Raw genomic sequence first — 57671 nt, 5'->3', positions numbered from 1 at the left:
AGTTTGGTTAAATATACAGGGTTTGATTACATTCCTTTTAAGAATTAGAATTTAGTATGTTTTCTGGCAATGTTTCTATAGCTTTTAGCAATATTTCATGTTTTTTTAGGTTTTTTGGAAATGGTGCTGTTAAATTTTGTCTAAATTTTTTAGCTCCTTCTTTGGAAAATGTTATTCCCATAAGATGTTTGAATAATATATTTATTGACAAATAATTTTCGTATTCTTTAATATATTCTACCATTTGCATCAATATGTCTTTTCTTGTGGGAATTTCATCAGTTTCGTTTAGAAATTCTCTTGAGGCCTTTGCAATAAAGTATGGATTTTCAAAAGCACTTCTTCCAATCATAACAGAATCAACAGCAGACAAATGTTTTTTAATTTGCTCTGAGTTGTTGATTCCTCCATTTGTTTCAATAAATAAATTTTTGTTCTCTTTTTTGAGATTATATACAAATTCATGTCTTAATTTTGGGATATTTCTATTATTTTTAGGAGAAAATCCTTTTAATATTGCAACTCTTGCATGTACAATAAAATTTTTGATGCCGAAATCTGAGATTATTCTTACAAAATTTTTTACCTCAGAGTAACTTTCATTTTTGTAATCACTAGTTAAAAGCCTTATGCCCAATCTATGTTTAATTGAAACAGGCTTATTTGTGCTTTCTTTCATTGTTTTTAAAATTTCACCTACTTGATTAGCGTTGTTCATTAGACAAGCTCCATAATTTGCATTTTGGATTTTTAGAGATGGGCATCCAACATTAAGGTTATATTCATCAAAATTGAAGTATTTTTCAAGAATTTGAATGGCTTTAAGAGCATCATTTTTAGAATTTGTTGCTATTTGAATTGCAATTGGTGATTCTAGGGGTGTTTGTTTTACAATTTTTTTTACATCACCCATAATTATTGACTTTGCAGAAATCATTGGGGTATATAATGTAACTTTTTTTGATAAAAGTCTTATTAAATATCTGAAATGTTCATCTGTAATGTTTACCATTGGAGCTATTGATATTTTGCGATTTATTAACATTACATAATATGTTAGAATAAACGAGCTAATTTAACAATTATTTGTTCTTATTTTTAGGAGGAATTGTCTTTGTTTGGAAGAAAAGATTTATTTTTTTTACTACTTTTCTTGGCATTGTCAATTATAATTTCTTATATAATAAAAAACGTTAGCACCAAGAATGGTAATTATATTACAGTTAAAGGGATAAGTGGAAAAGAAATCTTTTTAACATCTTTAAGTTGGAATTTACAATATGATTTGGATTTTGATACGGTTGGTGGCAGTATTAAAGTAAATAATTTAAATTTATCTAATAAGATTAAAAACTTTTTTATTAAATGGGGATTTAATGAAGACCATATAATAAATAGGATTTATGTTTAATGAGTAAAGTTATAAAAACTTTTATTATAGATACAGCATGTATGTTTCTTTAATTGCCAATACAATTGGTGTTGAGAAAATGAAAATAGTAGAAAAAAATATTGTTAAGCTTCATGATCAAGGTCTATTGGTTAGTAACAATGGAGGTTTAAAATATTATTTTAATAAAATCAATGATGTAAGGTCCGAAATGTTTACAAATTCAATAATAAATGCAAAATTGGCAGCTTTGGAATTTGTAAAACATTTTGTTTCCAAATTAAGTAAAATTAAAAATGCAAATCAAAAGTACTTTGAATTTTTTTCATTTGATAGAAGCTTTGGTAACCAAAAACTTTATCCTCAAAGAATATTAAGAATGGTTGCAACCATTTCTTATTATTTACCGTTTTTTATTATTTAGATTAATATGTATTAAAGGAAATTAAATGGAATTTTTATATTCTGATGAAGAAAATTATTTAAAAAATAGATTTTTTGATTTTTTTAATATGAATATAGATAAAGATAAATATACGAGTATTGGAATTTGTGGTGGTCGAAGCATAGTTACTTTTTTAAGTGTTTTTCTTAAACAAAATTTTTCTTTTAAAAGATCACATTTTTTTTTAGTTGATGAACGGTGTGTTCCATTGAATAACAAAAATAGCAATTATAGTCTTTTAAATAAAAATTTTTTTTCCAAAATGGTTGATAAAAATTTAATAAGTATTTCCAAATTTCATGCTTTTACTTATAACGAAATAGACGAAACCACAGCTATTTATGACTATAATATTGAATTTAATTCTAGGTTTAATATTTTTGATTTTATTTTGGTTTCTGCCGGTGAGGATGGTCACATTGCATCTCTTTTCCCTTCAAGCAAACTGTTGTTTTCAGACGTAGAAGGTTATCAATATGAATACAATTCTCCTAAATTTCCTAGTAAAAGAATAAGTTTGACGCCAAAATCTTTGTTTAATTCAAAAGCCGTTGTTTTGTTATTTATGGGAGTTGAAAAAAAGCGTGCTTTAGAAAATTTTTTAGGTTTTAATAGTTCTATTAATGAATGTCCAGCCAGACTTCTTAAAGAGCATCCCAATTTATTAGTTCTTACAAACATTAAAAGAGACGAAGGTTATGCAGGATCCTAGGCTTTCTAAATATAAAAAAACTAAAAATTTAAGCAAAAAAACTGTTGAGGAAGTTGATACTTTAAGTTTAAATAAAAACTTTTCCGATTCAGAGATTCAAGGTTCTATGCTTAAATCTTGGATAAATCTAGTTAGGGGCAATAAAAATAAAGCACCTGTTGAGTCTAAATCTAACAATATCAATGATTTAAAGCCAGGATTTATTCGCAAAGAGAGTAAGGTTACAAAGATTGCAAAATATTTTTTGGCTATTGGACTTGAAAAATCTGCAAAGATTATGTCTGAGCTTGATGATTCGGATATAATATTGATCACCAGAGAAATTTCAAAGATTAGTTATATTGCCCCAGAAGAAAAAGATCATATTATTAAAGAATTTGAAGAGTTGTTAAGAAATGAAAAAAGGTATGTTAAGGTTGATGATAACTTTGCTTATGAATTATTGAATAAAACTTTAGGAAAATCTAAAGCAAAATCAATTTATAAAAAAGTTACTGGCAATGATATTTTTATTCCTTTTGATTATTTATCTCAAATTGAGCATGAACAACTTTGGGCATTAATTAAAGATGAGAACATTAAAACGCTTGTTATATTATATAATTATTTAAATAAAGATCAAAAAAAGTATGTTTTTTCGATGCTAGGAGAAAAAGATAGGAGAGAATTTGTAAAAGATCTTGCTAAACCAAGACAATTGAGCATGGAGACAATAGAGGCAATTTCAAATAAGCTTAAAGATAGATTTAAGATACAAGGTAGTCTTAAGACAGACAAGCTTGATGGATCTAAGATACTTGTTGATATTTTAAGCTATATGGATTCTAATGAAGAGAAAAGTCTGCTTAATAAGATTAATATGCGAGATTTAAATCCTGTTGTGGACAGTGAAATTCGAGAAAAAATATTTGATATCAATGTAATATTGAGAATCATGGATAATGATCTGCATAATATTTTAAGAGAGTTTACAGACAAAGAGATTGCAATTATTATTAAAGATAAAACTGATGAGGTTAGAGATAAAATGCTTTCAAATGTTTCAAAAAGGCGTAAAGAAATTATTTTAGATGAAGAAGCTTTTTTAGGAAAAATAAGTAAAAAAGATTTAAAAACTATGACACTATCTTTTATTAATTATATTAAAAATTTAACTTTAAAAGGCGATTTAGTAATATATAGAAAAAATGAGGAATTTATTTAATGACACTTGAAAAGTTACGTAAAAAATATATTGATTTTTTTAAATCAAAAAAACATTTTGAAATAATGGGTAAATCATTGGTTCCTGAAAATGATCCTACAGTTCTTTTCAATACAGCTGGCATGCAGCCCCTTATTCCTTATCTTCTTGGAGAAGTACATCCATCAGGAGATATGCTTGTCAATGTTCAAAAATGCTTGAGAACAGGAGACATTGATGAGGTTGGAGATTTAACCCATTTAACCTTTTTTGAAATGCTTGGAAATTGGTCCCTTGGAGCTTATTTTAAAGAGTATTCTGTAAGGTGTAGTTTTGAATTTTTGACGTCTTCTGATTATTTGAATATTCCAAAAGATAGCCTTTATGTGAGCGTTTTTGAAGGCGATCAAGAGATTCCTCGTGATACAGAAACGGCTAAAGTTTGGGAAAGTTTGGGTATTTCTAAAGATAGAATATATTATCTTTCTAAGGATCATAATTTTTGGGGACCTGTTGGATCTAAAGGTCCTTGTGGGCCAGATACTGAAATATATGTGGATACCGGAAAGATTAAGTGTTCTCTTGATTGCAATATTACGTGTTCTTGTGGCAAATATTTTGAAATCTGGAATAATGTTTTTATGCAATACAATAAAGATGAAAATGGTAATTACATAGAATTGGATCGAAAATGTGTCGATACGGGAATGGGCCTTGAGAGGACAGTTGCTTTCTTGCAGGGCAAATCTTCAGTTTATGATACAGACGCATTTATACCTATAATAAAGAGAATAGAATTTATTTCTGGTAAAATTTATGGACAAAAAGAAGACGATGATAGATGTATCAGAATAATTTCTGATCATGTTAAAGCGGCTTGCTTTATCCTTGCTGACAGTTCTGTTGTTTTTCCCTCTAATTTGGGCCAAGGATATGTTTTAAGAAGATTAATAAGGCGATCGATTAGATATGCAAAGAAGCTTGGAATAAAATCTCATTTTTTAGCTGATCTTGTTGATTCTGTAGAGACTATTTATAGATCTTTTTATGATGAATTAACAGAAAAAAAAGATTTTATCAAAAAAGAGTTGAGCACAGAAGAAGAAAAGTTTTTTAAAACTTTATTTCAAGGTGAGCAAGAATTTATTAAAATAACACGAAATTTACCTTCCAAGACTATTCCTGGTAATATTGTTTTTAAACTTTACGATACTTATGGTTTTCCATACGAAGTAACAGAAGAGCTTGCTTTTGAATATGGCTTTAATATTGATAAGTTAGGTTTTGATGAGTATTTTAAAAATCATCAAAAAATTTCAAAGAAAGGGGGTGACAAAGTCTTTAAAGGAGGGCTTGCTGATTATACTTATGAGACCACTAAGTTGCATACAGCGACGCATTTGCTTCATAAGGCACTTCAATTAGTACTAGGTGATCATGTTAGACAAAAAGGAAGCAATATTACTGCTGAGCGATTAAGGTTTGATTTTGTTCATTCTGAAAAGATGACAGATGATGAGATAAAAAAAGTTGAAGACATTGTTAATTTGCAGATAAAAAATTCTTTATCTGTAAAAAAATCTATAATGGAATTAAGTGAAGCTCGAGAAAGAGGTGCTATAGCTCTTTTTGGAGAAAAATATGATAATTTGGTGAGCGTTTACGAGATAGATGGATTTTCACTTGAAGTTTGCGGAGGCCCTCATGTAGAGAATACCAATGAACTTGGTACTTTTAAAATACAAAAAGAACAATCCTCATCTTCGGGTATAAGAAGAATAAAAGCTATTTTGATTGATAAGTAAAATTGTTTATTATTTGTTGATTTATTGTAATAGGAGGCTTTATGATAAACTCAATTTTGGATTATTTGTTGACTTTGCATCCTGTACTATTAGGACTTTTAGGTTCTATTTTCACTTGGTTTACTACAGCTTTTGGAGCAGGAGCAGTTTTTTTCTTTAGGAAGGTAGATAATAAAATAATGGACGCTATGCTTGGTTTTTCAGCAGGTATTATGATAGCGGCCAGTTTTTTTTCTCTTATTCAGCCGGCTATAGAAAGAGCTGAAGAGCTTGGATACATTACTTGGATTCCAGCTGTTTTTGGATTTCTTGTTGGAGCATTTTTTATATATATTGTAGATGTATTTGTTCCAGATCTTGACAAACTTACTTTTATTGATGAAGATTTGACGAAGCACGGTAAAAAAGATTTTTTACTCTTTACTGCTGTTACTTTGCACAATTTTCCAGAAGGATTGGCTGTTGGAGTTGCTTTTGGAGCCTTGGCTTCTAATCCAGATATTCAAACTTTAGTTGGGGCCATGCTTCTTACGCTTGGCATTGGCATTCAAAATATCCCTGAAGGAGCAGCTATTTCTCTACCTTTAAGAAGAGGTAATGTTTCTTTGATAAAATGTTTTAATTATGGACAAATGTCGGGATTAGTTGAAATTGTAGGAGGCCTTATGGGTGCTTATGCGGTTTATTCTTTTACCCGAATTTTACCTTTTGCTTTAGCTTTCTCAGCAGGAGCTATGATTTATGTGTCAATTGAACAATTAATACCTGAAGCTAAGAGAAAAGACATTGATAATAAAGTTCCAAGTATATTTGGTGTTATTGGTTTTACATTAATGATGTTTCTTGATGTTTCATTAGGTTAAAATTATCCAAATTTTCCACTGATATATTCTTCAGTTTTAGTATTTTTAGGATTGAAGAATAGTTCATCAGTTGGACTTTCTTCTTCAATGCATCCATTAAGGAAAAATGCAGTTCTGTCAGATATTCTACCGGCTTGTTGCATATTGTGAGTTACAATGATTATTGTGTAACTTTCTTTTAAGTTTATTATTAGTTCTTCAATTTTTCCTGTTGATATTGGATCGAGTGCAGAAGTAGGTTCATCCATTAATATTACATTTGGTTCTATTGCAAGAGTTCTTGCAATGCAGAGTCTTTGTTGTTGACCCCCTGAGAGGCTTAAGGCATTTGTATTAAGTTTGTCTTTGACCTCGTTCCAGAGTGCAGATTTTATTAGTGATTGTTCTACTATTTCATCTAATGTTTTTTTATCTTTTGTTCCGTGAATTTTCGGGCCATAGCTTATATTATCGTAGATAGACATTAAAAATGGATTAGGAGTTTGAAATACCATTCCTATTTTTCTTCTAAGCTCTAGGACATCGAAATTATTTGAATAAATGTTTTTCCCCTCATATATTACATTGCCTTCTATTTTAATGCCTTCAACAAGGTCATTCATTCTGTTGAGAGTTCTTAAGAATGTTGATTTACCGCAGCCAGATGGGCCTATTAAAGCGGTAATGCTATTTTTTAGTATTTTGATATTTATTTTATTTAAAGCCTTAAAGTCTGTATAAAATAAATTTAGATTTTTTGTTTCTATTATAATTTCATTTTTTGGTTTATCTTTTTCTTTTACCACTTATTTAATCCTATATAATTTGTTTATTAAAAATTTTGATGTTAAATTTATTATGAGTATCATTATTACAAGTATTGAAGCCGTTCCAAATCCCTTATCCAGGTGTCCTTCTTGAAATAACATTAGTAAGTGTACAGTTAATGTTCTTGATGGTTCATTTAAATTTGTTGCAAGTCCCAAATTTGTTCCCATTGTAAAAAGCAATACAGCCGTTTCTCCCAAAGCTCTTCCTATTGCAAGAACTATTCCTGTTAGTATTCCAGGAATAGCTGCTGGAACCATAATTTTAATTATAGTTTCTGTTTTGTTTGCTCCTAATGCGAATGAAGCATACTTGTATGATTTTGGGATTGTTTTAAATGCTTCTTCGGTTGTTTTAACAATCATTGGTAATATCATTAAAGAGCTTGTTATTGCTCCTGAAAGTATTCCCATTCCAAAAACTGGCACAAAAAATATTAGTCCAAAAAGTCCAAAAATTATTGCAGGAATTGAAGACAGTATGTCAACACTCATAGATAGTATTTTGTAAAATATTTTGTTAGAAGTGTATTCGGCAAGCATTATTCCAGTCCCTATTCCAATGCATATTGAAATAGCAGTTGTTAGTAATATTACATAAAAAGTATTTAAGATTAAGTAAGAAATTCCGCCATATGCACCAGAATCTCTTGGAATAGATAGTATAAAATTTAAATTCAAAGGACTACTTTTATCAAAGTAATGCATTTTAATAAAGGGCGCTTTAATACTTTGAAAATAATGCCAAGGTACGATTGCTAGTGAACCTTCTGTTTTTTCTATAGTTTGTATTATTTTTTCTTTTTGATCAAAATATTTTATTATTTTTAATTCAATATCTTTTGATATTAAATTAACCCATTTTTCTTTACCTTTAATAAGTTTTTCAATTTCATCAACACCTAGTGTATTGATTATTTCATTTTCGTTTTTTGTTAAAGTTTTTTTACTTATTAGTACAGACATAGTTTTTATTTTTAAAGCTTTAATATTAGAATATCGCTTAAAATTTAGGGATTCGAATTCTTCTTTTGTTAAATAACTTATAGAACCTATTGTGCTATTTATGGTCTGAAGTATTTTTTTGGTAGATGGTTCAATTTTTATGTACCTTGTATTAAATTCATTATTTTTGATTATTGTTCTTAGAATAGCTTTGTTAGATATACTATCGAGTGAATTGGCAATAGGTATAATATCTATTCCTTGATCTGAAATGCTTCCCCAGTGTGAAATTTTATTGTTATATATGTTGTAAATGTCTTCTATTGAGATTTTATCTATATTTATATTTTTATTAACAATAAAAGCAATTTGTATTTCTTTGTTGTCTTCTGTTTTAAATGGCACAAAACTTTGAGTTTTGTTTAAAAATAAAGTTTGTTTTTTTTTGAAATAAAATAAAGAGTTGTACAATATATACGCTATTAGAAAAATTAATAGCGCTGTTAAAAAATACGCAATAAAATTGATTATAAAGAAATAGAACCTGTTAATCAGTTTGTTTATTTGAGTTTTTTTGGTCACTTTTGCTTTAACCTTTTATTTGAAGATAGTATAAAATTTTTGAGTAAATTTGTAATTATTGAAAATAACAATAACACTAGAGCTGTAGAGAAAAGAGCTTCTCTGTGTGCTCCTGAGGCGTATCCCATGTCCATAGCAATATTTACAGTTAGCGTTCTAATGGGAGAAAATACATTTTTTATAAAAAGAGGAGAGCCCCCTCCGACCATTAATACCGCTACTGTTTCTCCAATAGCTCTTCCTATTGCTAATATTGTTCCCGCCAAAATGCCTCGACTAGCCGATGGTATTGTTATTTTATATATTGTTTGCCAGTCTGTTGCTGCTAATGCAAGAGATGCAAATTTATATGATTTGGGAACGGCTTTAAGTGATGAATAGCAAACGCTAATTATTGTGGGAACTATCATTATGCTTAATATGAGTGATGAGCTTATTAAATTATATCCCAAATTGTCTTCTCTTTGAAAAATGTTTTTTACTAAAGCGGCAATAAATGTGCTTCCAAAAAATCCATAAACCACACTAGGGATTCCTGCCAAAAGCTCTATTACTGTTTGTAAAAATTTTCGATAAAATCCTTTTGCTTTTTCAAGCAGATATATTGCAAATCCCAATCCAATTGGCAAAGCGATTAAAATAGAAAAAAGTGTAGTTAAAAAGGAATTAATAATGAATGATAAGATGCCGTAAGATTTTTGTAGATTACTAGTAGGATCCCAATTTGTGCTAAATAAAAAGTTGAAAATTTTAATTTTGTTATTAATGAATGGTGTTATTCCAGTTTTTAATATAAACGCACCTAAAAACATTATTGATAGGGAGCTGACTATTGCAGATATAAGAATAAAAGATTTGAAAATAATTCCAATTATCTTTCTTTTTGTCTTTAAGCTTAGATGCATTTTTTAAAAGAATCCCTTAAAGCTCATCTCAGTGTTATATTGTATTACTTGACTTAATAGCAAGTCAAGTATCCTTTTCTTAGATTTAATTATGTTTGTATCCCTAAAAAACCTTGTTCTTCAACGATATCTTGTCCGGTTGAGCTTGTCATAAAATCAATAAATTGAGTTACGCTTTTATCCTCGTATTTATTATTTGTAACTATTATTAAATTTCTTTTAATGGTGTATTTATTGCTATTTATTGTTTCTTTTGTAGGGTATGTGCTGTTTATAGAAAGTATATTTAAACCTTTTTCTATTGAATTTTTTGCGTATCCAAGACCTATATATCCTATTGAGTGTGGAGTAAGGCTTGTTTTTTCAATTACTTCTCCATTAGATTTTACTACTATTCCGTCTTGTCTAAATTGAGATTCTTTGTGAGTTTTAAATATTTTATTAAGAAGTAGGTCTTTTATAGACGAATAAGAACCAGAGGAAGAATCTCGATTAATGAAGTTGATTTTAGCATCAGGACCTCCCACTTGTTTCCAATTTTGAATTTTTCCATTTAATATTTTAGCTAAATTTTCTTCTGTAATATTTGTAATTTTTATTTCAGGACTTGTGATGAAAATCAAAGCATCATAAGCGAATACAGTTTCTTTTGCCCCTTGTTCAATTTCTTCTTGTGTCAAATCTCTTGATGATATTGCTATTTTATATATTTTGTTAAATAGCCCGTTTATGCCAACACTACTTCCTTGTGCATCGTATGTTACTTTAGTATTATTTTTTATTTTATTGTATCTTAAAATCATTTCGTCTAGTATTGGACTTACAGTTGTAGATCCCCCAATTGATACAATTTTTTCATTGTCTTGATTTTTACAGTTGTATAATAAACTTGTTGATAGCATAAAAATTAAGATAACAAATTTTTTCATCAAGTAAACTCCTTTGTTTAAGTATATAATAGCATTAATTAAAAATAAGTCAATTATAAATTAACTTTATTGATTAAGTTGTAATTGGGGAATAATAGCAAATATTTTAATTTTTTGGTATAAATTACTACTAGATTTGTATGTTAAGTTTTGTGAGGTATTTAAATGGCGGTAGTGAAATCTGGTGAGATTGAAAAAGGTTCTTTTTTACTTATCAAGGGGACTCCCCACATTGTTCTTGAAAGAGAATTTTCAAAAACAGGTAGGGGAGGGGCAATAGTAAGGTTAAAGCTTAAGAACTTAAAAAACAAATTTGTCATTAGAGAAACTTTAAAAGGGGCAGATACTGCAGAAGCAATTGAAATTTATGAGGTTAGTGCTCAGTATTTATACAAAGACAAAGACGTTTTGGTTTTCATGGATTTAGAAACTTATGATCAGATTAGTTTAGACTTAAAGGAAAGTGCTAATTTCCAAGATAAGGTGCCTTTTTTGCAGGAGTCGGAAATATATTCTCTTATAATGTTTGACAATGTGGTTATTGATATTAAGTTGGCTCCAAAGATTGCTTTTGAAGTTGTAGAGGTTGAAGCAGCTGTTAAAGGCGATACTGTAACGAACGCAATGAAAAATATTACTCTTAATACAGGGCTTGTAATAAAAGCTCCACTTTTTATTAACGTTGGAGATAAGGTTTTAGTTAATTCTGAAACTAAAGAGTATGCAGAGCGGATTAAAAGTTAAATCAATATTGTTTTTTTGTTGTGTTGTTTGTTCTTGCGAAATAAATTATCCAGAGATAAAAGAACTTGATTATAAGTTAAATTATTATTTTACTGAGAATCGTTTAGATTATTTTATGAGTTTCGATTTTGCAATTAAAGTTCTCAATCCAAAAGATGTTTTTAAATTATCAATAGATAATAAAAACACCAATGAGTTTATTCAAGTGATTAATAATAATTATAGCTCTTTCTTTATTGATTCTAGTCTTGGCAAGGATATTCTATATTGTAGAGATTTGAGGTTTAATTTTTTTGATGAAACTTTTGAAGATTTTACTTCGTGTGTTCGTCTTTTTGATAAGGGCATGAGGGTTTACAGTAGAGAGCTTGTTGTTTCTTTGGGTATGTCAAAATATGATTTAGATGATGTTCACAATTATGTATATAAGTCTAAAGATATGGCAATGTTAAATAAGTTAAGTAATTCTAAAGTATTTTTTATTAAAACTTATAAAGATAAGCTATATCCCGCATCTTCGGTTGCTAAAATTGATTCAATGGATGCCTTAGAGATTGATAAAACATTGGATAATTACATAAGTTTTTATTATGTTGAAAAAAATTCAAATCTTTTTTTTAAGGTCAATTAAAAAGATCAAATTGGGCCCACCAGGACTTGAACCTGGGACCTACCGATTATGAGTCGGGTGCTCTAACCAACTGAGCTATGGGCCCTTAGCTTTAATTTATTATATTTATTTTTTATTCATTGTCAAGTTCATTTTGAATAACTTCTATTTTAGAAGTTAATGCATCTAATTTGTTATTAATTTTATCTTTTTCTTTTGCTAGAACTTGCATTTTTTGTTGAATGTTTTTTATTTCTTCCTGTTTTGTTATTTTTATTAAATCATTACCCAAGTTTAATATTTTTTGGTTTATTTTTTCTATTTTTTGGATTGCCAAGCTGATTGCATTGTTGTTAGCTGTAATTTTATCTTTTTTTGTGGTTTCAATAAATTCTTCAGCAATTTTTTTTAAAATATTTTCTTTATTTTTTATAATAACATTAATTTCATTTTTAATTTGATTTTTTTTGTATGTTTTTTCTTTTTTACTTATATATATTATTTGTTTTATTTCTTCTTTTATGTTTTTTATATTTGTTTTGATTTCATTTATTATTTTAAATTCTTTAATAATTGCATTATTTAATTTTTTATTTAATGAAAATTCATTTATTATGCTTTCCAAGTTTTCAGAAAGGTAATATTTTGTTAATATTTGTTTTTCGAATTCTTTTGATATTTTATATACATTTATCATATTTATAATGTTGTTTATTGTTGAGGTGACTTTAAGTATTACTTTTTGTAAAGAATTTTTTGTTTTAAAATCACTTGCTAATTCTATTTTTTTATATTTTTCAAGTTTCAATTTAGAAAAATTCATATTGTATTTTGATATTAATTCTAAATTTTGAGGATAAATTTTGATTATTGTTTTAGCAATTTCTTTAAGTTTTATTTTATATAATTTGCTGACAGATTTATATTCTGTTTTAAGAATAGAAATTTTTTTGTTTAAATTTTTTAATGTGTTTTCATTTTCTTCTGATTTACTTAAATTGCTTGTCATTTGGTACAATTCTTTTTCTGCTAATTTTAGATTAGGATAGTGATTTAAATTTTTTAATTCTACTATATTATTATTTTTTAATATTTTTCCAAGTTCAATTAAACTTTTTTCTTTTTCTAGTTTTAATGAGCTGATTTCTGATTTGATTTTTTTTATCATGGGAACCCCGCTTTATTTTATGCTCTGTCAACTTTTTTTTCAAGCTCAAATTTAGATATTTTATAATAAATTTTTCGTCCATGAGGACAATGTTTGATTTCTAGTTTAAAAAATTCATTTATTAAGAATTTGCTAAATTCAACACTTAATATGTCATTTGTTTTAACAGCTTTTCTGCAGGCAATAGTTGCATATAAATCAGATTCAAGAGAATTTATTGTTCTACTTCTTCTTGATTGAAAAAAGTGAATAAGAGTATTTTCATATTGATTGCAAATGTTAGGAATAGATTCAAGTTGATATTTTCTAGGGCCTATTTTAGAGATTATAATATCCATTTTTTTGTATTCTTCTATTTCACTATCTACAATTTCTTCTGTGTTTTTATCAGCTATTGTGAATTCAATTGGTATTAAAAGCTTTTGAACAGTTTTTTTTGAATTTCTAAGTTGTTCATATATTATTTTTTCGTGAACTGCATGTTGGTCTATGAAGTAAATTTCATTTACTTTTTCAACAATCAAAAATTCAGATAATACTTGCCCAATGTAGTTGAATTTTATTTCTTCTTTTTCAGGTTTGTTTGTCAGCTCTTCAAATTCTAAAAAGTTGTCAGAGAAAATGTTTGTAATGTTTTCCTTAAGTGATGGTCTGTTTTGTATGATTGAATTATACCTTATAAGGTTAATATCGTTTTGTATTATGTTTTTGTTTGGTTCGTTTATATTATCTTCTGTTTCTAAATTTTTGTTTTGTGGAACGTCATATGTGTCAGTTTTATTAAAGTTTTCTGGTTGACTCATCATTTCTATTAAATTATGATCTTCTGTTAATTGTCTTTTTATTATTATGTCGTTGTAGTTATTTATGTCTTTATTGAAAAAATTATTTATATTGTCAGAGATTAGTTTAAATAAAAAAGGAAGATTGAAAAATCTTACTTCTTTTTTTTGAGGATGGACATTAAAGTCAATATATTCAGGGTTTATTTCTAAAAATAAATAACATATTGGGAAGTTACCTGGGGAAAGTATTCTACTGTGTCCATTAAGTATTGCTTCTAAGAGATCTTTTTGATCAATAGGTCTTCTGTTGACAAATGTTTTAATATGTCTTTTGCTTTTTTTAGAAAAATTAGCTGGTGCTAAAAATATTTCTAATTTTATATTTTCATGTTCTTTTTTTAAGATCCTAAATTTGTTATTGTCTATTACATTTCCATATACATTTTGTACTCTATCAATTAATGATTCTTTAAAGTAAATTTTTCTTAATTTTTGATTTAAATTAATTTCAAAATTGATTTCGGGATGGGTTATTATTTTTTCTTCTAAAACTTTTAAACACATTTTTGTTTCAATGGGTTCTTGTTTTAGAAATCTTTTTCTTGCTGGAAAGTTGTGGAATATTTTTGTAACATCTACTATTGTTCCGTTTATGGCCGGTTGTTTTTTAAAGCATTTTTCAATTCCATTTTCTACCTCTATTTGATAGCTTTCATTGCCAGTTGTTGAGCTTGTTATTGAAATATTGGAGCAAATTGCAATACTAGATAGAGCTTCTCCTCTAAATCCTAGAGTTTCTATTTTTCTTAAATCTTCTTCTGAGGATATTTTTGAAGTAGTGTGTGGTAGATAGCAGATTTTTAGATCTTCTTGACTTATTCCGCTTCCATTATCTATTATTAAAATTTTGTGAATTCCCCCTTCTTCAAGAAAGACCTCAATTTTAGTAGCTCCAGAATCTATTGAATTGTCTAGCAATTCTCTTAATATTGAACATGGCCTGTCTATTGATTCTCCGGCTGCTATTTTTTGAACTAAGTATTTATCTAAGAATCTTATTTTGTTCATTGAAATTTATATTCCTATGATTTTTTTAATATTTTCATTTTTTTTGTAATTTGGAAATTTTTTAACAAGCTCTCTTAATGTTTGATCATTATTATTCTCATTATATTCTATTATTCCGAGCGCATGTAGGGCTTCTGGATTGTTTGGTTTTAATTTTGTATATTCCTTTAGAAGGTCTTTAGCTCTTGCGTTATCATTAATTTCAATTAGAGTTGTTGCAAGATTATATTTTGCTTCAATATCTGAATTGATTATTGCTTTTTCAAAAATTTCAATTGCTTTTTGATATTTTTTTTCTTTTTTGTAAAGTATTCCAAGATTGTTTAAGGCTAATTTATTGTTTTTGTTTATTATCTTTTCAAGAGTTGAAATTGCTTGAGTCTTATTTCCTAATTTTTCGTATGCTTTTGCTAGGTTTATATAGGCTGAAGTATTTTCAGGGTTTTTTGCAATTACTAAGTTGTAAAGTGATATAGCATTTTGGTAATTTTTGTTTTTAAGATTTATAGATGCTTTTAAATATAAATATTCAATTTTTTCTGGATTTAAATTGATAGCCTTATTTATTGTTTCAAGAGATTCTTCAAATTTATTGTTCTCAAATTTTGCTATTGATAGGTTATAAATAGCAATTTCGTTAGGATTTTTTGTATTGTCGTTAAAAAAACCCAAATACTCTTCACTGTTTTTGAAATTGCCTAAATTGTTTGATACTATTCCAGCTTTTAGTGCGTAATTGAGTTTTTTGTTGAGATTGTAGGCATTTTTGAAGCTTTCAAATGCTTGTTGCATATCCCCATTTTTTTCTTCTGCTATTCCTTTTTGGTAGTAGGCAGTGTCATAATTTTTATCAATTTGTATTGCTTTTTCAAAAGATTCTATTGCTTTTTTGTTTTGATTTAGCATCATTAAAGCTATTCCTTTGTTATTATGTGCTTTTTTATGTTTTGGGTCGAGTCTTATTGTTTGATCAAATGATTCTATTGAGTGTTCAAACTTTTTAAGCTTGAATCTAATGATTCCAAGTTTATAGTAATCTTCTTTGGTATTTGCGAGTTTAGTAATTTTTTCATATACATTTTCTGCTTTTAGTAAATCTCCATTATTTTCATAGGCTTGAGCTAAAGTTTTAGAGGCATGTGCGTCATTGGGATTGATTGTCAAGAATTCATTTAGATCTTTAATGGCTTGCTGACGGGTTTTTGGATTTTCAAGATCAATAGGTTTTATTGAATAAACTTTAGATTTAAGGTCTTCTAAGTGCTGTATTTTATTAGCTTGAGCTAAAGTTTTAGAGGCATGTGCGTCATTGGGATTGATTGTCAAGAATTCATTTAGATCTTTAATGACTTGCTGACGGGTTTTTGGATTTTCAAGATCAAAAGGTTTTATTGAATAAACCTTAGATTTAAGGTCTTCTAAGTTCTGTATTTTATTAGCTTGAGCTAAAGTTTTAGAGGCATGGATGTCATTGGGACTGATTGTCAAGAATTCATTTAGATCTTTAATGACTTGCTGACGGGTTTTTGGATTTTCAAGATCAAAAGGTTTTATTGAATAAACCTTAGATTTAAGGTCTTCTAAGTATTGTATTTTATTAGCTTGAGCTAAAGTTTTAGAGGCATGTGTGTCATTGGGACTGATTGTCAAGAATTCATTTAGATCTTTAATGACTTGCTGACGGGTTTTTGGATTTTCAAGATCAAAAGGTTTTATTGAATAAACCTTAGATTTAAGGTCTTCTAAGTATTGTATTTTATTAGCTTGAGCTAAAGTTTTAGAGGCATGTGTGTCATTGGGACTGATTGTCAAGAATTCATTTAGATCTTTAATGACTTGCTGACGGGTTTTTGGATTTTCAAGATCAATAGGTTTTATAGAATAAACCTTAGATTTAAGGTCTTCTAGGTGTTGTATTTTCTTGTCTTCTTTGTTTAATTGAAAAATGTTTTTTTTGTAAGGATCTTTTGGTATATTAATTAAATTTGGTTCAATATCTTTTTTTATCAAGGTTAATAGTAAATTAGAGGCTTCTTTATGTTTTAGACTTTCAATCAACTCATTTACTTTTTGAAATTTGTCACTTAAACCTTTTTTAATTAATTCTTTTAATCTGTTTTTTCCAAGTGTGACTCTACCAGTATTAATATCGTCTAATATTTCATAGAGCTCTTTTTTTATTAAGTAACTATATGGTCTGTGAATTTTCTCTATTATTGTTTTACTGGATAGAGGAATATTACTTTCTTTTTTAGAATTTGAAGAAATTTTTTTTAAAGATGTAGCATTATCGTTGTTTAAATATTTCCTGTTGTCTGGGGTTTTGAAAATACGCTCTAAATTTTCTTCTTTGGAAGAATTTGTGTTTTGTTTATTATTTTCTATTTTTTGAGAATTGTTTAAAATATTTTCGTTATTTAATTTTTCACTTAAATTTTTTTTTAGTTTTTCCAAATTAAAAAAATTTTTTTGATCATTAGCGTTTAATTTGGGATTTGGGGATTGTATTGTTTGATCTTCTTCTTTTGGCTTTGTATTTGAGTTTATTTTTTCTGGGATTTTGCTTTTTTTAAATTCAGATATGTCTTCATCTTCAATGCCAAAATCATCGTTTCTGTCAGAGTAGTTTTCTGTTATTGTACTGTCTTTAATGTATCTATTATTAAATGCTATATCAAAATTTTCGTTTACATTTGTTTTTGCATTGTCTTGACCTTTAATCTTATCTAGTATTTGATTTGCAGAATCTTTTTGTAAATCGTTTGATTCAAAAGGACTACTGTTTGCAATTTCTGCTAGTGTATTTGTAAGCATTTCAATGTCCTCATTTTGCGGGTATTTGTCTTGCAGAAGTTTTGCAACAGAATATGCTTTTTTATAGTTTCGATCTATTACACTATTTTTAACTTCGTTTAGCATTATTTCTCGATTTTTATCATTTAATTTGCTTTGATATATATAGTAACCAAAGCCGCCGAATGATAAAATAAGTAAGAAAATTAAAAGCAATAATACCGAAAAATTTGTATGTTTTTTATTCATCTATGTATAACTCCTCTTGCCAATTAAGTTTTTCTAGTTCAATTAAAGAATTTGTTTCCAGGGTGTCTTTAAAACTATCTTTAAGTATTTGATTTTTATCTTCTTTTGCGTATACAATATGATCGGCTCGTCCCTTTAAACTTTTATCAAGTTTTTCAAGATTAATTTTTTCGTTTCTTAAATAGCTTATTATAAGCAAAATGCTGTCTTTTTTTTCTGTTTTTGATCTAAGGGTAATAAATTGTGAATAGTCGTGGATGGCCATAGTATATGAGTCCCAAGCCTTTTGATATTCTTTTTCTTTAGATGTTATTTTGCCCTGTTGAACATAGGCATTAGCTCTGTTTAGCAGAGCGCTGTCATAATTGGGTTTGCTTTTAATAGAATTAGAATAATATTTTATTGCTAGAGGATAGTAGCCTTCTCCTCTGTTAAACATTATGTTACCTAATTCATAATATAGTATGTAATCGATTTCACCTCCTACTGCAATTCCATCAAGCAAGGCTCCTTCTGCTTCTGTTAGTTGGTTATTTTCTCTGTATGCTATTGATAAAAAGTAATAGCCGAGTTGTACTTTTGGATATTTTTTAATAGCATCGCTTAGTGTTTCGATTGCCTGAATATAATTTTTGTTTTTCATTTCTTCTTTGCCAATTCTGATTAGCCTTTGAGAATATGCCAATTTTGAATTAAATATTAAAAGTAAAAATAAAATAAAAATTTTACAATTTTTATTTAATAATAAATAAATCTTCATTTTTTTCCCATTATACTTAATTTAGATTAAATGCCTTTAGATTTCATAAACTCTTTTTTAAAATTTATTTTTTGCTTCAATTTTGTTTTGAAAAAATAAATAAATTCTAATAAACTATTTTTTTCATTAGATTTTATTTTTCTATTGTTCTTTAATTCTAGCAGATTCTCACAATATATTAAATAGCATATTGCGGGTAATAATTTTTTCTCATTTTCATTTTCCAGTTTTTCAATAAAATTAAATCTTATATTCTTGAGAAGAATTTTTAAAATTCTTGATCTTGTTTTTAGTGATTTTATTAAAAGATATGATCTTTGGTAATCTAGTTGATTGGGATTTATTTTTTGCATTTTTATTATTTTTTTAGGTATTGTAATTTTGTTTTCGTCAAGGTAAAGCAATATATCTGATATAAATTTGAAATGGTTATTTTCAATATTGGGATAAAAAGATAAAAAATATACAAATATTTGATTTTGTATTTCAAAGGTTTTGGTTTTGAAAAATTCTTTTATGTGTTGACAAAAATTTTTTTTATCCTTATTGTCAGCATAAATATAGAATGCAATCCATCCATAAGTTTCTATATTTTGAGAATTTTTTTCAACATGGTTTATAATGCTTTCTAAGAATGCACTTTTAATGTATTTTTCTTTGAATATCATTGAGCTTTCGTAAGGGTTAAAATTTGTTTTATCAAAAGATATAAAAAAATCTTCTGTTTGAAATTTTGCGTTTATAATTTCTTTAATTTTTTCTTTTATGTTGATTAATTTGTGTTTTTCAATGTATTCAAGTGCATCTATGAAAGATTCCCAATTATTCGATATTTTATCCTTGAAAAACCAAGTTAAATATTTTTTTGTTATTGTTTTTTCAACTACATATAAATAGCACTTTAATGTGTCTTGAAAATCCTTTGGAGTGTATTGTGTAAAATCACTAAAAAAATAATTAAAGTTAATATTTTTACTCGAACCTTTATAAAAAATTTCATTAAGACTTAAAGTTTTTATTGCACGTAAGTAGTTTAAAATTTCATTATATTTTAGTGCTAAAATTTCTTCTTCTAAGTATTTATAATGTTTTATTAAAATTTTGATAAAAACGTTTTTGCTCAAACATCCAACCGGCCAATATGTAAGTATTAGTATTCTTGTTAGTTTTATTAGTCTGCTTTCTTTATTAATTAAGCTTGATTTAAAAACTTTTTGATTTTCCGATTGGTTTTTAAATTTTTTGTTTAAAATATTTAATATTTTTAATTTATTTTTGTTTCTTACAGCTACTAGAATGTCTATTGTTTGTTCTAAGTTATCAATGTTAATATTGCTAGAAAAATTTAATATAATTTGTTTGTAAATGTCTTTTTTTTCTTGAGAATAATAAGGGTTATTTTGTATTTCAATTAGTTTTAAAAAGTTGTTAGATTTTAGTTTATATGTTATTCCTAGTTTTTTGGTGTTGAAGTTGTCTTCTTTGCTTATTTGAGTGAGGTTTTTGCTTTTTACTATTTCTAGTATCCATTTTTTAATTATTTCATTTTGAGTTTTTTTGTAGTAGTATTCCTCGAGTGAAGTATTTAATCCATTTTTTTCCTTTTCATAATCACTGCTAATTTTTATAAGCTCAATTATTTCAGGTTTTTCTAATTTGTAAAGTTGGGAAAAAATACTGTATTTTAAAACTTTTTCTTCTATATATTTTATTATGTACTTTTTTAATGTATCAAGGGAATCATAAAATTCTGGATCCTTTTTAAGTGTTTTCATTTATTCCTTTTTTTATAATTTCCATTAAATTTTTATCTTTTTTTGCAAAATTTATTATTGCTTCCAAATAACCTTCAAGAGTTCCTATGTCAAGTCTTTTACCCTTAATGTTTTGATATAATACTTTTTTTTGATCCATCAGCTTTTTTAAAGCATAAATGTGATAGTATTCACCTTTCTTATGTAGCTTAAAGCCTTCTTCTAAATGTTCGAAAAATTCATAGTTGTACAAAAATCTTCCAATAGACGCTTTATTGCTAGGCTCACTTCCAATTTTTGGTTTTTCAACAATGTTTTTTACATGGATTTTGTCCTTGTAGAGATCTATTACCCCATATCTGTTTATATTTTCTGGATTTTCAATGATAGATATTATGTTCTTTCCAGTTTTTTCATAAAGTTCGATTAATTGTAAGCTTAATGGTGGATTTCCAATGTGAAGATCGTCAGGATAAGCCACAATTACAGGTTCTCTGTTTATCCAGGGCTTTGCATAAAGTAGCGCGTTTCCTGTACCCCGCATTTCTTTTTGTCTTATAAAGCTTATATTAATTTTTTTGCTTTTAATTTTTTCTAATTCATTTTTTTTATTTTCTTTTAGAAAAATATTTTCAAGTTCAATTTCTCTGTCGAAATAATCTTCAAGAACTTTTTTTCGCCTTGAACTTATTAATAAAATGTCTTTTATTCCTGAATCGATAAATTCTTGGATAATATAATCTATGGCTGGTTTGTTTAAAATTGGTAACATTTCTTTTGGAATTGTTTTTGTTATTGGTAAAAATCTTGTTCCATACCCAGCTGCCAGAATAATGCCTTTCATACTTTTCTCTCTTGAAATAAGATTATAGCAAAAATTTAATTTTGTATATTCAATGTTTTTTGAAATTGTTTTAAAATCTTTATTTATGTATGTGAGTTCGGGTAAATATAAGGGTAAAAAAATTTTGTTTCCCAAGACTTGTTCTGTTCGTCCTGTGATGTCTCTTGTCAGAGAAGCCTTTTTTTCTATTATTTTCAAAGATATTGTTGACTCAAAATTTTTGGATGTTTTTGCGGGGACTGGCATAATGTCTGTTGAAGCTCTTAGCAGAGGAGCTAGTCTTGCCCATCTTGTTGAATGTAATAGGAAAACTAGAATTACGCTGATGAAAAATTTTAGTTTTGTTGAGGAATTTTATAAATTTTTTTTTCAAAGAGCAGAGGATTTTTTGAGTAAAAAAGATCTTTTTTACGATTTTATTTATCTTGATCCCCCTTTTAATTATAAAAATAAAGTTAATCTACTTGAGATTATTTTAAAAGGTAAAATTTTAAATGATAAAGTTAATATCATTATGCATTGTCCTTTTAGTGAAGATTTAGACATAAATACATCAAAATTTTCAGTTTATAATTTGAAAAGGTATGGGGGATCAAAACTTATTTTTTTGAAAATATTGTAGGATTTGAATTTTTGTCATAGCTAAAAAGAATGAGTTGAATTTCATTTTTATTTAATTCTGGAATGTTGTTTTTTATTACAAAATCATCCACATTTTTCAATGGATTTTTATTGTAATTTCCATTTGCATCTTTTATTAAAATTTCCTTGTTTTCAAGATCCATTATTATTTCTTCTATTTTGTAAATCTGGTTTTTTTTGTTTATTATAGATAAATTTGGAATAATGTTCGTTTTGTATTCAATAACAGCAGCTTGAAAAAGATTTTCATTATTATTTTTTTTGTTTACATTTACTATTTGCCCATAATCAAAAGGTGCAAGTATTGTTAAAAAATTTTCTAGCATTTTAATGTCAAATTTTTTGTTTTTTGTTTGTTCTTTTGGATCTTTTCTGCTCCAATAGTATTTCTCACTATTTTCTATTAGAAATTTAATAGCTTCTAAAGGGTTAGCGCTTTCTTTTATTATTATTGGATTTACCAATTCATCGTAAGTATCTATTATGCAAAAAATTCTAACAAGTTCATGAATAAATTTATTGATTTTTAACTGTGGATATCCACTAGCATCAAGGTATTCTTTTTGTCCATTGATTATCATTTTTGTAATAGCTGAAATATCATCTCTTATTCTAAACAAATTTTTAGCAATGTTAATATTTTTTTCCAAGTGTTCTATTTTTAATTTGTGCTGTTCTTTGAAACTTTTATCTTTAAGGCTTATTTTATTTCCTATATTTTCTAATATTGTTATATGCATCAATCCTATTGAGTGTAGCAATGATCCAAGTGCGGCTTGTAGTATCATATCTTCTGCATAAAAAAATTCTGTAAATTCGGTATATTCAGTTTTATCAAGAAAAAATTTGATAGTTGAACGAGGTGCATTTTTCAAAGATCTTATTTTGTTCAAATTTGCAATTGTAATTAGAAAATAAATTGTTGTGTCGACTGAATGTAGTAGTATTGAATCGCCTTCTGTTTTGACTTTCCCTTTAAAAAACTCATAATCTCTTCTAGCAGAATATAAATATAATTTTTTTAAAGTTTTTTTATCTTTAAGGTTTTCTTTTGTTCTTAGCTTTTGAACATCAAAATAATGGTATATTTCTAACAAAATTTTTTGCAAAGATGTTATTTTATGTCTTGGAAGTATTTTAAAGCTTCCTTCCAATATTTCTTTCCAATAAATGTGACTGGGCTCAGCTTCCATTAATGTATTTATTTTCATGAGTGGTTTTTTCCCTTTGGCAGAAAATATTGGATCATCTTCCTTAAAGGGTTTATATACGTCTTTTAGATTATCTATTAGCTTTTCTCTTAAATAGTTAAGATCATCATTTAAAATTTCTTCATTTATTTTTTTTATTAGGTCCTCATATGACACATTTTCTTCTTTTTTAAGAACAGGAATGTACGGTGTATTGCCTTTAGTAAGTATTTTAATAATTTTTTCATTTACTCTTGTGCCAAGTTTTGACAAATTTCCTATTCTTGCAAAAATTACGTCTTGTTCATTTAGATCTTTTATTTGCTTTATTTCTTTAAGTATCACTTTGAGATCCTTCCAATCTTTAAATAAATGTCGCCGAGGAGAATCGAACTCCTGACACAAGGATTTTCAGTCCTATGCTCTACCAACTGAGCTACAGCGACAATTGTAATTTAATTAATATGCTGCCGAGGAGAATCGAACTCCTGACACAAGGATTTTCAGTCCTATGCTCTACCAACTGAGCTACAGCAGCGTTTTTATTCTAATACCTTAATTTTTTCATAAGTATATATGTTTGTCAACTCTTTATAAAGAGTAGTTTTTAAATGTAGTGCTAAAAAATGGTTTATAGTTAGCTTTGGGCTTTAAAATAAGCAATTATTTTTTCTTGGGGATTTTTTAAATGATTTTATTTGTTTTTTAAACTTAAATAAAGACTTAAATTGTCACTTTATTTATAATAACAGTAATTTAGAATTTTTATTTCACAAGTTTTTAAAGAAAAAATTTATACAAAATAAATTTTCAATTTCTTTTGTGAAGATATTTAAAGAAATCCATATCTGTTGAGAAAATTTTTCTTTTATCTTTTAATACTGCTTTATAGCTTTCTAATGCCTGCCAAAATTTGTAAAATTCAATATTTTTACCATATGTATTTGAATAAATTTTTGCGGCTTCTCGGTCTCCTTCAGCTTTTATTTTTGCAGCAGTGGCTTTTGCCTCACTTAATAGGCTTAGCTTTTCTTTTTCTATGCTTCCAAGAATTTCTGTTTTTTCAGCTAATCCTATGCTTCTTTGTTCTTCTGCTATTTGTTGTCTTTCTGAAATCATTCTGTTGTTTACGGATTCAATAAGGCTTGGATCATAAGTAACTTTTCTTATTAGTACGTCTACAATTTCAATCCCAATATCTTTGGTATTGTTGTTTGCTATATTTATTATTTCTTTTTCGATTATTTTTCGTCCTTTTGTTATTTTGTAAATCCCATTAATTTTTGTTTCTTGTGGAGTAAGTATTCCATTAGACAAACGTTGAATTGGATCGTTTGAACTTCTTATAATTTCAAGTAAAGGATATTTTGCAATAACTCCTCTAACAGCGGGTTCAATTGCTGCATCAATTCTAACGTAAGCTCTATTCATTGTTTTTATTGTTGTATAAAATTTATTTATGTCTGCAATTTTCCATCTGGCCGTTGTATCAATCCATATTAATTGCTTTTCTTCTCCTCCTGTTGGGATTCTTTGAGGTTCTCCATCCCATCTAAGAATGATTTTGGGGAATATTTGTACATTTTCAATTAATGGGATTTTATATTTAAGCCCAGCTAAGCTTTCAGTTCTTTGAATTTTTCCAAGTCGAGTAGTTATTGAAATTTCATTTTCTTTCAAAATATAAATTGGTTGAAAAATAGATAAAATAGTCAAGCAAACTATTATTGCAAAGATTGTAATTTTTACAGTGGATAATAAAAGATTTATTATAAATTTCATTTATTTCACCTCTTTAAATGGTAGAAAATTTTTTAAGTTTTTGTCAATTAATTCAATATTATCTTTGTTTTCAAGTATTTCCTTCATAGTTTCATTGTAAAGCCTTTCTTTTGTAATATCTGGATTTTTTAAGTAAGCGTCTAGTATGGCATTAAAAATTTCTGTGTCTGCTAATGCATTGTTTATTCTGCTTTCTTTGTATCCTCTGGCTTCTTCAATAACCTTTAATGCTTCACCTTTGATTTTGGGAACTATTTGATTAAATTCTTTTTTTCCCTCGTTTATGTATTTATTTTTGTCTTGAATGGCAATGTTTACATCTTCAAAAGCTTCGTAAACTTTTCCTTTTGGTGGCAGGGCATTTCTAATTTGTACTTGCACTACATCAATTCCTAAATTATAATTATCTATTATTTCATTCATAGAAGATTTTACACCTTCTGTAACTCCCACTCTGTTGTCATTGATTATTTCAAAAATAGTATTGTCTCCAATTAATCTATTCATTGATGACTTTGCAATATCCTTGATTGTTGTCTCGGGATCTTCTACTTTAAATTTAAATGAGTAAGGATCTCTTATTTTGTATTGCACTAACCATTCAATATTTATGATATTTAAATCTCCAGTGATAATCATGCTCTCATCGCCTGAATTATCATTTTCTCTAAAATCGTTTGGAGACATTAGAAATCCAAATTTAATTTCTTGGACTATTTTTACAGGTACGATAAATTTTTCTTCAATTAACGGAATCTTAACATGTATTCCTGAATCAAGAGTTCTGTTAAGCTTGCCAAGGCGAAGTACAATTGCCTCTTCTGATGGCCCTACTATGAATATGTTTGCAATAATTATTATTAATATTAGTACTAAAGTAATAATAATTACTAAATATTCATAAGTTTTATTAAAAATTTGTTTTATGTCAAACATTTGTTTCTCCCAATGTTTTTAATTATTTAAATTTTGTAAGCGAATTTTATCGCTAATTTTTAGATTTGATAAAGGTTATTGTTTCAATTTTATTATTCTGAATTTTCTTAATAAAATATTCTCCATCAGCTGTTTTTACGGTTTCGTTTTTTGTTGGTATTTTATCAAGCAGATCTATTAAGTATCCCCCAATTGTATTTGTATACTCTTTATGTTTAATAGATATTCCAATTATCTCTTCGATCTCGTCAAAAGTAGTTTCTCCAAGTATTGAGTAAGTATTGTTGTTGATTTGTGTAATAAGAGGTTTTTCCTCTTTAATGTCGTATTCGTCAGATATTGCTCCAAAAATTTTTTCTACTATGTCTTCTATTGTAAGTATTCCTGAAAAACCACCATACTCGTCAATTACGATTGCCATTATTTTTTGCTTTTTTCTCATAATATCTAATATGTCTTTTATTCTTTTATTTTGTTGTACAAATACAGCCGGTTTAATAAATTGAGAAACATTTTTATTCATGTCTTTTTTATTGACTTCTATAAGATCTTTAGCTATTAAAATTCCAATTATCTGTTCTCTGTTTTGACCTTTGTATATGGGAATTCTAGAATATCCTTCCTCTTTGATCAATTTGATTACATTTTTTAGTTTTGATGAGCTTGAGAGTGAAAAAACCTCTGTTCTGTGAGTCATGATCTCAGAAGCTCTTACTTGATCTATATCTAGCATTTTTTGCATAAATATTCTAGAGTCGTTTTTTAAAATTCCCAAATTTCCTGCTAAAGAGAGCATATTTTTTATGCTCTCTTTAGTCATTTTATGGCTAGTTTTAATTTTAAAGAGATTTAATATTTTTTTTATTATTTTATTTATTATATATATTAATGGAGTAAATATAAAAATTAATGGTTTTAAAAAAAATGAAGTAGATAGAGCAATGATTTCATTATTTAGAATTGCAATTTGTTTTGGAAGTATTTCTGCAAAAATTAAAACGATTACTGTTATTAGGCCTGTTGATACTGCCAGTGCGCTGTTTCCGTATTTTTCAAGTACAAATTTTGTTGTAAGTGTACTTGCTGCAATATTTGATATATTGTTGCCAATAAGAATAGTAGTGATTAATTTTGAAGGAGATTGAACCAAGTTGTACACCGATATGCCCGATTTTCCTTTTTTTCTTATGTCTTGTATTTGAATTATGCTCAAGGAAGTGTAAGCTGTCTCAGATGCTGAGAAAACAGCAGATAATATTATAAATAGTAGTATCACGATTAATTCTAACATATATGTATTATTTTAATTTATCTTTAATAAAAATGCTTTAAATTATACTCTTAAGAAATAAAAATATTTTTGATTTGACCTTATAAGGCGCTGACCGGAATCGAACCGGCGAATCAAAGTTTTGCAGACTTCTCCCTTAGCCACTTGGGTACAGCGCCTTGTAACATTGCTTAGTTTATTAAAAAAATAGAAAATTGTAAATATATTTTCTATTTAAGCATAATTTTGAATTTCTTAGCTATTTTTATTAGTTTTATGTAAACTTTTAATGTATGAAGAAAAAACTTAATGACGTTTTATTAAAATTAGATCAAGATTTAATAAAATATGTAAAAGGTTCTCTTGACTTAGAAATATCGGGAATTACTTACAGCTCTAAATTAGTTTTACCTGGTTTTGTATTTTTTGCTCTTTCAGGAATTCATTTTGATGGACATGATTTTATTGAAATTGCAATTCAAAATGGCAGTAATGTTATTGTATGTTCAAGAGATTTGGATTTTTACAATCCCAATGTTACTTATATTAAAATAGATGACTTTAACATAAAAAAATTTATGTCTAATTTTTCAAATATTTTTTATGATGAGCCTTCAAAAAAATTAAAGGTTATTGGAGTCACTGGTACTGACGGTAAAAGTTCTGTTTGTTATTATATATACCTTCTTTTAAGAAAAAAGGGTGTTAAAGTAGGTTTTATATCGACGGTATTTTTTGACGATGGGAATGGGAATTTGATTAAAAATCCTTACAGACAATCAACCCCTGAGTCTACAGAAATACATTTATTTTTAAGCAATATGGTTAAAAATAAGGTTCAATATGCAATTCTTGAATCTACTTCTCATGGCCTTGACCTTGAAACAGCAAGACTTATTGATGTTAATTATTTTGCAGCTGTTTTTACTAATATTGGACATGAGCATCTTGAATTTCATGGTACAATTCAAAATTATTTGAATGTAAAGTTAGGCCTTTTTCGAGCTGTTAGTGATGATGCTGGTTTTGGTGTTATTAATCTTGACGACTTTTATTCTTATGATTTTAAGAATGCTATTAAAAAATCTTTTACTTATAGTTTAAAAAATAGTCAAGCAGATTTTTTTGTTAGTTTTATTAATGAAAAAACAGATTCTACCGAGTTTGAATTTTATCATAAAGGTGTTAAATATTTTGCTAATGTTAACCTGCTGGGGAGTTTTAATGTTGAGAATGTAATGGCTGCTCTTATTTTAGTTTCTAAAATTTTAAATAGCGATATTCAAGACATTGTTGACAATCTCAGTTGTATTAAAAGTCTTGATGGGCGTATGGATAGTATTAATTTGGGGCAAAATTTTTCTGTAATAATTGATTATGCCCATACCCCTGGTGCTTTTTCTAAACTTTTTCCTATTTTTAAAAAATTTACTACAAATAGATTGATTTCTGTTTTTGGCTCTGCAGGAGAAAGGGATTTTGCAAAAAGATTTTTGCAAGGTCAAATTTCAGATAGTTATTCTGATTTAATAGTGCTTTGTGATGAAGATCCAAGAGGCGAGAATAGCATGTGTATAATTAAAGATATTGCAAAAGGAATTGTTAATAAAGTTGCAAATCAGGATTTATTTTTTATTCCTGATAGAAAACAAGCTATTGAAAAAGCAATAAGTCTTGCAAGGGCAGGGGATTTGATTGTAACTTTAGGCAAAGGTCATGAAAGTTCAATAATTTATAAAAATGGAGAAATTTTTTGGAATGAACAAGAGGTAGTTAAAAATGCTATTTTGAGTTTAGAAAAATCAGAAAAGGAGAAGTGATGTGAAAAAAAATCTTATGTTAATATTTGGCGGTGTTTCTTTTGAACATGAAATTTCTTGTAAATCTGCTTATGGCATTTATTTGACCCTTTTAGATCTTGATAAATATAATATTTATCCTGTTTATATTGATAAGTGTACAGGTATTTGGTATTTATTGGAGTCTGTTTCTGATCCACCAAAACCCATCAATATAGATGTTTTGCCTGTTGTCAGTCTATTGCCAGGTTTTGGAATTTTTGCAAATAACAAAAATCTTGAAATTGATGTTGTTTTCCCTGTTGTTCATGGAAGAACGGGTGAGGATGGTGCTATTCAGGGGGTTTTAAAAGTTATGGATATTCCTTGTGTTGGTGCTGGTATTATGGGGAGTGCTATTTCTAGCAATAAGTATTTTTGCAAACTTTTGCTTAAAAGTTTTAATATCCCCTTAGTGCCTTTTATTGGATTTAGGCAATATGATTATTTTTTAGATAAAGAGGAAATAAAAAGAGATGTAAAGGAAGTTTTAGGCTATCCTGTTATTATTAAACCCGCAGTATTAGGGTCTTCGATTGGAATAAATGTAGCCTACAGTGAAAATCAGATTGAATCCTTTATTAAGGAATCTTTAAAGTATGACCTTACTATTGTAATAGAAAAATTTATTGAGGCTAGAGAGATCGAATGTTCTGTTATTGGAAATGAAAAGATTAAAATATTTTCCCCCGGAGAGGTTGTTGTTCAGGATTTTATATTTTATGATTATGATGCTAAATATTCTGTTATTCCTGGAAATTCTATTATTTTTAATATTCCCGCATATCTTGAGACAAATCAATTGTTAACCATTAAAGAATATGCTTTTCTTGTTTATAAGAATTTAGGACTCAGAGGTATGGCAAGAGTTGATTTTTTTGTTGAAAAAAAATCGGGAACAATTTATCTTAATGAAATAAATACTATTCCGGGATTTACTGATATATCTATGTTTGCTAAAATGTGTAGTCATGATGGTCTTCAGTTTAAAGACTTAGTGGATAATTTGATTGATTATGCTTTTCAGAGTTTCAGTAATAGGAAAAAAAGGATTAATTTTGAAGATTAATTTAATTTTAAGGTTTTTAGATTTTCAATCTCTTTATCATTTGTTAGTTTGAAGTATTCAAGGTTTTTATATATTTCTGCTTTAGGTAATATTCCTGAATATTTTATCTTGTAAGAGTAATTTATTTTTATATTTTTTTCTTCTTCATTATTGATTGTATTGTAAATTTTAACTTGATTTTTTTTAATATGAAGATTTGTAAATGCTTCATATTCTATGTCATCTTGAGATTTAAGAGTAAATGCAATTGTTGTTTTTTTAGACTTAATGTTTTTAAGTGAAAAGATAATTTTATTAGCTAATATTTTGTAAGGAGTATTGCTTTGGTAGATTATTAGTTTAGATGCATTTTTAAAATGTAGATCGATTTGATTTGCAATTTTTTGAGTAATCAAATCGATGCTATAAACAGCCCTTTCTGCTATATCTATTTTTTTAAAATCAATACTCATTAGCTCATCATCGGCTTTAATGCTGGTTTTTAATGTTTTTTCATTTGATTGTAAAGTTAGGTTAAAGTCATTTGAAATTATTTGAATAGGATTTTTATTGTCTTTTAGGTATTTAATTTTTATTTTATTTATTTTTTCTGGAAAGCTAACCGTTTGTTCTATTTGTATTACATGTCCTTCTTTATCGATATTGCTAGATATTATGATTGTGATTATTAAAAAAAAAGTTACAAAACCAAGTTTTTCAGCTTTTTTAAAATTTTGTTTAATTTTTGAGAATTTAGATTTCAAATGTTCTGAGGCATTAATAAATATGGTAGAAAAAAGACAAATTGAGATTAAATAGCTTAGTGTAAGTGTATTTGTGATTGATGTAGTATTTTGTATTAACGTTATTAATACAAAATTGATTATCCAAATAATTAATACTATTATTTTTTGAATAATGGTATTTTTATTTGGTTTTAATAATAGCATTATGCTTTTTATGATAATTATTAAAATAAATTCTATTTTAATAAACATTAATATTATTAGTTCAATAATAGAAGTTGATATTGCCAGATATTTAAGTTGTCTGTAATTTAAATATATTGTGAAATTATATGTAAAAAGAGATAAAAGATTATGTATGAACAAAGTTGCAAAAAAAGTTATTAGATATTTTGGATTTGTTATGCTGTAAACCGCTGTGTTTTCATAGTTTACAAATATTTTATTTGTAATTAATAAGGATAGATATGTGCTTAAAAATAAAGTAGAAAACAATCTTACTAATTTGTAATAATTGTTTTTTATTTTCTTCAAGACCAATCCAGCTTCTTTTAATTTTCTAATAAATACAATTATAATTAAGTTGTAGCAAATGTAAATTAATGCTATTAAAGAAATTTCGTTGATTATTATTTTTTTAAAAGGAGTATCAATTACAATATAGTGTATTTCATCAGTATTTTTACTTTTGTACTGATTGGTCAATGTTTCTTCGATTGATTTGTAAATTTCAAAAATAGTATTTTTATTTTGAGTTAATATAGGATTTAAATTATTATTTATTATTAAAAAGGGTATAGATTCATCCCAATATAGATTGTATAAATTGTTTAATTTTTTTTCAGTTATTTTTGCTGTATTAAAATCAAGTTTATTTTTTTCAAAGGTCCTTATAATAGTTTTTAAAAATCCCAAATTTGTTTTTGAATTTGTTATTAAAGATTCATTTTCTAAACTAATTTTATTTTTTATTCTATTTTCGTTTAGCATTAAGTATATTGTGTTTGTATTTTTTCCTAAATAATTATTGCTAAGTAAAATTCTGCTGCTAATTATTGTATTTTCTTCTAAGGAGTCATCCTCAATAAAAAAAAAATTTATGTTGTTTTCAGAGTTATTATTTTTAAGTCTATTTAAAAGCTCAATAGCAATTCCAATTGCTAAATTATTTTTTAAATTATTTTGTATTTTAATTGGAATGATTATATTATAAATATCTATGCTTCTTCCTTTGATTTTTGAATGTATTATTTTTTGCGAATATCCAATAAATCCAATTTCTTGCAAAGAATATTCCATATATTTTATTTCATTTGTATTAAAATATTTTTTTATATACTTAAAAGTATTTATTATTTGTTCTTGTTTTTTGTTTAGTTGATTAATTTTTCTAATATGAGCTTTTATGTTATTTTCAGTTTCTATTTTTGCAATTTTATTGCTTAGATTGGGTGCATTTTTTTCTATTTTATTTGGCACAATAGGGGTGTTTGTTGAGTTTATTAATAATAATGATAATAATATCTTAATTATCATAATTTTTAATGTCTTCTTCTACTTGCATTATTTGTAAAATATTTGGATTTTCTTTTAAAGCAGAAATAATTTTTGCGATATTTTTAGCATTTGATGAGACTATTATGTTTGTTATTCCATGACCATTTCCGCAGTCTTCTATTTTTTCGCTAATAAGTCTTACGTCATTGATTGTGAAAATGTTTTCAAGGTAACTAAATATTCCTTTCAATTCTTTCAAAAGCAAAATAATGTGATGTACTTTTCTAGTTGGCGTTGCTTCCCATTCAACTTCAATCAATTGATTTTTTTTATAGTATTTAAGCTTTTGACAATTTTCATTATGTACTATTATCTCATCTTTATGTATTATTCCAATAATATCTTCACCTGTTGTGGGATTGCATTCAGAGTCTATTGCAATTCTTTTTATTTTGTTTTTGGTATAAGCTTTAAATAGGCTAAAAAGCTTTCTTTGTTCTTTGTTTGCTCCAACAAGATAAGCAATAATATTATTGTCTACAAGAATTGTGTTGTCATTTTTGTTAAGCCATGATCTAATTTTTGATCTGGCTTTTTTTGTTCTTACGCTGTTTAGCCATATTACATCTGGTTTTGAGTCTTTTGATGTGAATATTTCGACAATTTGTTCGTTTTTAAGTGGCTTTGTGATTGAACTTATTTTTCCATTTATTTTTGCATAAAGAGCTTGGTCTCCAATATCTGTGTGTATTATGTATGCAAAATCAATTGAATTTGACCCAAAAGGAAGCTCCACTACTTCTCCTTCTGGGGTGTAGACATATATGAAAGTGTTTAGCAACTCTTTGTGTATGTCATTCATTGAATATTGACTTTTGTTGGCCGATTCTTGTTGCCATTTTTTTATTCTGTTTATAAATGAAAGATCATCAGTTTTAAGTGCAATTTGTTCTTTGTATATCCAGTGGGCTGCAACTCCATAATTAGCAATTCTATCCATTTCTTCTGTTCGAATTTGTATTTCAATAAGCTGGTTATCCTCAGGTATTCTTACAGTAGTGTGTAATGATTGATATTTATTTTCTTTTGGACTTGCAATATAGTCTTTAAGTCTTCCTGGGATTGGTTTCCAAACTCTGTGAACAATTTCTAATATCTCATAACATTCTTTTTGTTTTTTGCAAATTATTCTTATTCCTAAAGTATCAAAAATTTGGGTAAGCTTGTTTGTTCTTGTTTGCATTTTTCTAAATATTGAATAAAAGTGCTTTGATCTTACTGTAATTTCTGCTTCAATTCCGCTTTTTTGAAGTTCTTTTTCTATTGATAATTTGCCTTTGTATAATTTTTTTTCTCTTTCTATTTTTGTTTCAGATAAAAAATTTTTTATCTCTTTGTAATCTTTAGGATAAAGATGCTTAAATGAAAGATCTTCAAGGTATGTTTTAAGAGATGAGATTCCAAGACGTTCTGCTATTGGAACGTAAGTTGAAAGACAATCTTTTGCAATCCTATCTTGTCTGTTTTTGGGCAAATAAGAGAGAGTTGTCATATTATGAAGTTTGTCTGCCAGCTTTATTATTATTATTCTAATGTCATGTGTCATTGCAAAAAACATTTTTGAGATAGTATTAGCTTCTTTTATGCTTCTTGTTTTATTGTGTAAATCATGGATTTTGGTTACACCGTCGATTAAGCTTAAAATTTCCTCGTCAAATTCTTTTACTATTTCTTCTTTTTCAATATTTGTGTCTTCAAGTACGTCATGGAGTAATCCGGCAATAGTTGCTTTAAAATCTAGTTGAAATTTAGCAAGAAATAATGAGACCATTATTGGATGAATAATATAAGGTTCCCCACTTTCTCTGTATTGTCCATAGTGGAGCTGTTCTGCTATTTCTAGAGCTTTAAATATGCTTTTCCGCTCAAATTCATCTTTGTAGGTATTCTCAACAGTTTTTTTGAAAATGTTTCTAGCTTTTTCAAGATCATTTATTTTTATTAAGTGTGCAATTTCATATGCTTGTATCATGCTCTTTGTCCTAATACCAGCGCTCTTGCCCTTTTTTCAAGATCATAAATGGTTTTTAAATGTGTAAATCCTTTTTTAATTGCAAAATTTTTTAAGCTTTTCATTTGCCAAGGAGCCGATTCTATGATTATAAGTCCATTTGGGTTAAGCTTCTCTTTTGCTTGGCTTAATATTTTTCTAGAAATATTAAGTCCATCTTTTCCAAATCCTAAAAGAGCTTTTGTGGGTTCTTTTTTTATTTTATTTTTTATTTCTAATTCTTCTTTGTTTAAATAAGGAGGATTTGTAATGATTATATCAAGCTTCACTTTTATACATTTTAGCAAATTAGAGTGTATTATTTCTACAAATTTTTCAAGTTTGAGCTTTTTTGTATTTTTTGAAGCTATTTGTAAAGCTTTTATTGAAATATCTGAGAGTATTACTTTTTTTTTGGTGCAATAGGCAATAGAAAGACCTATGCATCCGCTGCCGCAGCATAAGTCTAATATTTTTTTAAAGTCGTTTTGTTGAATTTGAATTAAGGCTTCTTCTACCAAACATTCTGTATCAAATCTTGGGATTAAGACATGCTTGTTTAGGCTAAATTCAATACCCATAAATTCTTTCTTTTGTAATATGTAGTGAATAGGAGTTCCTTTTTCTATTCTATCTATTTGATCAAAAAAAAGTTTTTTTTCTCTTTTTGTTAAGCTTTTTTTTATATTTGCAAATATTAATTCTTTTCTGGTTTTTAAAATTAATTCAAGTATTAGTAGCGCTTCTATTGTGTCTAAATTTTTACTTTTAGCATAATTTATAGCTTCGTTTACATTCATTACTATATGTTGTTGCTTTTTAATGTTTGTTCTTGAAGCTCTATTGTCAAGGGATCAAGAAGTGGATCAAGTTCTCCTTGCATAAATTCTTCTAATTTATAAAGAGTTATGTTTGCTCTGTGATCTGTTATTCTATTTTGAGGGAAATTATAGGTTCTAATTCTTTCAGATCTATCTCCTGAGCCGACTTGTTGTTTTCTATTGCTTGATCTTTGCTCTTGTTTTTTAGAATCTTCAAATTCATAAAGTCTTGCTCTTAATATTTTCATTGCTTGATCTTTGTTTTTATGTTGACTTCTTTCGTTTTGACACTGCACGACAATTCTTGTTGGCAAGTGTGTTATTCTAACTGCAGAATCTGTTGTATTGACGTGTTGTCCGCCAGCTCCAGATGATCTGTAAACATCAATTCTTAAATCTTTTTCATTGATTTCAATCTCAGTTTCTTCAATATTAGGTAGTACTGCTACAGTAGCAGCCGAGGTTTGAAGTCTTCCGTTAGACTCTGTTATAGGGATTCTTTGCACTCTGTGAACACCACTTTCGTATTTTAATTTTTTAAATACATCTTTTCCTTTGATTTCAAAGATTATTTCTTTAAATCCTCCAAGTTCTGTTTCATTAAAGTTTATGATTTCTGTTTTCCATTTTTTTTTCTCTGAATATTTTATATACATGCTATAAAGATTGTTTGCAAAAAGAGCAGCTTCTTCTCCACCTGTTCCAGCTCTAATTTCAATTATTATATTTTTACTATCATTTTCGTCTTGAGGTAAAAGTAGTATTTTTATTTGATGTTCAATATCTTCTTTTTTTTTGTCTAGATCAATTAGTTCTTGTTTTATTAGTTCTTTCATTTCTTGTTGTTCTTCTTTTTCCAAGATTGTTTTGTTATCATTAATTTGACTTAGTATTTTTTCATATTCAATTTTTTTAGTATTTATTTTTTCTAAATGTGTATATTCTTTTATTATTTTCGAATATTCTTTTTGATTTTTAATTAAATTTATATCTTGTAATTTTTCTTCTAACGACTTAATTTTACTTGTTGCTGAATTTAATTTTTCTAAAAACATTATGATTTCTCCTGAAAAGATAGTAATAGTTTATATTAATTTTAAATTTTTTTGTTAGACTTTTTATCAAGTTTCGTGTTAAAATGTCCGTTTTTATCTCTTAGTTCAATATGTTTTTTAAAATTACTTTTATGGAATAAATAGAATAATCTTGAATAAAAAATTAATTATATTTTTTCATGTTTTTTTATATAATAAATGTTATTAAGTTGGATATTAAAGTTAGATTAGGTTTTTGTTGTATTTTTATGTAAATTGAGCTTTGCGTATTATTATTTGTGGTGTGTTCAAGGTAGTTAAAGTTATATCTTTGATAAACCGATTTAAAAGGGGTATTTATGTTGAATGAAAAAATTTTGGATGCTTTAGAGGATCTCTCGAGCATTTCTGATGATCAACTTCTTGATGTCACTGAAAAATCAAAAAGAGGGTATCAGTTGATCAAAGAAGAAAGGCTCTCTGAAGCAGAAAGTTTGTTTTCTGATATCCTTGAAAAGGATAATGAGAATAATTATGCTCTTGTTGGACTTGGGGACATTGAAAGGAAGAAAAATAATTACGATAAAGCAATAGTTTATTATCAAAAATGTCTCGTGAAACATCCAAACAATAATTATGCTCTTTTTGGACTTGGAGATTGTTACAGAAATTTGGATGATTATAAAAAAGCCACAGACATATGGGAAGAGTATTTAAAATATGATCCTGAGAATATAACGGTTTTAACAAGAGTTGCGTCATCTTACAGGAAGCTAAAAAATTTTCAAAAATCTAAGCAAACTTATCTTAAGGTAATGGAATTAATGCCTGAGAATGACTATGCGCTTGTAGGAATTGGTCATTTATATTACGATTTTAAAGAATATAAAGAGGCTTTAAAGTATTGGCTTAAAATGTATGAATTAAATCAGTCTAAAGTTGATGTTAGAGTATTAACTTCAATTGGTAATTGTTATCGCAAATTAAAAGAATTTACCAGAGGAATTTATTTTTTTAAAAAAGCTTTAGAAATTTCACCTAGCAATTTTTATGCTATTTTTGGACTTGCTGATTGTTATAGGGGAAATAAGGAGTATAAAGAGGCTTTAAAGTATTGGTTTGATATTATCGAAAAAGATCCAAAAAATAATTTGGTTCTTACAAGAATAGGAGATGCTTATCGCTATTTGAATGATTATGAAAATTCTCAAATTTATTATAAAAAGGCTCTTGATGTTGATTTTGATATGTTTGCTATACTTGGACTTGCTCTTCTTCAAAAAGAACAAGGTAGATATGAAGAAGCACTAATAGCTATTAAAAGTTTAATTAAAAACAATCCCAAAAATTCAGCATTATATGTCAGCGCTGCTGAATGTTATGAGGCATTGGGTCAGATTGGAAATGCTGTTGATATTTTATCAAGCTTTTTACATCTTGGTATGAAAAATATTGTTGTTATTGACTATCTTACGGCTCTTAGGAAAAAAATGGAATGATGGACTGCTTACTTGAAACTGAAAAATCTATTTTTTTTGATAAGTTAATAGATACGCATGTCCATTTTTATGAATTAAAGAAAAAATCTTTGGATGTCGATTATATTATTAATGAATGTTTTAAAAACGGCTTTTCTTATTTTCTTGATGTTGGTTTGCACCCTAGTGATTTTAATGATAGAAAAAATCTTTTAAGTCCTTATTCCAATGTGTTTTTAACAGCAGGTATTCACCCTTTAAATTTAGATGATAATTTTAAAGATGATATTAAGCAGCTTGAAAAAATTTTGATTAGTGAAAATGTTGTTGCTGTTGGTGAGATGGGTCTTGATTATTTTAAGGCAGATAACAAAAAGTTTCAAATTAAAGTTTTTGAAGAGCAATTGTATTTGGCTGACAGATATAAAAAGCCAGTTATTTTACATATAAGAGATGCCTATGATGACGTCTATAATATTGTAAAGTCTTTAAATTTTTTTAATAGAGGTATATTGCATTGTTATTCAGGAACTTATGAATGTGCTAAAAAATTTATTGATTTGGGATTTAAAGTTTCTTTTTCAGGTAATATAACTTTTAAAAATGCAGAACCTTTAAGGATTGTTGCTAGCAAATTAAATACTAATGATCTTTTAATAGAAACGGACAGTCCTTTTTTAGCCCCAGTGCCATTAAGAGGCAAAATAAATTCACCTTTGTTTTTAGGGTATGTATGTCTCGAAATTGCAAGGATTAAAAATTGTTCTGTTAGTGATGTTGCTATTGCTGTATACAATAGTTTTAAAGATCTTTTATTATTGCATTGAATTGTTTATTTAAAATTGTTTACTTTATTATTAATTGAGAATTTAATCATTTTTATTGCTTATAAACGCTAAATTCATATTGAAAATTTTTTTCAACGTTTTTTACTATTTTGATTAAATCAGATTCTTTAAGAGTGATTATATATTTTAGTTTAATAATTTTTGAGTCTTTTCTTGTATTACCAATTAATACAAAATTTATATTTTTGAAAAAAGGTGAATTTGATATCTTTTTTAAAATAATGTTATTATCTCTTAAGGAGAATAACATTATTGTTTTTATTTGGGGAGTAATGAATGTTTTTATATAGGATATGTTTGTTTCGTTTATTAAAGTAATATTAATATTTTTTTCTTTACCTTTTTTTTCCAAGTATTCAAGATCTTCATTATTCAAAGATTTGTCCCGAAATAGTAATGTTTTTTGTAAGTTTATTGATTTTTCGTTAAGCAGGAAATCAATAGATTTTTTTAGGGAAAATTTTATTTTTGATAGATGAAAAATTTTCTCTTTTAGAATTTCGTTATTTAATATTTCATTATTTGATTTATGGGTTAATAGTATTTTTTTTGTTGTTTTAAGCTTGTCTTTTGCAATTTCTAAATTTTTGTCATTTATAAATAGTATTCCGTTTTTTATGAATGGAGTTTTTCGAATTTCAAAAAAATATTCGGTTGAATCCGAGAAAATTATTGCGTAATTAAATTGTTTTTCAATAATGGAAGATTCTTTGCATCCTTGTGCTAAAGTTACTAAAAGCATTAGTATAGCAAAGGTTTTTGGATTAGGCATTTTGTTTCTTAGCATACTTATTATTAATTGTTATAAATATTAAAACCAATGCAAATATTGTTAGCGCGTAGATGCCCATATTGGTTAGAATTAATGTTTTCAAGGTTGCAATAAATAATCCTAAAAATAAAATAGGAGAAAGAATGATTTTGTATTCTTTTGCCGAGTATTTTTGGCATTTTTTAAATGTCTTTTCAAAGATTATGGCTGAAAATATTAACTCTATTGCATTAAGTATTGGCAATTCAATGTATTCATAGATTCCAAAAATTTTGCTATTTAGGATTACTATTTCTAGGTTTTTGGAAAATATTAATCCAAATGCAAAATATATAAGAATTGTTAAATTTTTTCTAAATGAAGAATTTTCATTTAGAGTAAAAAAAAATATAAATATTAATAGCGGGAATATATAGTAGTATAAATGTTCTTTGATAAATATTGAAATCCCTAGAGTTATTCTTGATGTGTAATTTAATTCAAACGATTTATATAGAATAAATTCTTGAGTTAAATAAAGAAAAGAAAAAATTGTTATTGCTAAAAATATTACTAAAGCATGGGCTTGAATATTTTTTGTTTTACTTTGTTTAAACTGAGTATTCATATATATTTTTAATATTAATGGTAGGCTCGTTAATAAAAATAAATTCATTGTAAGTACAATTTTACTTTTAAACTTTTTTTAAATCAATTGATTGGTTAAAAACTTGTGTGATTTGGAATTTATTTTTATTAATGTTATTAATTTTATTACCTTTTGTAAACATTATTCTTTGAATTTACTTTTTATTGAATGTATATTAAAATTAAGTATTAATGTTAATATACATTGCTTTAGGAGTATATATTTTTTAGATGATAAATAGAAATGCCAATAGAGATAGGGATAGGTCTAGATCAAATGACAAAGAATTGAAAATTAATTACAGAATTAAGGCTCGCGAGGTAAGAGTTATTTTTGAAAATGGAACACAAGAAGTTTTACCTATTGAAGATGCTATTAAAAAAGCAAAAGAAGCTGGACTTGATTTAGTTGAGGTTTCTCCCAATGTGTCTCCTCCGGTTTGCAAAATTATTGATTATGGGAAATATAAATTTCATCAAGAAAAGCGTCAAAAAGAGCAGAAAAAGAATCAAAAAGTAATTAAGCTTAAGGAAGTCAGAATGCAGCCCAAGATAGATACCCATGACCTTGATTTTAAATCAAAAAACATTTTAACTTTTCTTAAAGAAGGTAATAAGGTTAAAGTTACAATAAGATTTAGAGGTCGTGAACTTGCTCATACATATTTAGGATATGGTATTTTGAATAGCATTCTGGAAAAAGTGGGGGATGTAAATTACGTTTTGGAATCTGCAGCTAAAATGGAAGGTAAGACAATGTTTTTGATTGTAGCGCCTAAGTTTAAAAAATAAATAAATGTTAAATTAAAGGGGATAAAATGGCAGTTAAGATGAAAACACGTAAAAGTGCAAAAAAAAGATATTCTTTTACTGTAAATGGTAAGGTTAAGTATAAAAAACAAAATTTAAGACATATTTTGACAAAAAAATCTTCTAAGCGTAAGAGAAATTTAAGGAAATTAGGCAATCTTTCTTGTTTTGAAGTTAAAAGAATTAAAACTTTATTACCTTATGGTTAAAATAATTTAGGAGATAGATATGGCTAGGGCTAAAAACGGCACAGTGCATGTTGCAAGGCGTAAGCGAATTTTAAAAAAGACAAAAGGGTTTTGGGGTACAAAAAAGAGTAACTATAAAAAAGCCAAGGATACCTTGAGAAAGGGTATGATGTATGCTACAAGAGACAGAAAAGCTAGAAAAAGAGATTTCAGGCGCTTGTGGATTTCAAGAATTTCGGCTGCTTTAAGTGATACTGGAGTTAGTTATTCAAGATTTATTGAGGGTTTATTGAAGTCTAATATAAAAATTAACAGAAAAATTTTGTCTAATTTAGCGATTGAAGATGCTGAAGCTTTTAAAAAAATTGTTTTAGAAATAAAAAGATGAAAAATTAAAACTCCTGGGAAGTTTAATTTTAAGAATTGGAGTTATTTTTTGCGACATCTTATTAAATTTAGGAATTTGAAGATTTTTAGTCGATGATAGCTCAATGCAATTCAAAGGTTAAGAATAAAAATTCCGCCTTGAAAAATAGCGCTAAATAAAAATGTTCTTATGTTGGCTTTTTGGGAGTTTGATTTATTTTAGGGATTGTTATTGTGCAGCTTATTTCTCTTAATAATATTGAAAAGCAAGAGAGTTTTATTCATTATAGAAATGTATATTTTGCTGATGTTATTTATAAGTATAATGACATCTTAGAAACCAAAAAAGTAAAGTTTGTAATTGAGGCTACACCTTTAGGAGAAAAGCATGTCACTATTGATTTTGTAGATCTTTTGAATTATCCTGTTTTAAAGTTAATGGTTGCAATTAAAAGGCGTGTAATTGATTTGGAGTTTAAAGGAATGCTTCCTTGATTTTGGAATTTAAATCAGAAAAAAAAATGATAAATTTTTCCAAATCTTTTTTTTATCCTTTGCCTATTGGTAAAATATTTGCTTTAAGCGGTGATATGGGGTCTGGAAAAACTAGTTTTTTAAAAGGACTTGCCCTTAACCTTGGAATTTCTTATTTTACAAGTCCAACTTATAACATTTTTAATGTTTATGATTTTATAGATTTTAAGTTTTATCATATTGATTTATATCGGGTGTTCTCTTTGGAAGAGTTTGAACTTATTGGAGGATTGGAAATACTTATGGATCTTGATTCAATTATTGCTATTGAATGGCCACAAATTGCTTTGAATATTATTCCGAAAGAAAGATTATTTTCTTTAACTTTTAAAATAGTTGGTTCGGGCAGAGTTATAGAATTTAATGATTAATACACTTGCATTTGAATATTCATATAAAGCATTAATAATTTATTGTAGAATTAATAATGAGAATTTTTCATTAGTTGAATTTAAATCAAATTTTAATTTTAGTATTCCAAAAATTTTCAATGATTTTATTATTAAAAATAATATCGATCTTAATCAAATTAAATTAATTATAAATTCTTGTGGCCCGGGTTCTTTTACTGGTCTTAGAATTAGTTTAAGTTTTGTTAAAGGCCTTGCTTTAGGTCTTTCTATACCTTTTGTTAATGTTCCCACATTGGATGTTTTTGCAAATTCGGTTAAAAAGATTTCCAGTGTAATTGTGTTAACTTTTACTGCTGGTAAATATTTTCTTGGGCATTATAAAAATTGCGAATTAATAGGGAAAATTTTGTGTTTTTCTAAGGAAGATTTATTTGAATATCTAAGCCAGATTGATCCAAATTCAGTGCTTATTGGAAACAATCTTGAAAATGTTTGCGAAGAATTCAATTCTAAATTTAAAATCATTGAAAATTTAAGTTCGTTTGGAAAAATTTTAACAGAACTCGGCATATCTAAATACTTAAAAAATCACAAAAGTGATGATATTTTATCGGGACCTCTTTATATAAGACAGAGTGATGCAGAGGTTAATTTTCATTCTTAAAATAATGATTGAATAGACTTTTAATTTTACCTATATTGTGTTTGTCTTTTAGTATTGATTTTTTATTTTCTTCTATAATAAATTCAAAAATTTCAGATCTAAATATTTTAATGTTTTCAGGAGCTTTAATTGCTATTTTAACAGTATCCTTTTTTATCTCTAATATTAAAACTTCAATATTAGAGTTTATTTTGATACTTTCATTTACTTTCCTTGACAATACTAGCATTTTTATTCCTTGAAAACTTTATGATGTAGTGAATATTTTTCATTTGTGCATATAGCTTGTTTTCCAATTAATTTTTTTTTGTTTATTATGATTGGCGCTTTCAGATTGGCTGTAATATCTTTATAATCATTAACATGCATATTGATTATACATAGTATAACTTTTTCGTTTTCTGATTTTGCCTTAATGTCCAGCCAATCTTTTTCCTGAATATTTGGTAAGTATTCGCTTAAAAAATTAAAAGGAGATGTCACTAAAAAACTTACGTCTTTATTGATGGATTGCATAATAGAAAAAGGTTTATATTTAGAGTCTTTTATTATAAATTTTTTAATGTTTTCAAAGCCAAGTATCCCTTCGGGGAAATCAAATCCTATGCTTTTTTCATGTATCATTTTATTTAATAAAATCTAATAAAGTTGTTTGCATTATTTTAGCAGAGATTCCTAAAGATACTTGATAAGCTAAGCTTGCCATATTTAAATTGGTTATTGCTTTTGTTACGTCAAGATCGGTGTATTGAACCATATCTTCTTTCATGTCTGCAGCCTCTTTGCTTATTCTTTCATAGCTTCTATCAAGTCTATTTTCTTTTGCTCCAAGATCTGCAACTGATATAAGTAATCTTTTTAAGCTCTCATCAATTTCTGCCAAGCTTCTACTTCCAACAAGCTCTTCTTTATTATTGTAAAGTGTATCTCTAAGCTCAATAAGTGCATCGAAAATAGATCTGCTTCTAACTTCTGTACTGCTAGAAAGGTTGTAAGGAGGTAGTTTGGTATCATTGTTTTTAGTAAGTATTCCAAGTGTTTGTAAAACATTTGATTCTTTTTCTTCTGTTATCCAAATTTGGTGTGGCGTTGTAGTTTTAATAGACAATGAGTTTAAAATGGGATCAATGCTTGCTTCAACAGGCGCTGAAGATTCATTTATTTTTGCAACAATGTCAAGAGCAGTATCTCCTGTTGTTAGCCCTATTTCAATATTGTCAATATAAATTTTTGTATTTTCTTTTACGGTAAATCCATTAGTGTTTATTGATGAGATAATATTTTGGTTTTGCGAGAAAAAAATTTCATTTCCAGGATAATTATTTGAAATATGCACTTCATTGTATACTTCTGTTTTTTTTTCAGCTTGGTTGCCGCTGTATTCTACTTTGATTATTTGAGGACCTTCACCATCTTTGCTTATTTTACTTATTTTGTTTTCTCTCGTTACTTTAAATGCTTCGCTATCAATTTTGGTTCCCGAAAATATACTGTATCCATCAGGCCCTTTAGCGTTTGCTATTGCAACAGCATCTTCAAGTAAAGCATTTACTTCTTTTGATATCATTTTTTTGTCGTCTGCTTCGTAAGTTCCGCTTGCTCCTTGAATGGCAATTTCTTTGGCTCGTGTTAAAATATTTGTAAGAGATTGTAAGTATCCTTCTGTATACCGTAGGGTGCTTTTAGAAGTACCAATATTTTTTATGTATACATTCAGCTTAAATATGTCACTATCTAGTCTTATTGCATGAGTAACGCCTGTTGGATCGTTTCTTAGTTTTACAATCCTTTTGCCGCCTTTGTATAAATTTTCTAAAAGTTTTGTAATTTTGGCCTCTTGCTCTGCTGCAGAGGATTTTAAATTTTCATATGTTAATGGATGACTTACTCTATTTATCATGCTTATACTCCCATTTTATTTATTACTGTGTCTATTAGTTCGGCAGAAACAGTGATAAATTTACTTGCTGCAATAAAGGCTTGTTGAAATTCGATCATGTTTGCAAGTTCTTCATCCTTATTTACCCCAGAAATAGACATTCTTAGATCTGTTAAGTCTTTTAATATTTGAGATTGACTTTCTTTTGTGATTTCCGATATTTGTCCTTTTATTGCGATATTTGATGCTGTATTTGCAAAGTAATCATTTAATGTTAAATTTTTGCCAATCATAATCTGTGAATTTCCAAAAGAGGATATTCTCAGTGCTGCTTGGTTATCCCCGATAGATATTTCATTTGTTGGATTTTTTATTCCTGCTGCTATTTTTGAAGGATCTGAGTCTATCGTGTCTGCAACTTTTATCCATGCTGCAGGATTTTTTAAGGGCGAGATTGAATAAGTAGACTTGGGTGTTAATTTTTCTATTGTGTCAATATTTTTATAATCATAAGCCCCTTCAGGTCCAGATTCATTTAATATTCCTGTATATTTTGTTAGAAATAAGCCGGAATCTTCTATATGCTTGATTTTAAATGTTATATTTTCATTTTCTTGTTCTTTAACCGCTTTTATTTCAAACTTGCCTTCTGAGTTAATTCTTGCTGTAACTTGTGCATTGGAATTGTTTATTCTATTTATCACATCTTGAACTGTATCTGGAGCATTGTAAGGTATTTCTATTATGTCATTGCTATTTGTAGCCTCAAATTTAAGAGTTCCGTAAAATCCTAATTTCTCTTCTGGGAATATTTCGTTTGTGCTATTAATTTTGAAAATATGAACGGAATCAAATTGACCATTTCCATTAGTATCGTATCGACCACCAGCATCAGTTAGTTTTAGTTCTTGAGAAAAAAAGTTTCTTCCATTTTTTTTGTCCATACCATGTCCCGCTCTATGTATTTCGTTAACAAGCTCTACAATGTTGACAGCTATATTATTTAGTTCATCGATTTCATTTTTAATTTCTTCATCTCTTATGTGAAGTAAAGATCCCAGTTTTCCCGTTTTAAGGTTAACTTTGTCATTATTTGACCACAAAATGTTCCATTTGGTTCTGGTAGGTCCGTTTGTAGCTTCTAGTTTAAATTCATTAGCAATTGAACCTTGTACAAGGTGTCTTCCTTCTGAGTGAATTAAAAATTCATTAGGATCTTGTTTATTCTCAATTGATATCCCTATTAAGTTTCCTAATTTTTCAACCATTAAATCTCTTGCATCCATTAAATCATTTGGATTGTCTTTCATTGCTTGAGATTTTGAAATTTGTTTATTAAGATTTGCAATGTTTCTAATGTAATTGTTTGCCTCATCTGTTGTAATTTTTATTTCATCGTTTGCCATTATGTAAATTCTTTCAAGCGAATGGAACCTGCTCCTTATTCCTTCGCAAAAAGATTTGCCCCTTTCTAGAATTATCTTTCTTTCTGCTAAACCTTGTGGTTGATTTGCTAGATCTTGCCAACTTTCCCAAAAATCATTTAATCTTTTTCTTATTGATTGGTCTTCAGGTTCGTTATAAACATCTTCTAGCATTGATATAAACTTGTCTTTTGAAGTCCAATATCCTAGTCGGTGCGATTCTTCAATAATCCTTGTGTTAAGTAGTTCATCCTTTACTCTGTCTATAGATTGAACCATGATTCCCTGACCCAATTGTCCTTGCTTTTTAGCTCTGTTTAATTGTGGAGCATAAAGAGGGGTTGTGGTTTTCATTGTTACTCTTTGCCTTGAATATCCAGGCTTTGTAGCATTGGATAAATTGTGTCCAACTGTATTCATGGCATCTTTGTGTGCAAATAAACTTCTTTTGCCAATTTCTATTCCTGAGAATGTTGAATCCACTCTAAACTCCTTTAAAGTTTTTTATTTATTAAAACGGAAGCTTCGTTTGAGCGCCCAATTTTTGGCCCATAAGGGTTTTTATAAGTTACATTTTCTACACTTTCTTGGATATCTTGAAATATTATTGATAACATGTCAAGGGATGTGTTTACATAGGTTTGTATTATGCAGTTTAAATTTTTGATATTAAGTATTCCAATTTTCAATCTATGTAGATAGTCGTATATTTCTTTTTTGCAAATTGTAGTCAATTTTTCTATAGCTTCGTAAGTTGACTCAAAGTTTTCATTTTTGGTAAATTTTTTCCAAATTTCGTTTCTTTCGCTTTCAACTTCTTTAAAACTTACAAGTGATATTTTTGTTTTATTTACAATATCTTTAAGCCCCATTTCATTTTTATTGTCGATATTTTCTTTTATTTTTAAGTATGACTTATATATTTCTTCTACTAAGAGAAGTTCTTTTTTTAAAACTTCTTTTAGTTCAATTTCAAGTTTTGCTTTCATTTTGATAAAATTAATTATAAGTCATTGTAAATATATTTACAAATCAACTTTGGTTTTTATTGTGTTATAATGCATTAAGGTATGAGTAAGCTTTTTGAGAGAGATGATGATATTGTAGCTCTTGCAACTCCTTTTTTAAGTAGCGCTTTATGTGTGATTCGTAGTAGCGGTGCTTCTTCTATTTCTAAATTTTCTAAAATCTTTTCAAATCATTCGGCTCTTAGTTCAGCCTCTGGAAATACAATTCATTATGGTTATATATTAGATCGTGAGAATAATTGCAAGGTAGATGAGGTTGTTGTTTGCTTGTATCGAGCACCAAAGAGCTTTACAGGGCAAGATGCTATTGAAGTTATGGCCCATGGTTCTGTGGTTGGAATTAAAAAGATTATAGATTTGTTTTTAAAAAGTGGGTTTAGGATGGCTGAGCCTGGTGAATTTACTTTACGTGCATTTCTTGCTAAAAAAATTGATCTTACAAAGGCAGAAGCAATTAATGAGATTGTTTTTGCCAAAACCAATAAAACTTATTCTCTTGCAGTTAATAAGCTTTCTGGAGCCTTGTTTGTTAAAATAGATGCAATAAAAAAAAATATTTTAAATTTTCTCTCAGCTGTTAGTGTTTACCTTGATTATGAGGTTGATGACCATGAGATTAACATTCCTTTTGATTTGATTTTAAATAGTAAAGCTGAGCTTAAAAAATTAATTAATTCTTATAAGATTTATGAAAAAATTGATCATGGTGTTACTTTGGTTTTAGCAGGTTCTGTTAATGCTGGAAAGTCTTCGTTATTTAATTTATTTCTCAAAAAAGATAGATCAATTGTATCTTCATATCCTGGTACTACAAGAGATTATATTGAAGCAAGTTTTGAACTTGATGGTATTTTATTTAATCTTTTTGATACAGCGGGACTTAGAGATGCTGACAATTTTGTTGAGAGATTGGGAATTGAGAAAAGTAATTCTTTAATAAAAGAAGCATCTTTAGTAATTTATGTTATCGATGTTAATTCAAATTTAACAAGAGACGATATCTCATTTATTGATTCAAATAAATCTAATAGTAAAATATTATTCGTTTTAAATAAAATAGATTTAAAAATAAATAAATCTACTGAGGAATTTGTTCGCTCTAGTGTTTTAAATTCTTCAAATTTGATAATGATTAGTACTAAAAATTTAGAAGGAATAGATATTCTTTATGACAAAATAAGGGCGTTAATCTCTTATGAGAGAGTAGAGATTGGTCTTGATGATATAATAATATCATCAAGACGCCAGATTCAACTTTTAGAGAAGGCTTATGCTTTGATTTTAGATTTATTGAGTAAAATTGATCGCCAAGTAAGTTATGATATGTTAGCATTTGATGCCTATGAAATTATTAACTGTTTAGGGGAAATAACAGGAGAAGTTAGTAGTGAAGATGTTCTTAACAATATGTTTAAGAATTTTTGTTTGGGGAAATAAATATGGATTTTGAAGCAATTGTTATTGGAGGAGGGCATGCAGGGATTGAAGCTGCTCTTGCTCTTTCAAGGTTGAATTTTAAAACCTTAATGATTACTCAAAATTTAGATACAATTGGTAAGCTTTCTTGCAATCCTGCTATTGGTGGACTTGCTAAGGGTAATATGGTTAGAGAAATTGATGCTCTTGGCGGTGAAATGGGTCGTATTATTGACTTTAGTATGATTCAATTTAGAGTTTTAAACAAAAGCCGTGGTCCTGCAGTTCAAGCTCCACGTGCCCAAGCTGATAAATTAATGTACCAAACCAAGGCCAAAGAAACTTTGGAGCGTCAAGACAATCTTGATCTTTTTCAAGATACGGTTGTTGATTTTCTTCTTAATTCTATGAGAAATGAAATTGAAGGTGTTGTTACAGAGCGGGGCAATAAGTTTAGAGCAAGCGTTGTAGTGCTTACAACAGGAACGTTTCTTAGAGGTAAAATATTTATTGGTGAGTATAGAGCTAATATGGGTAGACTTGCTGAATTTTCTGCTTATGGACTTGATAAAACTTTGCGTGGTCTTGGATTTGAAATGGGTAGGCTTAAAACGGGTACTCCAGCAAGAATTCATAAAAAAAGTGTGAACTTTTCAAAGACTGAGGTTCAATTTGGAGATTCAGATATTATTCCCTTCTCTTTTTCAAATGACAAGTTAGATAAATCTCAACTTTCATGTTATGTGACCTATACGAATAAAAGAACTCACGAAATAATCAGTGAAAATATGCACTTGTCGCCCCTTTATTCTGGTGAGATTGTTGGTAATGGTCCAAGATATTGTCCTTCTATTGAGGATAAGATAATAAAGTTTAAAGATAAAGATAGACATCAAATTTTTATTGAACCTGAAGGATTTAATACGGAAGAAATGTATCTTAATGGCCTTAGCTCATCTTTGCCTGAAAATATTCAGCAAAAATTGATCAACAGTATTGAAGGACTTGAGAATGCTGTTATTACAAGGCCTGGTTATGCTGTTGAGTATGATTATATAAATCCAATTGAACTTTATCCAAATCTTGAGAGCAAAAGAGTTAAAGGGCTTTTTATAGCGGGTCAGACCAATGGCTCTTCAGGATATGAAGAAGCAGCAGCTCAAGGGTTAATGGCTGGAATTAATGCCGCTCTTAGACTTCAAAATAAAAAGCCAATGATTTTAACAAGAACTAGTTCTTACATTGGAGTTCTTATTGACGATCTTGTTACCAAAGGCACTAAAGAACCTTACAGAATGTTTACTTCTAGGGCTGAGCACAGACTTAATTTAAGGCACGATACTAGTGATAAGCGTTTGATTAAGATTGGGTATGATCTCGGGCTTGTTGATGAGGATAGATATTCAAGATATCTTTTTAAGAAAAGTAGAGTTGAAGAGATAAAGGAACTTTTAAAGCAAAGGCGTCTTAGTTTAAAAGATGTTTCCAATGAACAATTAAAAAAACATGTTAGTAAAGATTTTTATCATATCTTAAAAGATCCTTCTGTTAGTTTAGATAATCTGATAAAGATTGATCCAAGTTTAAATGATTCAAAAGTAATTTTAGAGCAAGTTGAATTTGATGTTAAATATGAAGGTTATATTAATAGACAAAAAGATTTGATTAAAAAACTTCATAATCTAGAACTTGTCAAGCTTCCATTTGATTTTAATTATGAGGTCATTGAAGGCCTTTCAAAAGAAGCTAGAGAGAAATTTTCCAAGGTGCAACCAGCTACTCTTGCTCAAGCAAGTCGGATTCCTGGAATAAGAAGTACTGATATTACTGTTTTGTTTATATATTTTTCAAATCCTAAAAATAAGGTAGTTCTAAATTTTTCTGTATGATAAGTGATATTGAATTTGCTTTGTCGGAGTATAATTTTCAGTTTGTTTACAAAGATCTTCAGAAAATAAATTTATATATAAAAAGAATTTTACTTTTAAATACCAGATTTAATTTAATTTCAAATAGCAATAGTAATTTCAATGCTATTCTTAATCTACACGTTATAGATTCTCTTTTAGGATTGTCTACTATTAAAGAGATTAATCCTTCTGAAGTTCTTGATGTTGGAAGTGGTGCTGGATTTCCAGGTATTGTTTTGGCTATTTTTGACACTTCTAGAAAATATTATCTTTTAGAAAGAAGTAAAAAAAAGTCTACTTTTTTGAAAATGATAAAATTAGAACTTGATTTAGAAAATGTAAAAATTTTAGAATATGAGATTGAAAGAGAAAAAAAGAAGCATGAATTTATTACAATTCGGGCTTTTAGAAGTATGAATGAATATGCTTTAATTTTAAAGAATCTTTTAAAGGATAAAGGCTTAATTATGGCATATAAGGGCAAATTTGATAGAATTAACCTTGAAGTTGGTCAAATTAAAGATTTGTTTAGCAAAATAGAAGTAAAGTCTTTAAATCCAAAATTAAGCGTAGACAGAAATTTGGTTTTGCTTTACAAATAATATTAGTAACTTTTAGGTTTAATTTATATTTTAGAGTGATTTTGACTAGGAGTATTATGAAGAGTAGTTTTCAGATAGATTCAGAAGTAGAGAATGCATTACATTTGATAAATAAATTTAGAAGAGAGGTTTCAAGCAGGGTTCTTGGTCAAAAAGAAATGATAGATGCTATTTTAATGGGGCTTTTAACAGAGGGGCATGTTTTGCTTGAAGGGGTTCCAGGTCTTGCTAAGACTCTTGCAATTCAAACCGTATCTGATGTTCTTGACCTTGAGTTTAAGCGTATACAGTTTACCCCAGATCTTTTACCTTCTGATCTTACGGGTAATATGGTTTATAAAAGTGCTACAGGAACTTTTAAGGTTAGAAAAGGTCCAGTATTTTCAAATGTTATTTTAGCAGATGAAATCAATAGAGCTCCTGCAAAAGTTCAGTCTGCTCTTCTTGAGGCTATGGGAGAAAGACAAGTAACTCTTGGAGATGAAACCCATAGACTTCCAGATCCGTTTTTTGTTCTTGCTACTCAAAATCCAATAGAGCAAGAGGGGACTTATAATTTGCCAGAATCTCAACTCGATAGATTTTTATTAAAAGTTAATGTTAATTATCCATCAGTGCAGGATGAAGTAAGACTTTTGAAAATATTTTCGGTGGATGGGCGTCTTGAAAATATTAAAGTTGCAAAGGTTATGAATGCTTATTCGTTGGCTGATATTAAAAGAACGGTTGGCAGAGTAAAAGTTGATGACAAAATAATGCTTTATATTGTTACTTTAATCTCTGCATCTCGTGAGAGAGATAAGAAAACTTATCCGTTTGCCAAATATATTGAATTTGGCGCATCTCCCAGGGCTTCTCTTAGTTTATTAAAGTGTGCTCGTGTTAATGCTCTTTATGAGGGGCGAATATTTGTTCTACCAGAAGATGTTAAAGCTGTAGCTTACAGTGTGTTAAGGCACAGAATTACACCATCTTACGAGGCAGAGGTAGAGGAAATGAGTATTGATGATATTATTAGAATGCTTCTTTCTGCTGTAGCGCTTCCTTAGGAAATAATTTTTAAATGATGCAAGATAACGAGATAAGTAGTAACACTAAAACCAAAATAAAAGCTTTAAAGTTTTTTTCAAGGAAAATGCTTTCAGAGCTTAATTTTGGTGGTTATCGTTCAATTTTTAAAGGACTTGGTCTTGAATTTCACGAATTTAGACCTTATGAGGATTCTGATGATGCTAGATTTATTGATTGGAATGTGAGTTCAAAAGCTGATAGTATTTTTTCAAAGGTTTTTAAAGAAGATAGAGGGATGAATCTTCATCTTCTTGTCGATAATTCACTTTCCATGAGCTTGGGAGGTAAGGTAAATAAAAAAGATGTTCAGGATTTGTTGGTTTCTATTTTTGCACATATGGCATTCTTTAATAATGATAAAATAGGTGTTACTTTTTTTTCAAGTGGAACAGACAAATTTATACCCTCTAGCAAAGGTCATTCACACTTAGGATTGATATTAAGTGAAACGATCAATAGAAATCTTAAGCCGGGTAGCAGCTTAGCTTATATTTTTAAAAATACGGCAGAATATTATAAAAAAAGATCTTTGGTTATAATTATTTCTGATTTTAAGGCGAATGCTTATTTTAAATCTTTAAATGTTTTAAGTAAAAGACATAATGTTGTTGCTATAAGAATTACAGATTTTTTTGATGAAAATTTTCCTAAAATTGGAACTTTGATTTGCGAAGATGTTGAAACTGGAGAAAATTTTTTAGTTTCAGGTTTTAGCAAATTAACATTAAGTGGTTATAAAAACTATTGGACGCTTGATAAAATAAAATGGAAAAAAGAGTGTATTAAAAAAAATATTAGTTTTATTGAGATTGATACTAAAGAAGATGTTTTCAAAAAACTTAAAATTCTTCTTAAAAAGGGATCATAGATCTTGAAGAGAATTATTTCAAATCTTTTTCTTTTTTTAACCTTATTTTTACATTCTTATGAAATAAAGAATGAAATATTTATGCCAACTCGTTATTATGTTGGTGATTCTGTTGATTTTAAAGTTTCATTAATTTTAAATGATGGTGAGGAATTTTTTCCTGTAGATTTTAAAGAGATTAAAGATGAATTTGTTGAAGTAAATTCGATTAGCTTTAATAATGTAACAAATGAAATAATAGTTAATTTTGTTTCTTTTTATATTGGAAGTAGTTCTCTTCCTCCTATTTATATTGGGGATGTAATTGGTAACGGTAAAAAAAATAAAGTTGTTCTAGATAATATAAAAATAAATACAGATAAGCTAGTATCTAATAATTCTGATTTTAAAATTAAAAATATAGAAGGCGTTTTATTTATTCCTGGAACAAGTACTTATTTGTTTTTATTTATTCTTATTTTGTTTTTGATTCCTTATTTAATTATTAAGCTTTTAAAGCTTTTAAATCGACTTTTAATTTACTTGATAATTAAACATGGACTTAAAAAGCCTTATAAAGTATTGCAAAGACAGTTTGTTATTTTATCTAAATATGCTAAAGAAGGTGGAGATCAAAGTGCATTTTATAATTTAATAAATTCTTCTTTAAGGGTTTATTTATCTAAAAAAACAGGTTTCGACTTTAATGCGATTACTACAACAGAAATCTCTGTAATTTTGCAAGATCTTAAGGTTCCTTACGAGATTCGTTCAACTTTTATTAATACGTTAAGGCTTTCTGATTTTAGTAAATTTAGTGGTGTTGATTTGGTATTTGATAGTTTACCGTTTGTTTTAGAGGATTTAAAAACCGCAGCATCGAATTTTGAAGAATTTAATAGAGGTGCTAATGTTAACATTTAATGAGCCTTTGTATTTGTTTTTATTGGTAATTTTTCCTTTAATAATTTATTTTAATCATTTTTTTAGAAATAGAGGAGGTAAGATAAAGTTTCCAATATCGCTTTATGGTAATTTTAACTCTTTAAAGCTTAAGGATTATAAGTTAAATTTGATGTATTTTTTTACTTATTCTTTTTTGTATTTATCCGCAATGGTTATGGTGTTTGCTTTAGCAGGTCCTTCGGTTTCAAAAAAGAAGATGATACATCTTAGTGCTGGTGCCGACATTGTCATTGTTCTTGACATATCGCCTAGTATGGGGGCTGTTGAGTTTTCTTCTAAGAATAGGCTTGAGTTTTCAAAAGAATTGATTAAACGTTTTATTTCTCAACGTGAAAATGATAACATTGGTTTGGTAGCTTTTGCAAAAGATGCTTCAATTGTAGTGCCTATAACAACAGATAGAGATTTTTTTAATAAAAAGTTGGATGATATTTATATTATGGATTTAGGCAATGGGTCTGCTTTAGGATTAGGTATTTCTATTGCATTGTCTCATTTAAAGCATTCTGAAGCTCCTAAAAGATCAATAATAGTTTTAACAGATGGGGTTGTTAATTCAGATGAGATTTATAAAGATCAAGTAATTAATCTTGCTCAAGGTTTAAATGTTAAGATTTATTCTATTGGTATTGGAAGTTTTGAAGAATTTGGTGTTGAGTTTAAATTAAGATCTGGAAAATTTTATCAAGGAAGTTTGAAAGAGGTTTATGATCCTAGCATGCTTGTTGAGATTTCAAATAAAACAGGAGGACTTTTTTATTCTGTTAATGATGATTTTTCTTTTCAATTTGCAATTCAAGATTTTTCAAAAAAAGAGAATTTGGAGAGGAAAATTAAAATAGCCGTGGACAATAAAGATATTTATAAAGAATTTTTAGTTTTAGCATTTTTTTTATTACTTATTTATTTTATTTTTTCAAAAATTTTCTTAAAAGAGATATTATGAGCATAAATAATTATAGCGCTTTATACTTTTTTTTAATTTTAATGTGGATTTTTTTTGTGTGTATGCTTGACTTTAGGCGAAATATTCCTTTTTTTAAGACCTTAAGCTTTATGTATGGAGACAATTCTTATATTCAAAATTACTACATTAAAAAATTTCTCATGTCAATGTTTTTTATTTTTAGCTTGATTTTCCTAATTTTATCCATTTTGGATATTTCTTGGGGACAAAGAGCTGTTGAGGATGAGAGAAGTAAATTGAGAATTTCTTTTATTTTTGATATTTCTCGTAGCATGTTAAGTGTGGATGAAGGTAAAATTATTAATAGACTTGAGAGTGCTAAAAATATGATTAGCTTAATTTTAAGCAATTTTGAGAGTGCAGAATATTCTCTTACTATTTTTAAAGGTAAGCCTATATTGGTTTTGCCTTTTTCTAAGGATAAAAACAGTTTAAACAAGATGTTAAATTATATAGAGCCTGATTTAATAAGCTCTCCTGGGAGTTTTTTAGGAGATGCTGTTTTTAGTGTAGTCTCTAGTATACAGGACGACTCTTATTATAATTTTTTAGTTATTTTGACAGATGGTGATGATTGGGGAGAAAATAATTATTATAGGTTTTCTAAATTTGTCAGTAATTTGAAGTTAGAAAGTTTTGTTGTTGGAATTGGAGGGAGTAATCCCGTTTTATTTGATTATAAATCAAATGTTAAAGATGAAAGTGGAAATCTTGTTAAAACTGTGATAAATGAAGAAAATTTACTTCTTCTTGCCTCTTCTCTTAAAGGATCATATTATAACTTGTATTTGAAAGGGATTAACTTTGTTGTCAATGATATAAGAAATGGTATAATAAGAAGAACGTCAAATGATATTATACTAGTTGATGTATCAAGGTATAAAATTTTTTTGGTTATTTCGTTGTTGTTTATTTTTATGTATTTATTTGTCAGGATGATAAAGTGGGACGAAACTTTTTAGTGGTTTTATATGCTTGCTTTTTATGTTTGGGTTTTTTGTCTTGTTCAAATGTTAAGTCTATGTCTTTAATGGCTATTGGCAATTATGAATATGTTAGAGGAAATTATCAAAATGCAATTTCAAATTATTACAATCTTGTGGAGGACAAAAAATATTCTGCTTGGGGATATTACAATCTCGGTATTGTATACTATTCTTTGGGAGAGTATGAAAGTTCTCTTAGAATATTCTCTTATGCAAAGAAAACCAATGATATTTTTTTAAATTTTAGTGTAAATTATAACGAGGGGATAATATACTATAATCAAGGACTTTATCATAAGGCTGAAATAGCTTTTAAGGAGGCTTTGAAAATTAATCCTGGCAGTTATAATGCTAAATATAATCTTGAACTTGCAATAATAAAAAAACGGACAGTTCGTGATAGTTTGAATTCTTTAAGTGTAGAAAAAAGTAAAAATTTTGTTGAAAGCAATGAAAATTTTTTAAGGTATATTGAAAATCTTGAGAGGGTTGTATGGTTGAGAAAAATAGACAAGAGCCTGGTTGTTCCAAAAGAAGATTGGTAGTATTTTTTATTTATTTTTTTTCAATCACAAGACTTTATTCTCTTACGGGTATTGATTTTATTCAAAATATTAAAGTTTTAAAGGGTGACAAATTTATTCAGATTGTAAGGCTTAACAATCCTTTGCAAGATATTGATATAAATTTGCTAAAAGTTGAAATCAATAAAGAAGTTCAATCCCATTCTAATGTTTTATCAATATCTAGAACAGCGGATAATAATAACTTTTCTTTTGTTGAGATTAAAGTTGAATATCTTTTTGAGGATCTAGGATTTGTTAAGATTCCCCCATTAAAAGTAATTTATAAAGGTGATTTCTATTTATCTTCAGAGGTAGAAGTTGGTGTTCTAAGGGCTGATGAAATAAATTCTTTTGGTTTGCCGGTTGATTTATATTGGGATCTTGATAAAAAAGAGGTTTATGAATATCAAAGTATTGGACTTGTTTTGCGTTCAAATTGGCTTTCAGATGGCAATTCTAATGAAATGTCTGGATTTTTGCCTGCTATTAAGGATGCAATGATTGAAAAGATGCCTATATTTGGGGATATTAAATATAGAACTTTTAATAATAAAGAAATTTTAGATGTACCTTTTTATAACTTTATACTAACTCCTCTTAAAGACTCAAAAAATGTTTTGATTCCTAGTTTTTCTTTTAATATTGATTCTGGTCTTGTTAGGAAAACCCCCGAGCTTTTATTAAAAGTTAAACCGATTCCCAAAGAGGTTAAATCTTTAGCAGTGGGAACTTTTAGAATTGATTATGAAACTCCAACTTATTCTACAATTGAGCAAGATATATTTACTATTTTAATAAAAATTACAGGTCAAGGGAATTTTCCACATTTTTACTTTCCAGAGATTGAAACTTATAATTCTAAGATTCTTAATAAAAAGAAAAATTATAGTTTTAAACCCTCTAAAAGTGGTTACAAGGGTAGTATTTCTCAAATTTATACAGTTAAGCCCGGCACTAAAGGTAGCGTATTTTTAAATATTGGTGATTTTAATTATTTAGATCCCGCTGATGGGACAGTTTATACCCTTAAAGGAAAGAAATTGAAGTATGAATATTCAGGAGAGTTTAATAGTATAAACAAAATGCAAAATAATGTGGATTCTGATTTTAAACTGTTATCTTATGCTGATATTTTGAATTACAAAAATAAAACTTTTTTATTTTTTGTTTCATAC

General features: G+C 27.6%; 55 protein-coding genes, 4 tRNA genes and 1 pseudogene (2 of these 60 running past the window's edge). 30 read left to right on the top strand and 30 right to left on the bottom strand.

The window, feature by feature from the left end:
* Nucleotides 1–48 carry the 3' end of a serine--tRNA ligase gene (gene serS, locus BVAVS116_RS01110; RefSeq protein ID WP_006068506.1) on the top strand. 1230 nt of this gene lie to the left of the window's left edge, so 48 of the gene's 1278 nt are visible here — the last part of the coding sequence; its start codon lies off the left edge, out of view; its stop codon occupies nt 46–48.
* Here the strand turns inward: serS and dusA are convergent.
* Nucleotides 38–1045 carry a tRNA dihydrouridine(20/20a) synthase DusA gene (dusA, locus tag BVAVS116_RS01105; RefSeq protein ID WP_006068421.1) on the bottom strand — a complete coding sequence of 336 codons (1008 nt, stop codon included), beginning with the start codon at nt 1043–1045 and terminating at the stop codon, nt 38–40. The genes serS and dusA overlap by 11 nt on opposite strands.
* 69 nt (nt 1046–1114) lie before the next feature.
* Here dusA and BVAVS116_RS01100 point away from each other — a divergent pair, with 69 nt between their 5' ends.
* The 6 genes from BVAVS116_RS01100 to BVAVS116_RS01075 all read left to right on the top strand — a co-directional run bounded on the left by BVAVS116_RS01100 (nt 1115) and on the right by BVAVS116_RS01075 (nt 6398).
* On the top strand, nt 1115–1411 hold the full coding sequence (locus BVAVS116_RS01100; protein ID WP_006068314.1) for a hypothetical protein: 297 nt from the start codon (nt 1115–1117) through the stop codon (nt 1409–1411).
* Between the two features lie 79 nt (nt 1412–1490).
* A complete protein-coding gene (locus BVAVS116_RS01095; protein ID WP_234925637.1) occupies nt 1491–1814 on the top strand; it encodes an SIMPL domain-containing protein in 324 nt (107 codons plus the stop codon).
* Nucleotides 1815–1839: 25 nt separating this feature from the next.
* On the top strand, nt 1840–2547 hold the full coding sequence (locus BVAVS116_RS01090; RefSeq protein WP_006068309.1) for a 6-phosphogluconolactonase: 708 nt from the start codon (nt 1840–1842) through the stop codon (nt 2545–2547).
* Nucleotides 2534–3751, top strand: coding sequence for a flagellar motor switch protein FliG (locus BVAVS116_RS01085; RefSeq protein WP_006068812.1), 1218 nt, complete (start codon nt 2534–2536; stop codon nt 3749–3751). Before BVAVS116_RS01090 ends, BVAVS116_RS01085 begins: the two co-directional genes overlap by 14 nt.
* A complete protein-coding gene (locus BVAVS116_RS01080) occupies nt 3751–5535 on the top strand; it encodes an alanine--tRNA ligase (protein ID WP_006068918.1) in 1785 nt (594 codons plus the stop codon). The genes BVAVS116_RS01085 and BVAVS116_RS01080 overlap by 1 nt, the downstream gene beginning before the upstream one ends.
* 41 nt (nt 5536–5576) lie before the next feature.
* On the top strand, nt 5577–6398 hold the full coding sequence (locus BVAVS116_RS01075) for a ZIP family metal transporter (RefSeq protein ID WP_006068691.1): 822 nt from the start codon (nt 5577–5579) through the stop codon (nt 6396–6398).
* A gap of 2 nt (nt 6399–6400) precedes the next feature.
* Here BVAVS116_RS01075 and pstB read toward each other — a convergent pair whose 3' ends face one another.
* The 4 genes from pstB to BVAVS116_RS01055 all read right to left on the bottom strand — a co-directional run bounded on the left by pstB (nt 6401) and on the right by BVAVS116_RS01055 (nt 10565).
* Nucleotides 6401–7183: a phosphate ABC transporter ATP-binding protein PstB gene (gene pstB, locus BVAVS116_RS01070; protein ID WP_006068740.1), complete on the bottom strand. Its 783-nt coding sequence runs from the start codon at nt 7181–7183 to the stop codon at nt 6401–6403.
* A complete protein-coding gene (gene pstA / locus BVAVS116_RS01065; RefSeq protein ID WP_006068266.1) occupies nt 7184–8620 on the bottom strand; it encodes a phosphate ABC transporter permease PstA in 1437 nt (478 codons plus the stop codon). It abuts the gene before it with no gap.
* A 107-nt stretch (nt 8621–8727) separates the two neighbouring features.
* On the bottom strand, nt 8728–9636 hold the full coding sequence (pstC, locus tag BVAVS116_RS01060) for a phosphate ABC transporter permease subunit PstC (RefSeq protein ID WP_006068585.1): 909 nt from the start codon (nt 9634–9636) through the stop codon (nt 8728–8730).
* 89 nt (nt 9637–9725) lie between these two features.
* Complete coding sequence (locus BVAVS116_RS01055; protein ID WP_006068686.1) at nt 9726–10565, bottom strand: extracellular solute-binding protein; 840 nt, start codon at nt 10563–10565, stop codon at nt 9726–9728.
* Nucleotides 10566–10730: 165 nt separating this feature from the next.
* Between BVAVS116_RS01055 and efp the strand changes: the two genes are divergently transcribed.
* Both efp and BVAVS116_RS01045 read left to right on the top strand, forming a co-directional pair.
* Nucleotides 10731–11309, top strand: coding sequence for an elongation factor P (efp, locus tag BVAVS116_RS01050; protein ID WP_006068769.1), 579 nt, complete (start codon nt 10731–10733; stop codon nt 11307–11309).
* Nucleotides 11287–11940 carry a hypothetical protein gene (locus tag BVAVS116_RS01045; protein ID WP_006068530.1) on the top strand — a complete coding sequence of 218 codons (654 nt, stop codon included), beginning with the start codon at nt 11287–11289 and terminating at the stop codon, nt 11938–11940. The genes efp and BVAVS116_RS01045 overlap by 23 nt, the downstream gene beginning before the upstream one ends.
* Before the next feature lie 11 nt (nt 11941–11951).
* Here BVAVS116_RS01045 and BVAVS116_RS01040 read toward each other — a convergent pair.
* From BVAVS116_RS01040 to BVAVS116_RS01010, 7 genes are all read right to left on the bottom strand, one after another.
* Nucleotides 11952–12025 (bottom strand) — tRNA-Ile (locus BVAVS116_RS01040).
* Between the two features lie 27 nt (nt 12026–12052).
* Nucleotides 12053–13087 (bottom strand): hypothetical protein, encoded by a 1035-nt coding sequence (locus BVAVS116_RS01035; protein ID WP_006068219.1) that lies wholly within the window; start codon nt 13085–13087, stop codon nt 12053–12055.
* Nucleotides 13088–13104: 17 nt separating this feature from the next.
* Nucleotides 13105–14940 carry a DNA mismatch repair endonuclease MutL gene (gene mutL / locus BVAVS116_RS01030; RefSeq protein WP_006068305.1) on the bottom strand — a complete coding sequence of 612 codons (1836 nt, stop codon included), beginning with the start codon at nt 14938–14940 and terminating at the stop codon, nt 13105–13107.
* Between the two features lie 6 nt (nt 14941–14946).
* On the bottom strand, nt 14947–17982 hold the full coding sequence (locus tag BVAVS116_RS01025; protein WP_006068815.1) for a tetratricopeptide repeat protein: 3036 nt from the start codon (nt 17980–17982) through the stop codon (nt 14947–14949).
* Nucleotides 17975–18742, bottom strand: a complete 768-nt coding sequence (locus BVAVS116_RS01020) for a tetratricopeptide repeat protein (protein WP_006068834.1) — start codon at nt 18740–18742, stop codon at nt 17975–17977. The genes BVAVS116_RS01025 and BVAVS116_RS01020 overlap by 8 nt, the downstream gene beginning before the upstream one ends.
* Before the next feature lie 26 nt (nt 18743–18768).
* Entirely contained in the window at nt 18769–20517 is a 1749-nt protein-coding gene (locus BVAVS116_RS01015) for a BB_0208 family protein (protein ID WP_006068667.1), read from the bottom strand.
* On the bottom strand, nt 20504–21340 hold the full coding sequence (locus BVAVS116_RS01010; RefSeq protein ID WP_006068767.1) for a UTP--glucose-1-phosphate uridylyltransferase: 837 nt from the start codon (nt 21338–21340) through the stop codon (nt 20504–20506). Before BVAVS116_RS01010 ends, BVAVS116_RS01015 begins: the two co-directional genes overlap by 14 nt.
* Before the next feature lie 52 nt (nt 21341–21392).
* Between BVAVS116_RS01010 and rsmD the strand changes: the two genes are divergently transcribed.
* Nucleotides 21393–21962, top strand: coding sequence for a 16S rRNA (guanine(966)-N(2))-methyltransferase RsmD (gene rsmD, locus BVAVS116_RS01005; RefSeq protein ID WP_006068282.1), 570 nt, complete (start codon nt 21393–21395; stop codon nt 21960–21962).
* On the opposite strand, the gene BVAVS116_RS01000 is transcribed toward rsmD, so the two are convergent.
* From BVAVS116_RS01000 to BVAVS116_RS00970, 7 genes are all read right to left on the bottom strand, one after another.
* Nucleotides 21940–23517, bottom strand: coding sequence for an HD domain-containing phosphohydrolase (locus BVAVS116_RS01000; protein ID WP_006068459.1), 1578 nt, complete (start codon nt 23515–23517; stop codon nt 21940–21942). The genes rsmD and BVAVS116_RS01000 overlap by 23 nt on opposite strands.
* Before the next feature lie 28 nt (nt 23518–23545).
* Nucleotides 23546–23618: transfer RNA gene (locus BVAVS116_RS00995), tRNA-Phe, on the bottom strand.
* 19 nt (nt 23619–23637) lie between these two features.
* Nucleotides 23638–23710: transfer RNA gene (locus BVAVS116_RS00990), tRNA-Phe, on the bottom strand.
* 272 nt (nt 23711–23982) lie between these two features.
* Nucleotides 23983–24954, bottom strand: a complete 972-nt coding sequence (gene hflC / locus BVAVS116_RS00985; protein ID WP_006068983.1) for a protease modulator HflC — start codon at nt 24952–24954, stop codon at nt 23983–23985.
* Nucleotides 24955–25890 (bottom strand): FtsH protease activity modulator HflK, encoded by a 936-nt coding sequence (gene hflK, locus BVAVS116_RS00980; protein ID WP_004791562.1) that lies wholly within the window; start codon nt 25888–25890, stop codon nt 24955–24957.
* Between the two features lie 52 nt (nt 25891–25942).
* Complete coding sequence (locus tag BVAVS116_RS00975; protein WP_006068470.1) at nt 25943–27181, bottom strand: hemolysin family protein; 1239 nt, start codon at nt 27179–27181, stop codon at nt 25943–25945.
* Between the two features lie 85 nt (nt 27182–27266).
* Nucleotides 27267–27339, bottom strand: a tRNA-Cys gene (locus tag BVAVS116_RS00970).
* 114 nt (nt 27340–27453) lie between these two features.
* Between BVAVS116_RS00970 and BVAVS116_RS00965 the strand changes: the two genes are divergently transcribed.
* Both BVAVS116_RS00965 and BVAVS116_RS00960 read left to right on the top strand, forming a co-directional pair.
* Nucleotides 27454–28980: a UDP-N-acetylmuramoyl-L-alanyl-D-glutamate--2,6-diaminopimelate ligase gene (locus tag BVAVS116_RS00965; RefSeq protein ID WP_006068635.1), complete on the top strand. Its 1527-nt coding sequence runs from the start codon at nt 27454–27456 to the stop codon at nt 28978–28980.
* A gap of 1 nt (nt 28981) precedes the next feature.
* Nucleotides 28982–30067, top strand: coding sequence for a D-alanine--D-alanine ligase (locus BVAVS116_RS00960; protein WP_006068578.1), 1086 nt, complete (start codon nt 28982–28984; stop codon nt 30065–30067).
* Here BVAVS116_RS00960 and BVAVS116_RS00955 read toward each other — a convergent pair.
* From BVAVS116_RS00955 to prfA, 4 genes and pseudogenes are all read right to left on the bottom strand, one after another.
* A complete protein-coding gene (locus BVAVS116_RS00955; protein WP_006068252.1) occupies nt 30064–32328 on the bottom strand; it encodes a hypothetical protein in 2265 nt (754 codons plus the stop codon). The two genes, BVAVS116_RS00960 and BVAVS116_RS00955, sit on opposite strands and share 4 nt — an antisense overlap.
* Nucleotides 32318–34321 (bottom strand): guanosine-3',5'-bis(diphosphate) 3'-pyrophosphohydrolase, encoded by a 2004-nt coding sequence (gene spoT, locus BVAVS116_RS00950; RefSeq protein WP_006068518.1) that lies wholly within the window; start codon nt 34319–34321, stop codon nt 32318–32320. Before spoT ends, BVAVS116_RS00955 begins: the two co-directional genes overlap by 11 nt.
* Nucleotides 34305–35139: pseudogene (gene prmC / locus BVAVS116_RS00945) on the bottom strand (peptide chain release factor N(5)-glutamine methyltransferase). The gene spoT and the pseudogene prmC overlap by 17 nt, the downstream one beginning before the upstream one ends.
* 2 nt (nt 35140–35141) lie before the next feature.
* Nucleotides 35142–36215, bottom strand: a complete 1074-nt coding sequence (gene prfA / locus BVAVS116_RS00940; protein WP_006068331.1) for a peptide chain release factor 1 — start codon at nt 36213–36215, stop codon at nt 35142–35144.
* 338 nt (nt 36216–36553) lie between these two features.
* On the opposite strand from prfA, the gene BVAVS116_RS00935 reads away from it, so the two are divergent.
* On the top strand, nt 36554–37693 hold the full coding sequence (locus tag BVAVS116_RS00935; protein WP_006069010.1) for a tetratricopeptide repeat protein: 1140 nt from the start codon (nt 36554–36556) through the stop codon (nt 37691–37693).
* Nucleotides 37690–38499 carry a TatD family hydrolase gene (locus tag BVAVS116_RS00930; RefSeq protein ID WP_006068668.1) on the top strand — a complete coding sequence of 270 codons (810 nt, stop codon included), beginning with the start codon at nt 37690–37692 and terminating at the stop codon, nt 38497–38499. The genes BVAVS116_RS00935 and BVAVS116_RS00930 overlap by 4 nt, the downstream gene beginning before the upstream one ends.
* Before the next feature lie 52 nt (nt 38500–38551).
* On the opposite strand, the gene BVAVS116_RS00925 is transcribed toward BVAVS116_RS00930, so the two are convergent.
* A complete protein-coding gene (locus BVAVS116_RS00925; RefSeq protein WP_006068714.1) occupies nt 38552–39292 on the bottom strand; it encodes a hypothetical protein in 741 nt (246 codons plus the stop codon).
* A complete protein-coding gene (locus BVAVS116_RS00920; RefSeq protein ID WP_006068426.1) occupies nt 39285–39947 on the bottom strand; it encodes a YIP1 family protein in 663 nt (220 codons plus the stop codon). The genes BVAVS116_RS00925 and BVAVS116_RS00920 overlap by 8 nt, the downstream gene beginning before the upstream one ends.
* Before the next feature lie 203 nt (nt 39948–40150).
* Here BVAVS116_RS00920 and infC point away from each other — a divergent pair, with 203 nt between their 5' ends.
* The 6 genes from infC (at nt 40151) to tsaB (ending at nt 42834) form a co-directional block, all read left to right on the top strand.
* On the top strand, nt 40151–40711 hold the full coding sequence (gene infC / locus BVAVS116_RS00915; RefSeq protein WP_006068533.1) for a translation initiation factor IF-3: 561 nt from the start codon (nt 40151–40153) through the stop codon (nt 40709–40711).
* 26 nt (nt 40712–40737) lie between these two features.
* Nucleotides 40738–40938 carry a 50S ribosomal protein L35 gene (gene rpmI / locus BVAVS116_RS00910; protein WP_006068367.1) on the top strand — a complete coding sequence of 67 codons (201 nt, stop codon included), beginning with the start codon at nt 40738–40740 and terminating at the stop codon, nt 40936–40938.
* A gap of 19 nt (nt 40939–40957) precedes the next feature.
* On the top strand, nt 40958–41305 hold the full coding sequence (gene rplT / locus BVAVS116_RS00905) for a 50S ribosomal protein L20 (protein WP_006068378.1): 348 nt from the start codon (nt 40958–40960) through the stop codon (nt 41303–41305).
* 212 nt (nt 41306–41517) lie between these two features.
* Entirely contained in the window at nt 41518–41778 is a 261-nt protein-coding gene (locus BVAVS116_RS00900; RefSeq protein ID WP_006068535.1) for a hypothetical protein, read from the top strand.
* The gene (tsaE, locus tag BVAVS116_RS00895; protein WP_006068625.1) at nt 41775–42188 is read left to right on the top strand and encodes a tRNA (adenosine(37)-N6)-threonylcarbamoyltransferase complex ATPase subunit type 1 TsaE; all 414 of its coding nucleotides are present in this window, start codon (nt 41775–41777) and stop codon (nt 42186–42188) included. Before BVAVS116_RS00900 ends, tsaE begins: the two co-directional genes overlap by 4 nt.
* Nucleotides 42181–42834, top strand: coding sequence for a tRNA (adenosine(37)-N6)-threonylcarbamoyltransferase complex dimerization subunit type 1 TsaB (gene tsaB, locus BVAVS116_RS00890; RefSeq protein ID WP_006068283.1), 654 nt, complete (start codon nt 42181–42183; stop codon nt 42832–42834). The genes tsaE and tsaB overlap by 8 nt, the downstream gene beginning before the upstream one ends.
* Here tsaB and csrA read toward each other — a convergent pair.
* The 5 genes from csrA to BVAVS116_RS00865 are packed head-to-tail and all read right to left on the bottom strand — an operon-like array spanning nt 42818 to nt 47126.
* Nucleotides 42818–43063, bottom strand: a complete 246-nt coding sequence (gene csrA / locus BVAVS116_RS00885) for a carbon storage regulator CsrA (RefSeq protein ID WP_006068257.1) — start codon at nt 43061–43063, stop codon at nt 42818–42820. The genes tsaB and csrA overlap by 17 nt on opposite strands.
* A gap of 2 nt (nt 43064–43065) precedes the next feature.
* Entirely contained in the window at nt 43066–43458 is a 393-nt protein-coding gene (fliW, locus tag BVAVS116_RS00880; RefSeq protein WP_006068317.1) for a flagellar assembly protein FliW, read from the bottom strand.
* A 1-nt stretch (nt 43459) separates the two neighbouring features.
* Nucleotides 43460–44734, bottom strand: coding sequence for a flagellar hook-associated protein 3 (locus BVAVS116_RS00875; RefSeq protein ID WP_006068893.1), 1275 nt, complete (start codon nt 44732–44734; stop codon nt 43460–43462).
* Between the two features lie 2 nt (nt 44735–44736).
* The gene (flgK, locus tag BVAVS116_RS00870) at nt 44737–46620 is read right to left on the bottom strand and encodes a flagellar hook-associated protein FlgK (protein ID WP_006068924.1); all 1884 of its coding nucleotides are present in this window, start codon (nt 46618–46620) and stop codon (nt 44737–44739) included.
* Between the two features lie 11 nt (nt 46621–46631).
* Nucleotides 46632–47126, bottom strand: coding sequence for a hypothetical protein (locus tag BVAVS116_RS00865; RefSeq protein ID WP_006068620.1), 495 nt, complete (start codon nt 47124–47126; stop codon nt 46632–46634).
* Nucleotides 47127–47207: 81 nt separating this feature from the next.
* Between BVAVS116_RS00865 and mnmE the strand changes: the two genes are divergently transcribed.
* The 10 genes in view from mnmE to BVAVS116_RS00815 are tightly spaced (at most 56 nt apart) and all read left to right on the top strand, a layout consistent with a single transcriptional unit that may run on beyond the window.
* Complete coding sequence (gene mnmE, locus BVAVS116_RS00860; RefSeq protein ID WP_006068747.1) at nt 47208–48602, top strand: tRNA uridine-5-carboxymethylaminomethyl(34) synthesis GTPase MnmE; 1395 nt, start codon at nt 47208–47210, stop codon at nt 48600–48602.
* 2 nt (nt 48603–48604) lie between these two features.
* Entirely contained in the window at nt 48605–50470 is a 1866-nt protein-coding gene (gene mnmG / locus BVAVS116_RS00855) for a tRNA uridine-5-carboxymethylaminomethyl(34) synthesis enzyme MnmG (protein ID WP_006068402.1), read from the top strand.
* Nucleotides 50467–51093, top strand: coding sequence for a 16S rRNA (guanine(527)-N(7))-methyltransferase RsmG (rsmG, locus tag BVAVS116_RS00850; RefSeq protein WP_006068528.1), 627 nt, complete (start codon nt 50467–50469; stop codon nt 51091–51093). The genes mnmG and rsmG overlap by 4 nt, the downstream gene beginning before the upstream one ends.
* 56 nt (nt 51094–51149) lie before the next feature.
* On the top strand, nt 51150–52142 hold the full coding sequence (locus BVAVS116_RS00845; protein ID WP_006068357.1) for an AAA family ATPase: 993 nt from the start codon (nt 51150–51152) through the stop codon (nt 52140–52142).
* Nucleotides 52143–52156: 14 nt separating this feature from the next.
* Complete coding sequence (locus BVAVS116_RS00840; protein WP_006068346.1) at nt 52157–53032, top strand: DUF58 domain-containing protein; 876 nt, start codon at nt 52157–52159, stop codon at nt 53030–53032.
* 3 nt (nt 53033–53035) lie between these two features.
* Nucleotides 53036–53935, top strand: a complete 900-nt coding sequence (locus BVAVS116_RS00835) for a hypothetical protein (protein WP_006068589.1) — start codon at nt 53036–53038, stop codon at nt 53933–53935.
* Nucleotides 53922–54923 (top strand): vWA domain-containing protein, encoded by a 1002-nt coding sequence (locus BVAVS116_RS00830; RefSeq protein ID WP_006068640.1) that lies wholly within the window; start codon nt 53922–53924, stop codon nt 54921–54923. Before BVAVS116_RS00835 ends, BVAVS116_RS00830 begins: the two co-directional genes overlap by 14 nt.
* Entirely contained in the window at nt 54920–55906 is a 987-nt protein-coding gene (locus tag BVAVS116_RS00825) for a vWA domain-containing protein (protein ID WP_006068865.1), read from the top strand. Before BVAVS116_RS00830 ends, BVAVS116_RS00825 begins: the two co-directional genes overlap by 4 nt.
* Nucleotides 55888–56475 carry a tetratricopeptide repeat protein gene (locus tag BVAVS116_RS00820; RefSeq protein ID WP_006068936.1) on the top strand — a complete coding sequence of 196 codons (588 nt, stop codon included), beginning with the start codon at nt 55888–55890 and terminating at the stop codon, nt 56473–56475. Before BVAVS116_RS00825 ends, BVAVS116_RS00820 begins: the two co-directional genes overlap by 19 nt.
* Nucleotides 56469–57671, top strand: partial view of an SH3 domain-containing protein gene (locus BVAVS116_RS00815; protein ID WP_006068292.1) — the 5' portion only. It continues 804 nt past the right edge of the window; 1203 of the gene's 2007 nt are visible here — the first part of the coding sequence; the start codon lies at nt 56469–56471; the stop codon falls past the right edge of the window. The genes BVAVS116_RS00820 and BVAVS116_RS00815 overlap by 7 nt, the downstream gene beginning before the upstream one ends.

This window comes from Borreliella valaisiana VS116 (assembly GCF_000170955.2).
In the GTDB taxonomy this organism is placed as follows: Bacteria; Spirochaetota; Spirochaetia; order Borreliales; family Borreliaceae; genus Borreliella; species Borreliella valaisiana.
This window is presented reverse-complemented; position numbering and strand designations above follow the sequence as displayed.

What these genes read in the sequence shown, in the direction of transcription:
- BVAVS116_RS01020 (WP_006068834.1), bottom strand. Translation starts at nt 18,742, where the DNA reads ATGAAGATTTATTTATTATTAAATAAAAATTGTAAAATTTTTATTTTA.
- rsmG (WP_006068528.1), top strand. Translation starts at nt 50,467, where the DNA reads ATGATAAGTGATATTGAATTTGCTTTGTCGGAGTATAATTTTCAGTTT.
- BVAVS116_RS01025 (WP_006068815.1), bottom strand. Translation starts at nt 17,982, where the DNA reads ATGAATAAAAAACATACAAATTTTTCGGTATTATTGCTTTTAATTTTC.
- hflC (WP_006068983.1), bottom strand. Translation starts at nt 24,954, where the DNA reads ATGAAATTTATAATAAATCTTTTATTATCCACTGTAAAAATTACAATC.
- mnmG (WP_006068402.1), top strand. Translation starts at nt 48,605, where the DNA reads ATGGATTTTGAAGCAATTGTTATTGGAGGAGGGCATGCAGGGATTGAA.
- BVAVS116_RS01055 (WP_006068686.1), bottom strand. Translation starts at nt 10,565, where the DNA reads ATGAAAAAATTTGTTATCTTAATTTTTATGCTATCAACAAGTTTATTA.
- tsaB (WP_006068283.1), top strand. Translation starts at nt 42,181, where the DNA reads ATGATTAATACACTTGCATTTGAATATTCATATAAAGCATTAATAATT.
- BVAVS116_RS01085 (WP_006068812.1), top strand. Translation starts at nt 2,534, where the DNA reads ATGCAGGATCCTAGGCTTTCTAAATATAAAAAAACTAAAAATTTAAGC.
- fliW (WP_006068317.1), bottom strand. Translation starts at nt 43,458, where the DNA reads ATGATACATGAAAAAAGCATAGGATTTGATTTCCCCGAAGGGATACTT.
- BVAVS116_RS00975 (WP_006068470.1), bottom strand. Translation starts at nt 27,181, where the DNA reads ATGTTAGAATTAATCGTGATACTACTATTTATAATATTATCTGCTGTT.
- mnmE (WP_006068747.1), top strand. Translation starts at nt 47,208, where the DNA reads ATGAGTAAGCTTTTTGAGAGAGATGATGATATTGTAGCTCTTGCAACT.
- spoT (WP_006068518.1), bottom strand. Translation starts at nt 34,321, where the DNA reads ATGATACAAGCATATGAAATTGCACACTTAATAAAAATAAATGATCTT.
- BVAVS116_RS01010 (WP_006068767.1), bottom strand. Translation starts at nt 21,340, where the DNA reads ATGAAAGGCATTATTCTGGCAGCTGGGTATGGAACAAGATTTTTACCA.
- mutL (WP_006068305.1), bottom strand. Translation starts at nt 14,940, where the DNA reads ATGAACAAAATAAGATTCTTAGATAAATACTTAGTTCAAAAAATAGCA.
- BVAVS116_RS00825 (WP_006068865.1), top strand. Translation starts at nt 54,920, where the DNA reads ATGAGCATAAATAATTATAGCGCTTTATACTTTTTTTTAATTTTAATG.
- BVAVS116_RS01095 (WP_234925637.1), top strand. Translation starts at nt 1,491, where the DNA reads ATGAAAATAGTAGAAAAAAATATTGTTAAGCTTCATGATCAAGGTCTA.
- BVAVS116_RS01075 (WP_006068691.1), top strand. Translation starts at nt 5,577, where the DNA reads ATGATAAACTCAATTTTGGATTATTTGTTGACTTTGCATCCTGTACTA.
- infC (WP_006068533.1), top strand. Translation starts at nt 40,151, where the DNA reads ATGATAAATAGAAATGCCAATAGAGATAGGGATAGGTCTAGATCAAAT.
- pstC (WP_006068585.1), bottom strand. Translation starts at nt 9,636, where the DNA reads ATGCATCTAAGCTTAAAGACAAAAAGAAAGATAATTGGAATTATTTTC.
- BVAVS116_RS00925 (WP_006068714.1), bottom strand. Translation starts at nt 39,292, where the DNA reads ATGCCTAATCCAAAAACCTTTGCTATACTAATGCTTTTAGTAACTTTA.
- BVAVS116_RS01080 (WP_006068918.1), top strand. Translation starts at nt 3,751, where the DNA reads ATGACACTTGAAAAGTTACGTAAAAAATATATTGATTTTTTTAAATCA.
- csrA (WP_006068257.1), bottom strand. Translation starts at nt 43,063, where the DNA reads ATGCTAGTATTGTCAAGGAAAGTAAATGAAAGTATCAAAATAAACTCT.
- BVAVS116_RS00930 (WP_006068668.1), top strand. Translation starts at nt 37,690, where the DNA reads ATGATGGACTGCTTACTTGAAACTGAAAAATCTATTTTTTTTGATAAG.
- BVAVS116_RS01015 (WP_006068667.1), bottom strand. Translation starts at nt 20,517, where the DNA reads ATGAAAACACTTAAAAAGGATCCAGAATTTTATGATTCCCTTGATACA.
- BVAVS116_RS01035 (WP_006068219.1), bottom strand. Translation starts at nt 13,087, where the DNA reads ATGATAAAAAAAATCAAATCAGAAATCAGCTCATTAAAACTAGAAAAA.
- BVAVS116_RS01090 (WP_006068309.1), top strand. Translation starts at nt 1,840, where the DNA reads ATGGAATTTTTATATTCTGATGAAGAAAATTATTTAAAAAATAGATTT.
- BVAVS116_RS01045 (WP_006068530.1), top strand. Translation starts at nt 11,287, where the DNA reads ATGCAGAGCGGATTAAAAGTTAAATCAATATTGTTTTTTTGTTGTGTT.
- BVAVS116_RS00830 (WP_006068640.1), top strand. Translation starts at nt 53,922, where the DNA reads ATGTTAACATTTAATGAGCCTTTGTATTTGTTTTTATTGGTAATTTTT.
- BVAVS116_RS00865 (WP_006068620.1), bottom strand. Translation starts at nt 47,126, where the DNA reads ATGAAAGCAAAACTTGAAATTGAACTAAAAGAAGTTTTAAAAAAAGAA.
- BVAVS116_RS00965 (WP_006068635.1), top strand. Translation starts at nt 27,454, where the DNA reads ATGAAGAAAAAACTTAATGACGTTTTATTAAAATTAGATCAAGATTTA.
- BVAVS116_RS00955 (WP_006068252.1), bottom strand. Translation starts at nt 32,328, where the DNA reads ATGATAATTAAGATATTATTATCATTATTATTAATAAACTCAACAAAC.
- rsmD (WP_006068282.1), top strand. Translation starts at nt 21,393, where the DNA reads ATGTTTTTTGAAATTGTTTTAAAATCTTTATTTATGTATGTGAGTTCG.
- BVAVS116_RS00845 (WP_006068357.1), top strand. Translation starts at nt 51,150, where the DNA reads ATGAAGAGTAGTTTTCAGATAGATTCAGAAGTAGAGAATGCATTACAT.
- dusA (WP_006068421.1), bottom strand. Translation starts at nt 1,045, where the DNA reads ATGTTAATAAATCGCAAAATATCAATAGCTCCAATGGTAAACATTACA.
- hflK (WP_004791562.1), bottom strand. Translation starts at nt 25,890, where the DNA reads ATGTTTGACATAAAACAAATTTTTAATAAAACTTATGAATATTTAGTA.
- BVAVS116_RS00840 (WP_006068346.1), top strand. Translation starts at nt 52,157, where the DNA reads ATGATGCAAGATAACGAGATAAGTAGTAACACTAAAACCAAAATAAAA.
- BVAVS116_RS00920 (WP_006068426.1), bottom strand. Translation starts at nt 39,947, where the DNA reads ATGAATTTATTTTTATTAACGAGCCTACCATTAATATTAAAAATATAT.
- rpmI (WP_006068367.1), top strand. Translation starts at nt 40,738, where the DNA reads ATGGCAGTTAAGATGAAAACACGTAAAAGTGCAAAAAAAAGATATTCT.
- prfA (WP_006068331.1), bottom strand. Translation starts at nt 36,215, where the DNA reads ATGTTTTTAGAAAAATTAAATTCAGCAACAAGTAAAATTAAGTCGTTA.
- efp (WP_006068769.1), top strand. Translation starts at nt 10,731, where the DNA reads ATGGCGGTAGTGAAATCTGGTGAGATTGAAAAAGGTTCTTTTTTACTT.
- BVAVS116_RS00875 (WP_006068893.1), bottom strand. Translation starts at nt 44,734, where the DNA reads ATGATAAATAGAGTAAGTCATCCATTAACATATGAAAATTTAAAATCC.
- BVAVS116_RS00935 (WP_006069010.1), top strand. Translation starts at nt 36,554, where the DNA reads ATGTTGAATGAAAAAATTTTGGATGCTTTAGAGGATCTCTCGAGCATT.
- rplT (WP_006068378.1), top strand. Translation starts at nt 40,958, where the DNA reads ATGGCTAGGGCTAAAAACGGCACAGTGCATGTTGCAAGGCGTAAGCGA.